At 67.7% G+C, this 57,671-nt stretch carries 51 protein-coding genes and 4 pseudogenes (1 of these 55 running past the window's edge); 20 read left to right on the forward strand and 35 right to left on the reverse strand.

Annotation, left to right across the window (positions count from 1 at the left end):
- The 3 genes from DMH03_RS40640 to DMH03_RS40650 all read right to left on the reverse strand — a co-directional run.
- On the reverse strand, window positions 1–328 hold a 328-nt coding region (locus DMH03_RS40640; RefSeq protein ID WP_370311040.1), incomplete at its 3' end, for an arsenic resistance protein.
- A gap of 33 nt (window positions 329–361) precedes the next feature.
- Window positions 362–766: an arsenate reductase ArsC gene (locus tag DMH03_RS40645; RefSeq protein ID WP_125797328.1), complete on the reverse strand. Its 405-nt coding sequence runs from the start codon at window positions 764–766 to the stop codon at window positions 362–364.
- A gap of 29 nt (window positions 767–795) precedes the next feature.
- Window positions 796–1,437 carry an arsenate reductase ArsC gene (locus DMH03_RS40650; protein WP_125797329.1) on the reverse strand — a complete coding sequence of 214 codons (642 nt, stop codon included), beginning with the start codon at window positions 1,435–1,437 and terminating at the stop codon, window positions 796–798.
- Between the two features lie 120 nt (window positions 1,438–1,557).
- On the opposite strand from DMH03_RS40650, the gene DMH03_RS40655 reads away from it, so the two are divergent.
- Together DMH03_RS40655 and DMH03_RS40660 are read left to right on the forward strand one after the other, a co-directional pair.
- Window positions 1,558–1,968, forward strand: a complete 411-nt coding sequence (locus DMH03_RS40655; RefSeq protein ID WP_199749215.1) for a helix-turn-helix transcriptional regulator — start codon at window positions 1,558–1,560, stop codon at window positions 1,966–1,968.
- Between the two features lie 84 nt (window positions 1,969–2,052).
- Window positions 2,053–2,649, forward strand: coding sequence for a cadmium resistance transporter (locus DMH03_RS40660; protein ID WP_125797330.1), 597 nt, complete (start codon window positions 2,053–2,055; stop codon window positions 2,647–2,649).
- 9 nt (window positions 2,650–2,658) lie between these two features.
- Here the strand turns inward: DMH03_RS40660 and DMH03_RS40665 are convergent, their stop codons facing one another.
- Window positions 2,659–3,054: a heavy metal-responsive transcriptional regulator gene (locus tag DMH03_RS40665; protein ID WP_125797331.1), complete on the reverse strand. Its 396-nt coding sequence runs from the start codon at window positions 3,052–3,054 to the stop codon at window positions 2,659–2,661.
- A 95-nt stretch (window positions 3,055–3,149) separates the two neighbouring features.
- On the opposite strand from DMH03_RS40665, the gene DMH03_RS40670 reads away from it, so the two are divergent.
- Entirely contained in the window at window positions 3,150–4,115 is a 966-nt protein-coding gene (locus tag DMH03_RS40670; RefSeq protein ID WP_125797332.1) for an alkylmercury lyase family protein, read from the forward strand.
- Between the two features lie 154 nt (window positions 4,116–4,269).
- Here DMH03_RS40670 and DMH03_RS40675 read toward each other — a convergent pair whose 3' ends face one another.
- From DMH03_RS40675 to DMH03_RS40695, 5 genes are all read right to left on the reverse strand, one after another.
- Window positions 4,270–4,395, reverse strand: a complete 126-nt coding sequence (locus tag DMH03_RS40675; RefSeq protein ID WP_125797333.1) for a bacteriocin — start codon at window positions 4,393–4,395, stop codon at window positions 4,270–4,272.
- Between the two features lie 370 nt (window positions 4,396–4,765).
- The gene (locus tag DMH03_RS40680; RefSeq protein ID WP_158633164.1) at window positions 4,766–7,039 is read right to left on the reverse strand and encodes a peptidase domain-containing ABC transporter; all 2,274 of its coding nucleotides are present in this window, start codon (window positions 7,037–7,039) and stop codon (window positions 4,766–4,768) included.
- Window positions 7,036–7,194, reverse strand: coding sequence for a hypothetical protein (locus DMH03_RS40685; protein WP_158633165.1), 159 nt, complete (start codon window positions 7,192–7,194; stop codon window positions 7,036–7,038). Before DMH03_RS40685 ends, DMH03_RS40680 begins: the two co-directional genes overlap by 4 nt.
- Before the next feature lie 56 nt (window positions 7,195–7,250).
- Window positions 7,251–7,676, reverse strand: a complete 426-nt coding sequence (locus DMH03_RS40690) for a helix-turn-helix transcriptional regulator (RefSeq protein WP_125797416.1) — start codon at window positions 7,674–7,676, stop codon at window positions 7,251–7,253.
- Window positions 7,677–7,864: 188 nt separating this feature from the next.
- On the reverse strand, window positions 7,865–8,614 hold the full coding sequence (locus DMH03_RS40695; RefSeq protein ID WP_199749217.1) for a DUF169 domain-containing protein: 750 nt from the start codon (window positions 8,612–8,614) through the stop codon (window positions 7,865–7,867).
- Window positions 8,615–10,268: 1,654 nt separating this feature from the next.
- Here DMH03_RS40695 and DMH03_RS40700 point away from each other — a divergent pair.
- Window positions 10,269–10,928, forward strand: coding sequence for a hypothetical protein (locus DMH03_RS40700; protein WP_199749229.1), 660 nt, complete (start codon window positions 10,269–10,271; stop codon window positions 10,926–10,928).
- A gap of 102 nt (window positions 10,929–11,030) precedes the next feature.
- On the opposite strand, the pseudogene DMH03_RS42770 reads toward DMH03_RS40700, so the two are convergent.
- The 6 genes and pseudogenes from DMH03_RS42770 to DMH03_RS43090 all read right to left on the reverse strand — a co-directional run.
- Window positions 11,031–11,216 (reverse strand): annotated as a pseudogene (locus tag DMH03_RS42770) (hypothetical protein); the annotation flags it as partial.
- A gap of 25 nt (window positions 11,217–11,241) precedes the next feature.
- Complete coding sequence (locus DMH03_RS40710; protein WP_125797337.1) at window positions 11,242–12,195, reverse strand: Dyp-type peroxidase; 954 nt, start codon at window positions 12,193–12,195, stop codon at window positions 11,242–11,244.
- A 41-nt stretch (window positions 12,196–12,236) separates the two neighbouring features.
- Complete coding sequence (locus DMH03_RS42775) at window positions 12,237–12,443, reverse strand: hypothetical protein (protein ID WP_233611883.1); 207 nt, start codon at window positions 12,441–12,443, stop codon at window positions 12,237–12,239.
- Window positions 12,444–12,600: 157 nt separating this feature from the next.
- Window positions 12,601–13,830, reverse strand: coding sequence for a CdaR family transcriptional regulator (locus tag DMH03_RS40720; protein WP_233611886.1), 1,230 nt, complete (start codon window positions 13,828–13,830; stop codon window positions 12,601–12,603).
- 112 nt (window positions 13,831–13,942) lie between these two features.
- A complete protein-coding gene (locus tag DMH03_RS40725) occupies window positions 13,943–14,176 on the reverse strand; it encodes an ATP-dependent Clp protease ATP-binding subunit (protein ID WP_125797339.1) in 234 nt (77 codons plus the stop codon).
- Between the two features lie 21 nt (window positions 14,177–14,197).
- Window positions 14,198–14,425 carry an Hsp70 family protein gene (locus DMH03_RS43090; protein ID WP_370311042.1) on the reverse strand — a complete coding sequence of 76 codons (228 nt, stop codon included), beginning with the start codon at window positions 14,423–14,425 and terminating at the stop codon, window positions 14,198–14,200.
- Between the two features lie 271 nt (window positions 14,426–14,696).
- Here DMH03_RS43090 and DMH03_RS40735 point away from each other — a divergent pair, with 271 nt between their 5' ends.
- The gene (locus DMH03_RS40735) at window positions 14,697–16,988 is read left to right on the forward strand and encodes an FdhF/YdeP family oxidoreductase (protein WP_125797340.1); all 2,292 of its coding nucleotides are present in this window, start codon (window positions 14,697–14,699) and stop codon (window positions 16,986–16,988) included.
- Here DMH03_RS40735 and DMH03_RS40740 read toward each other — a convergent pair.
- From DMH03_RS40740 to DMH03_RS40745, 3 genes are read right to left on the reverse strand one after another with little or no spacing between them, the layout of a single operon-like run.
- Window positions 16,966–18,054: an FUSC family protein gene (locus tag DMH03_RS40740; protein WP_233611889.1), complete on the reverse strand. Its 1,089-nt coding sequence runs from the start codon at window positions 18,052–18,054 to the stop codon at window positions 16,966–16,968. The genes DMH03_RS40735 and DMH03_RS40740 overlap by 23 nt on opposite strands.
- A 53-nt stretch (window positions 18,055–18,107) precedes the next feature.
- The gene (locus tag DMH03_RS42190; RefSeq protein WP_158633166.1) at window positions 18,108–18,293 is read right to left on the reverse strand and encodes a hypothetical protein; all 186 of its coding nucleotides are present in this window, start codon (window positions 18,291–18,293) and stop codon (window positions 18,108–18,110) included.
- The gene (locus DMH03_RS40745) at window positions 18,290–18,940 is read right to left on the reverse strand and encodes an RNA polymerase sigma factor (protein ID WP_125797342.1); all 651 of its coding nucleotides are present in this window, start codon (window positions 18,938–18,940) and stop codon (window positions 18,290–18,292) included. Before DMH03_RS40745 ends, DMH03_RS42190 begins: the two co-directional genes overlap by 4 nt.
- A 110-nt stretch (window positions 18,941–19,050) precedes the next feature.
- Here DMH03_RS40745 and DMH03_RS40750 point away from each other — a divergent pair, with 110 nt between their 5' ends.
- On the forward strand, window positions 19,051–19,761 hold the full coding sequence (locus DMH03_RS40750; protein ID WP_125797343.1) for a TetR/AcrR family transcriptional regulator: 711 nt from the start codon (window positions 19,051–19,053) through the stop codon (window positions 19,759–19,761).
- Between the two features lie 273 nt (window positions 19,762–20,034).
- Entirely contained in the window at window positions 20,035–21,939 is a 1,905-nt protein-coding gene (locus DMH03_RS40755; RefSeq protein WP_199749218.1) for a hypothetical protein, read from the forward strand.
- Window positions 21,940–23,199: 1,260 nt separating this feature from the next.
- Here the strand turns inward: DMH03_RS40755 and DMH03_RS40760 are convergent.
- Window positions 23,200–23,787 (reverse strand): response regulator transcription factor, encoded by a 588-nt coding sequence (locus DMH03_RS40760; protein ID WP_199749219.1) that lies wholly within the window; start codon window positions 23,785–23,787, stop codon window positions 23,200–23,202.
- Between the two features lie 547 nt (window positions 23,788–24,334).
- Here DMH03_RS40760 and DMH03_RS40765 point away from each other — a divergent pair.
- The gene (locus DMH03_RS40765) at window positions 24,335–25,288 is read left to right on the forward strand and encodes a hypothetical protein (protein WP_125797345.1); all 954 of its coding nucleotides are present in this window, start codon (window positions 24,335–24,337) and stop codon (window positions 25,286–25,288) included.
- 284 nt (window positions 25,289–25,572) lie between these two features.
- Window positions 25,573–28,314 carry a hypothetical protein gene (locus DMH03_RS42195; RefSeq protein WP_158633167.1) on the forward strand — a complete coding sequence of 914 codons (2,742 nt, stop codon included), beginning with the start codon at window positions 25,573–25,575 and terminating at the stop codon, window positions 28,312–28,314.
- Window positions 28,315–28,350: 36 nt separating this feature from the next.
- Here DMH03_RS42195 and DMH03_RS40775 read toward each other — a convergent pair whose 3' ends face one another.
- Window positions 28,351–28,965: a hypothetical protein gene (locus DMH03_RS40775; protein ID WP_125797346.1), complete on the reverse strand. Its 615-nt coding sequence runs from the start codon at window positions 28,963–28,965 to the stop codon at window positions 28,351–28,353.
- A 22-nt stretch (window positions 28,966–28,987) separates the two neighbouring features.
- Between DMH03_RS40775 and DMH03_RS40780 the strand changes: the two genes are divergently transcribed.
- The 4 genes and pseudogenes from DMH03_RS40780 to DMH03_RS42785 form a co-directional block, all read left to right on the forward strand.
- Entirely contained in the window at window positions 28,988–30,166 is a 1,179-nt protein-coding gene (locus tag DMH03_RS40780) for a hypothetical protein (RefSeq protein WP_125797347.1), read from the forward strand.
- A gap of 72 nt (window positions 30,167–30,238) precedes the next feature.
- Entirely contained in the window at window positions 30,239–31,177 is a 939-nt protein-coding gene (locus DMH03_RS40785) for a class F sortase (RefSeq protein WP_233611895.1), read from the forward strand.
- Window positions 31,174–31,623, forward strand: coding sequence for a phosphotransferase (locus tag DMH03_RS43095; RefSeq protein WP_370311041.1), 450 nt, complete (start codon window positions 31,174–31,176; stop codon window positions 31,621–31,623). Before DMH03_RS40785 ends, DMH03_RS43095 begins: the two co-directional genes overlap by 4 nt.
- Window positions 31,592–31,738 (forward strand): annotated as a pseudogene (locus DMH03_RS42785) (IS630 family transposase); the annotation flags it as partial. The gene DMH03_RS43095 and the pseudogene DMH03_RS42785, both read left to right, overlap by 32 nt.
- An 88-nt stretch (window positions 31,739–31,826) precedes the next feature.
- On the opposite strand, the gene DMH03_RS40795 reads toward DMH03_RS42785, so the two are convergent.
- The gene (locus DMH03_RS40795) at window positions 31,827–33,053 is read right to left on the reverse strand and encodes a hypothetical protein (RefSeq protein ID WP_125797348.1); all 1,227 of its coding nucleotides are present in this window, start codon (window positions 33,051–33,053) and stop codon (window positions 31,827–31,829) included.
- A gap of 360 nt (window positions 33,054–33,413) precedes the next feature.
- Here DMH03_RS40795 and DMH03_RS42790 point away from each other — a divergent pair, with 360 nt between their 5' ends.
- Together DMH03_RS42790 and DMH03_RS42795 are read left to right on the forward strand one after the other, a co-directional pair.
- The gene (locus DMH03_RS42790; protein WP_370311043.1) at window positions 33,414–33,752 is read left to right on the forward strand and encodes a transposase; all 339 of its coding nucleotides are present in this window, start codon (window positions 33,414–33,416) and stop codon (window positions 33,750–33,752) included.
- A gap of 12 nt (window positions 33,753–33,764) precedes the next feature.
- Window positions 33,765–33,923: a hypothetical protein gene (locus tag DMH03_RS42795; RefSeq protein ID WP_233611896.1), complete on the forward strand. Its 159-nt coding sequence runs from the start codon at window positions 33,765–33,767 to the stop codon at window positions 33,921–33,923.
- A gap of 327 nt (window positions 33,924–34,250) precedes the next feature.
- On the opposite strand, the gene DMH03_RS40805 is transcribed toward DMH03_RS42795, so the two are convergent.
- The gene (locus DMH03_RS40805; protein ID WP_125797349.1) at window positions 34,251–35,012 is read right to left on the reverse strand and encodes a DUF5984 family protein; all 762 of its coding nucleotides are present in this window, start codon (window positions 35,010–35,012) and stop codon (window positions 34,251–34,253) included.
- Between the two features lie 81 nt (window positions 35,013–35,093).
- Window positions 35,094–35,708: a hypothetical protein gene (locus tag DMH03_RS40810; RefSeq protein ID WP_125797350.1), complete on the reverse strand. Its 615-nt coding sequence runs from the start codon at window positions 35,706–35,708 to the stop codon at window positions 35,094–35,096.
- Window positions 35,709–36,349: 641 nt separating this feature from the next.
- Here DMH03_RS40810 and DMH03_RS43100 point away from each other — a divergent pair.
- From DMH03_RS43100 to DMH03_RS40825, 3 genes are all read left to right on the forward strand, one after another.
- Window positions 36,350–36,454, forward strand: a complete 105-nt coding sequence (locus DMH03_RS43100) for a hypothetical protein (protein WP_370311044.1) — start codon at window positions 36,350–36,352, stop codon at window positions 36,452–36,454.
- Between the two features lie 977 nt (window positions 36,455–37,431).
- Window positions 37,432–37,716, forward strand: coding sequence for a hypothetical protein (locus DMH03_RS40820; protein WP_125797352.1), 285 nt, complete (start codon window positions 37,432–37,434; stop codon window positions 37,714–37,716).
- Window positions 37,717–38,374: 658 nt separating this feature from the next.
- A complete protein-coding gene (locus DMH03_RS40825) occupies window positions 38,375–39,853 on the forward strand; it encodes a hypothetical protein (RefSeq protein WP_125797353.1) in 1,479 nt (492 codons plus the stop codon).
- A 983-nt stretch (window positions 39,854–40,836) separates the two neighbouring features.
- On the opposite strand, the pseudogene DMH03_RS40840 reads toward DMH03_RS40825, so the two are convergent.
- A pseudogene (locus DMH03_RS40840) lies at window positions 40,837–41,438 on the reverse strand (peptide ABC transporter ATP-binding protein); the annotation flags it as partial.
- 2 nt (window positions 41,439–41,440) lie between these two features.
- Complete coding sequence (locus tag DMH03_RS40845) at window positions 41,441–42,115, reverse strand: hypothetical protein (RefSeq protein WP_158633169.1); 675 nt, start codon at window positions 42,113–42,115, stop codon at window positions 41,441–41,443.
- Between the two features lie 654 nt (window positions 42,116–42,769).
- Here DMH03_RS40845 and DMH03_RS40850 point away from each other — a divergent pair.
- A complete protein-coding gene (locus DMH03_RS40850) occupies window positions 42,770–43,612 on the forward strand; it encodes a class I SAM-dependent methyltransferase (protein WP_233611898.1) in 843 nt (280 codons plus the stop codon).
- On the opposite strand, the pseudogene DMH03_RS43105 reads toward DMH03_RS40850, so the two are convergent.
- A pseudogene (locus DMH03_RS43105) lies at window positions 43,597–43,967 on the reverse strand (SpvB/TcaC N-terminal domain-containing protein). The gene DMH03_RS40850 and the pseudogene DMH03_RS43105 sit on opposite strands and share 16 nt — an antisense overlap.
- Before the next feature lie 593 nt (window positions 43,968–44,560).
- Here DMH03_RS43105 and DMH03_RS40860 point away from each other — a divergent pair.
- Window positions 44,561–45,241 carry a fasciclin domain-containing protein gene (locus tag DMH03_RS40860; protein WP_125797355.1) on the forward strand — a complete coding sequence of 227 codons (681 nt, stop codon included), beginning with the start codon at window positions 44,561–44,563 and terminating at the stop codon, window positions 45,239–45,241.
- 1,568 nt (window positions 45,242–46,809) lie between these two features.
- Here the strand turns inward: DMH03_RS40860 and amaP are convergent.
- The 9 genes from amaP to DMH03_RS40905 form a co-directional block, all read right to left on the reverse strand.
- Window positions 46,810–47,382 (reverse strand): alkaline shock response membrane anchor protein AmaP, encoded by a 573-nt coding sequence (gene amaP, locus DMH03_RS40870; protein ID WP_125797356.1) that lies wholly within the window; start codon window positions 47,380–47,382, stop codon window positions 46,810–46,812.
- On the reverse strand, window positions 47,379–47,906 hold the full coding sequence (locus DMH03_RS40875; protein ID WP_125797357.1) for a DUF6286 domain-containing protein: 528 nt from the start codon (window positions 47,904–47,906) through the stop codon (window positions 47,379–47,381). The genes amaP and DMH03_RS40875 overlap by 4 nt, the downstream gene beginning before the upstream one ends.
- Window positions 47,903–48,307 (reverse strand): Asp23/Gls24 family envelope stress response protein, encoded by a 405-nt coding sequence (locus DMH03_RS40880; RefSeq protein WP_125797358.1) that lies wholly within the window; start codon window positions 48,305–48,307, stop codon window positions 47,903–47,905. Before DMH03_RS40880 ends, DMH03_RS40875 begins: the two co-directional genes overlap by 4 nt.
- A gap of 5 nt (window positions 48,308–48,312) precedes the next feature.
- On the reverse strand, window positions 48,313–48,489 hold the full coding sequence (locus DMH03_RS42485) for a hypothetical protein (RefSeq protein WP_044850562.1): 177 nt from the start codon (window positions 48,487–48,489) through the stop codon (window positions 48,313–48,315).
- Window positions 48,486–48,791 carry a hypothetical protein gene (locus DMH03_RS40885; protein WP_125797359.1) on the reverse strand — a complete coding sequence of 102 codons (306 nt, stop codon included), beginning with the start codon at window positions 48,789–48,791 and terminating at the stop codon, window positions 48,486–48,488. Before DMH03_RS40885 ends, DMH03_RS42485 begins: the two co-directional genes overlap by 4 nt.
- Complete coding sequence (locus tag DMH03_RS40890) at window positions 48,788–49,258, reverse strand: Asp23/Gls24 family envelope stress response protein (protein ID WP_125797360.1); 471 nt, start codon at window positions 49,256–49,258, stop codon at window positions 48,788–48,790. Before DMH03_RS40890 ends, DMH03_RS40885 begins: the two co-directional genes overlap by 4 nt.
- 326 nt (window positions 49,259–49,584) lie before the next feature.
- On the reverse strand, window positions 49,585–49,791 hold the full coding sequence (locus tag DMH03_RS40895; RefSeq protein WP_125797361.1) for an MbtH family NRPS accessory protein: 207 nt from the start codon (window positions 49,789–49,791) through the stop codon (window positions 49,585–49,587).
- Window positions 49,784–51,058 (reverse strand): MFS transporter, encoded by a 1,275-nt coding sequence (locus tag DMH03_RS40900; RefSeq protein ID WP_125797362.1) that lies wholly within the window; start codon window positions 51,056–51,058, stop codon window positions 49,784–49,786. Before DMH03_RS40900 ends, DMH03_RS40895 begins: the two co-directional genes overlap by 8 nt.
- Window positions 51,055–57,671 carry the 3' portion of a non-ribosomal peptide synthase/polyketide synthase gene (locus tag DMH03_RS40905; RefSeq protein WP_125797363.1) on the reverse strand. The gene runs 8,458 nt beyond the window's last position, so the window shows 6,617 of its 15,075 coding nt (coding positions 8,459–15,075); the start codon falls outside the window, past its right edge; the stop codon is at window positions 51,055–51,057. The genes DMH03_RS40900 and DMH03_RS40905 overlap by 4 nt, the downstream gene beginning before the upstream one ends.

Raw genomic sequence — 57,671 nt, forward strand, 5'->3', positions numbered from 1 at the left:
ACATCAGCGCCGGACCGAGAATCCAGTTCAGCACCAAGGAAAGCACCATCGTGCGCTTGTCCTTGGTCACGGTGTCGAGCTTGTCGTAGCGGACCTTCGCCAGCACCGGGTACATCATCAGCAGCAGACCGAGCGCGATCGGCAAGGAGACCTGCCCGATCTTCACCGCGTCCAGAACACCTTGCAGGCCAGGGATCACACTGCCCAGCAGGAGCCCGGCGCCCATCGCGACGATGATCCAGACCGGGAGGAAACGGTCCAGAAAGGACAGTTTGTGCAGGACGTCGGTGTCGGCCGGGGCACCGGCTTTGTCGGCGGTTTGAGTCACGGGCTGGTCTCCAGAAAGTGTGGAAGGTGAGGGTCAGGCGTCGAGGATTTCGGCGACCAGGCCGCGGATCCGTCGGTCGATCTCGTCGCGGATCGGGCGCACCGCCTCCACGCCCTGACCGGCCGGGTCTTCTAGCGGCCAGTCCAGGTACCGCTTGCCGGGGAACACCGGGCAGGTGTCGCCGCATCCCATGGTGATCACGACATCGGAGGCTTCGACGTCCTCGGTGGACAGCTTGCTCGGCACCTCGGCCGTGATGTCCAGGCCCCACTCCGCGAGCGCCGCTGCTGCTGCGGGGTTCACCTTCTCCGCGGGCTCGGAGCCCGCGGACCGGACGGCGATACGCCCGAGCGAGTAGTGCTGCAACAAAGCGGCGGCCATCTGGGACCGGCCGGCGTTGTGCACGCAGACGAACAACACCTCGGGCGAGCGGGTCATGCCGGTATTCCTTTCCTCTAAAGGGGATATCAGTCGATGAGTTCGTCGAGCAGGTGCCGGACGCGGCGGCCGATGTCGTCCCGGATCCCGCGGACCACGGCCAGCGGCTGGCCCATCGGATCGGGCACGTCCCAGTCCAGGTACCGCTTGCCCGGATAGACCGGGCACGCGTCCCCGCAGCCCATCGTGACCACGACGTCGGCGGAGCGGACGACCTCGTCGGTCAGCGGCTTCGGGAAGGCTCCCGCGAGGTGGATGTCCAGCTCGTTCAGCGCCTCGGTGATCACTGGCGGGATCTCGCCCTGAGGTTGCGATCCGGCGGATCGGACCATCACATGCCCGTAAGCGTGGTGGTTGAGCAGTGCCGCGGCCAGCTGGGAACGGCCGACGTTGTGCACGCACACGAACAGCACCTGCGGTGCGGTCACCATCGTGAGCCCGTCGACCTTGGCGAGGTCGACCAGCCGCTGCCGCGCGAAGCGGGCAGTCAGCGTCGGAAGGTAGACCTTGACCGTCGCCGAACGATCCAGCAGCCGGAAGGTCTCCTCGACGAACTGCTCGATCGTCTCGCGGCCGAACGTGCCGTGGAACCGGTCGGCCAGCTCGTCGGTGATCCGGTCGAGCTGGTCCAGCACCTCACGGCCGGGCAGCCCCTCGGTCGCATGGGTCATGACGTCTCCTCAAGAGGCACTGGATCGACTTCTGTCAATGCAATTGAAGAGCTTGTATCGAGCTTTGTCAATCCAGTGGGTATGGTGGGCTCCAGTAGCACCGGGCGCGAAGGAGGGCACGTGGCGAGCGAGAACAGTCGCAGCCGGAAACCGGTCGCCGTGACCCTGCTCATGGCCGAACCCGCAGCGGTCGTCGACCCCGGCGACGCCGAGGCGGCGGCGAAGCTCTTCAAGGCGCTGTCGGACCCGGTACGAATCCGTCTGCTGTCACTGGTGCGCTATTCCCCCGGAGGTGAGGCCTGCTTCTGCGACCTGGCCGAGGAATTCGACATGCCTCAGCCGTCACTCAGCCATCATCTGCGTGTTCTGGTCTCCGCCGGAATCCTCGAACGGGAACGGCGTGGGACTTGGAGCTGGTACACCGTCGTCCCCGAACCGCTCGAAACCCTCGAAACCCTGCTCCGGTCCGGCGGCCCGCTCGCTGACCTGCCCGCCCGCCTCACCGAAGCGGCGCGTGACGACAGATGCTGATCACGTGACGCTGCCAACACAGCAGCTTCACGCCAGCGCCATGCCCATCGCCGCGCGAATCACGAACACGAAACCGATCCGGTCGTGACCATCGGCACCATCGGGCAGGCGGCGGGCCTCTTCGCCGCCACCAACGTCGACGACATCCTTGTCCTGGCCTTGTTCTTCGCCCAAGGCGCGGGCCGACGCGGCACGACCCGCGCTGTCGCTCTCGGCCAGTACCTCGGCTTCATCGCCATTCTCGCCGTCGCCGTCGCGGCGGCATTCGGCGCCACGTTCCTGCCGGAGAAGGCTGTCCCCTACCTCGGCCTGCTGCCGCTCGCGCTCGGAGCCAGGGCCGCGATCCAGGCATGGCGGCTCCGCGACGACACCGCCGAGGAGAGGCCCGCCGCCGAGAGTGGCCCGAAGCTTCTTTCGGTGGCCGCCGTGACCTTCGCCAACGGCGGGGACAACATCGGCGTCTACGTACCGGTCTTCGCCACCGCTGGCGTTGGCGGCATGACCGTCTACGTACTCGTGTTCCTGCTCCTGCTCGCGGTCTGGATCGCGGCGGGCCGGTACTTCGCCACCCGCCCGGCCATCGCGAAGGCGTTATCGCGGTGGGGGCACGTCCTGCTGCCGATCGTCCTGATCGGCATCGGCCTGCTCATCCTCCTCGAAGGCGGCGCGTTCGGACTCTGACGGCTCGCGTCAGCGGGTGAAGATGCCGCACACGGCGGTGGCGGCGCAGGACGCGGCGGTGTAGGTGCTGGCTCGCGCCTTGAGCTGGTCCAGGGCGTGCTCGGTCGCGCGCAGGTCGGCGATGCGGCGGCGAACGTTGCCGAGGTGGCGGTCGATGAGTTCACTGACGCGTTCGCACGGGGCTTGGCCGGTGTCTCGGAGGGCGAGGATGTCCCGGATATCGGCCAGCGCGATACCTGCGGCCTGAGCGGTGCGGACGAACTCGAGCCGGTGTGCGGTATCGGGGCAGTAGTCGCGGTAACCGCTGGATGTGCGAGGCGGTTCAGGCAGCAGGCCGGCCTGCTCGTAGAACCGGATCGTCTTGGTGCTGACCGCGGCGGTCCGGGCGAGTTCGCCGATGCGCATGGCGCCGACTCTACGCCTTGACCTTCCAGTCGAGTGGAAGGTTTACGGTCGTCATCGAGTTCATCGCGTGTGTCACGAAGCAGAGGTTGGGTGTCATGGAATTGGTCGTACTGTCCGTTCCGGACTGTCCACATGTCGCGCTCATGGACGATGCGCTGCGGGCGGTGCTCGCCGATCGCCAGGGCATCCGGGTGGTTCACCGTCAGGTCCTCGACCACGACCAGGCCGAGCGGGAAGGCATGCGTGGTTCGCCGACCCTGCTGGTGAACGGGATCGACCCGTTCGCCGAGCCGGGTTCACAGCCGAGCGTGTCGTGCAGGCTGTTTCGTGACGAGAACGGCCAGGCGCGGCCAGCGCCCTCGAAGGCGGCCGTGGCCGCCGCACTCGCCCGCGCGGGTGGAACCGAGTCATCGCCGGCGCGCCTGCCGCAGCGACTGCGCGACATCTTGGGTGTCGACGGGCAGCGGCGCCGTGCCCCGGAAGAGCGGGGACAGTGGGCGATCCAGCAGGCGGTCCTGCGTTCCTTCAGCGCAACCGGAAGCCCGCCGACGGCGGACGAGTTGGCGCAAGTGGCAGCGGACTCCTCGACCACGGCCTCGCAGGTGCTCGCCGCGTTGCATCGCGGCGACTTTCTCCGGCTGGACGAGGCCGGGCGCATCACCGCTGCCTATCCGTTTTCGGCGCTACCGACCCGGCATCGGGTCACACCGGAGGGAGGAGTGACGGTGTTCGCGATGTGCGCGGTCGACGCTCTCGGGATCCCGGCGATGCTGGCCACGGACGCGGAGATCGTCTCGACCACACCGGACGGCGCCGAAGTCGTCGTCACGGTACGCGGCGGACGTCCCAAGGCCGAGCCGTCGACTGCGGTGGTCTTCGTCGGCGCCGGCTGCGACGCGGGGCCGACCGCGGAGGTGTGCTGCGGTCATCTGAACTTCTTCACCAGCCGCGCTGATGCCGAGCACTGGGCCACGGCACACCCCGACGTCCCGGGAACGATTCTCGGTATGGACGAGGCGAGTGAGCTGGGGCGCGAGATCTTCGGCTCGCTGCTGACCTGATAAGGGCTCAGTCGGCGGTGCGAACGGGTTTCGCGGGAAGATGCGTACCGCGCCCGTTCACGCGGGCGTGAGATGGGTGTGGTGAGCGGACCAGGGTAAGACTGGTCCGCTCACCACACGTTCATCACTCCACGGTCCTCGCGGACGCTGTCATCTACTCGGGCTTGCAGATGCAGTCACCGTCCACGCTGCTCGCGCAGACCTGCGCGCCCTGGCCGCCCTGGATCTCGTCGAGTTCGGTCTCGGTGAGTTCCTGCGGCGGGGCAGTTGTGATCTCCATGTGTCACCTCCTGTCGCGTACTGATGCGGTCTCAGCGCCGGGTGGCGTGAGCGTCGAAAACCTGCGACAGGCCGGTGGCCTCGCTCGTGCGCTGGATGTCCGGCGTGCAACGGTGACGCGGCCGATCGGGTTTCACGGCAGGATGACTGTTGCGCCCCCGTGGTGGCGGGCGTGAGATGGCCAGGTGGTGGGCGGGCCAGGGTACGACTGGCCCGCCCACCACCCGGTTCTCATCGCGGAGCCGGGTCAGCAGCCGCAGCCGCCGTCGACGGTCAGGGTGCAGCACGGACCGCCGTCGTGACCGCCCTGAATCTCCTCGAGTTCGGCTTCGGTGAGTTCGGGCGTGACGATGGTGTCTTCCATGGTTCATTCACCTCCTTTCGGCATCTGGTGTGTGGTTCTCGCCGCCTGCTGGGGCGGTGAGCAGGGAAGCCGGGCTCGCCGGCTCGGCGACGGTGACGCTCGCGGGGCGGCCGTTGGGGGGCTGGTCGATTTGGGCGGCGACGAGCCGGGCGTAGTGCTCGCCGTGGGCGAGCAGGTCGGCGTGGGTGCCGTGTTCGGCGATGCGGCCGTGGTGCAGGACGAGGATCTGGTGGGCGTCGCGGACGGTGCTCAGCCGGTGCGCGATGACGACCTGCACGCACTTCAGGTCGGCGAGGTTGCGGTGGATACGGGCTTCGGTGGCGGCGTCGAGGTGGCTGGTGGCCTCGTCCAAAAGCAGGATCCGGGGTTCGCGTACGAGCGCACGGGCGAGGGCGAGGCGTTGCCGTTGCCCGCCGGAGAGACCGCTGCCGCGTTGGGCGAGCTGGGTGCCGTAGCCCATCGGCATCGCGGTGATCTCGTCGTGCAGGCACGCCAGCCGGGCCGCGCGTTCGATCTCTCCGGCGGGGACTGTGGTGTCGCGCAGGGTGATGTTGTCGGCGATGGTGCCGGCGAACACGAACGGCTCCTGTGGCACGACACCGATCTGGGCGCGCAGCGCACGCGGGTCGAGGTCTTCGGCGGCGATGCCGTCGAAGCCGATGTGGCCGCCCGTGGGGGTGTAGAGGCCGAGCAGCACCATGCCGAGGGTGGTTTTGCCGGAGCCGGTGGCCCCGACGACCGCGACCTTCTCTCCGGGCTCGACGCGGACACTGATGTCGTGCAGGACCGGCGGGCTGAACAGGTCGTAGCGGAATCCGACCTGCTCGAGGTCGATCCGGCCACGAAGGCGGTGGCCCGCGGCCGCGGGATCGCCGCGTTCGGCCGGGCTGTCCAGGACATCGGCGAGCCGCTGCAGCTGGGCGCCAGCCAGCTGCAGCCGTTGCCCGTTGGCCACCACCGTCGCCAGCGGCGACACGATGGCCGACGCGAGCCAGGCGACCGCCAGCATGGTGCCGGGGGTCATGGTGCCGGCGAGCACGCGGGTCACGCACAGCCACAGCACCAGCAGCGGCGTCAGCACCCGCAGCGCCGTGGTGACGGCGTCGACGACGGCGGCCAGGTAGGTCCGGCCCAGGGTGGCGCTCATCCAGCCGGACAGCAGATGCCCCAGACGGCCCAGGGCGCGGTCTTCGGCGGCGGCGGCCTTGTAGGTGGCGATCCCTTCCAGGGATTCGACGAGATAGCCCTGGGTTTCGGCCTGGGTGGCCAGATCGGCGGCCATCCGTTCACGGACCGAGCGGGTGGTGGCGAACAGCAGCACCACCACCGCGGCCAGCACCCCGAGCACCGCCAGCGCCACGGGCAGGTCGAGCGCGGCCAGCACACCGAGGTAGGCCAGCACCAGCACGGCGTCCAGCAGCGACCCGAGGGTCTGGCCGGTCATCAGGTCACGCAGCATCGCGATGCTGCCGAAACGGGTGACGAGGTCGCCGGTGCTGCGCTGTTCGAAGAACCGCAGCGGCAACCGGAACAGGTGCGCGCTGAACCCGAGCAGCGCGGCGGTGTCGAGGCGGCCCTGCAGATACACCAGCAGTGACGATCTCAGCAACGTGGTGATCAGCTGCGCCGCGGCGACCACGGCGATGCCGATGCCCATCAGCGACAGCACATCGGTGGACCGCAACGCCGGCAGGTCGTCGACGACGGTGCGCGTGGCCAGCGGCATCGCCACCACGAGCGCCTGGGCGACGATGCTGACCGCGAGCACCTGCAGCAGCAGCGCCATGGTCCCGGGCAGCCGCCACAGCGAGCGCGCATAGGTCCGCCAGAAGGGCTCCCCGGACGCCGGGCGCGGCTCGAACTCGTCGCCGGGACCGGCGCCGAGCACCGCGCGGCCGAGGCCGGTGCGGAATTCCTCGGGCGTCAGGCGACGGCGTCCACGGCGGGGATCCATGATGTCGACACGCCGCGGCGACAACCGTTCCACGACAACGAAATGGTTGCCTTCCCAGTGCGCGATCGCGGGCAGCGCGACCGCCGTGAACGCCTCGGGTGTGGCGGCGTAGCCCGTCATCGTCAAGCCGCAGGCGCGTCCGGCGCGCAGCAGCCCGCCCGCGCTGACCCCGTCCCGCCCCGGAGCGCACAGCTCCCGCAGTTCCCGCACCGGTGTGGGCCGCCGGTGATAACCCAGGATCATCGACAAGCACGCGAGACCGCATTCGGCGTTGCTGGACTGCAAAACCAACGGCACCCGGCCGCGCGGCCGCGCCGTGCGCGTCACAGCAGTCCCCCGATCACGATCGCCAGAACCCCCAGGCAGACCGCGGCCACCACCAGCAAGACCCACAACAGGCTCAGCGCCGGCGCCCGCACCGCGGCGGGAAGGATGTCGCGCTCACGGCCCGCGAGCACCCGGGCACCTTCATCGGTGAACACCGTGCGCTTCTTGTTCTCCCCCAACGGTTCCCCACCCCTTCGACGCTGTGGTCGGGTCACGGTCTCGCGGCGGTCGTCTCCTGGGCCGCCACCGTGCCGAGATCGTTCTGGTTCGGCGCGACATCCAAATCGATCACCGCGGACAAGTGCTCCGTCGCCGCACGATCGACCGAGTAGTACGCCCAAATCCCGCGCTGCTCCCGACGCAGCAACCCCGCCGAGACGAGTTGCTTCAGATGGTGGCTAACGGTGGATTGCGCCAGCTCCATCGCCATGGTGATGTCATAGACGCACACCGGGGAGCTTTGGCGTGCCAGCAGATTCACCAACTGCACCCGATGCGGGTGCCCGAGAGCCTTGAACAACACAGAGATCTGCTTGGCCTCATCGGCGGGCAACCGCGGCGTCGTCAAGGGAACGCTGCACAGCGGAACCCCGGACGGCGGGATCGGAGCGCACTCGGCCTCCGACGGGGCGACCATCACGGTCCGCTCCACTAGAGTCACATCAACCCCCTCATCGAGATACCTCGATGTACTAGATCCAGGTTCTTCGATGTGTCCGACCGTACGAGCCCCGTGCTCCAACGCACAACCCCCGCCACCGGAATGGTCCAACTACCGGCGACAGGGGCTGTCACAACGCGTGCGTCACTACAGAGCCCTCAGGCTCACACGAAGCCGGCCTTCGCGGTCTCGTAGAACTTCTTCATCTCCGCGTTGGCGGCCACCGTGGTCTCCAACGCCGATACGAACTCCTCGGCCAAGCCGCCGGGCAGCACGGCGAGGATGCGGTCATCGGCGATGTCGGTGAAGGTCCGCATGCCGATGCACCCCAGCGCCATCCGCGGCGTCTGGCTCTTCAACGCCAGCGGCAAGGCCGCACAACCAGGACGGCCAGAGACATCCATCGGGGACGCGGTCCACTTCGCGTTTCCCGCGGCCTCGTTGTAGATCATCGCCTGCGCCGGCGTCAGCCACAGCAGGATCAGGTCGGGTTCGATGGGAAACTCGGCGAGCGGCCCATAGACGATCCCCGCACTCTTCTTCTCCACCGAGGGGATGTTCGCCGCCTCGTCCGGATCGAGGTACCGGGCGTCGCACATCGACTGCACCAGCCCGCCAAGCACCTCACCAGTCGCCGCAGGCAGCTCGAAACCCATCACCATCGCCCCGACCGGGCAGTTGAAATGCTGCTCGGCGGCGGCGTAAAATACCCCCTTCTCCGCGACGCGCCAGAGGTTACAACTGGAGGGCACAGCCTCGGTCGAGACCGCGACACCCTCGGGTGGCCCGTCGGTGAACGTCAACGCCACCGGCGGAAGATCCGTCGACAACAGGTCTGTGATTCGTGCAGCAGCGTGAGCGTGCTCCATTGTGCGCCTTTCACTGGTCATCTGATGGTGGCGGAACACGATCACCCGGCCGACGACACTCCTTCTACGTGAGGACGGCAGCCCAGCAATGCGGAGTTCCCAGATTTCCTTCGTGCCAGCCGAGAAATAGTGCGCAGACTCGCCCTCTCCGAGATAGGAGGGAAGGAGCGTGCGACGGACGTCGTTGCGGTACGAGCCACGACTTGGTCACCCCACCCCTCGACCTGCGCACTATGAACCCCGGACCTGGGGCCGCGATGATCAAGACGAGATCCGCGAACCCGGGTAGCCGATAAATCCTGCCCCCCGTTGAGCCGACAGCGCGTCGTCCACTCGGGTGCAACGTTGATCCCGTCGGCTACCCCTCCCGAACGCCGGCGAAAACTCTAAGTTCCGCGATTCTCTACGAATACCAGCAAGTACCTCCTTACATACTGCGAAAGACTGCACCAGTTTGCTTCAGCGCCGTCGGATTCGTCTCATACTCGGGCCTCCCCGCTGTGATTCTTGGCAAGCCGCCGAGTTGACGACGACACTCGACGGCCGAATCGCTGATTCCCAGGGAGCGGCGAAAGGCACCGGGCGCTCCACTATTTCCGATGTAGCTTCGCCAAGCTTGTCGCGGATTCCTTCCCGCTCACCACCACGTCGTCCATCTCGACTCAGCGGGCACCGCTTTCGCTTCGACCTGATGTGTGCAGGGATGTGGGCTCACCAGCCCGACTGCGCCGACCCGGGCCCAGAAAACGACGGCGATCGGGTCCCGCGCCGATCGGGAGCATCGTCCAGTCGTACCGTGCTCCTCGGTCCAGGGCGGCGTTCACCAGCACACGTCCCCGCGCGGCGACGGCGGTGTTTCTCCTCGACCTCGACATGAATGAGGATCGCGCGTCGACCGGACACAGAGACAGGCTGGCTTCGTCGAAGACCGTAACCCTAGCGAAGCTGAATGACGCCGATCCCGGACGAAACCGGTGGGGCAAGACAACTAGCCGCAAGCCGTACTCGTCCGCGACGGTTTCCATGACCTGCCGATCGACAGCGGTGTCGATCATCGCCCACACGGGCGTCGATCATCGCCCACACGCCGCCCTCTCCTGTCAAAGCGTGGCAGGCCTCGCACAAACACTCCGGTGCACGATAGTCCTGCGACTAGCCCTGTCGAACCCCCGCCACCGCGAGATTGCGGCCCCACGGGCACCGCTTTGGGGCGCCCCGCCCCTGGCCGGGTCGGAACCTCCAGCGTTCGCCATTCCCGGTTCGTCCTGATCACCGGAAATCACGCGACTTCGACACCAGACCCTGCAGATCCAACGGCCGCACCTGGGAGCGGGAGTCCGATGAGACGCTGAACCTCGCGGACATCCTCGGTGGGGGCCGGGAGGTCGGATCTCGCGGGCGGTTGCGGGGTGTAGTCCCGCAGGAGGTTCATGATCTGCTGCCACGGTTGGTTCACCGGTGCGGTCACGAATACCCACCTTCTCGTCGTTACGTCCGGGCTCGGCGCAGGGCGAGTAGACCACGTCGAGCCTGCGGCCGCGCTCCTGATTCAACGAACATCCCCGTCTGCCACGAAGCGCACGTTCGTTCGACCGCCCGCTCATGCCGATGTCGGTTCAGGCACGACAGGAAGCTTGGCGCAGAACGTAATCGAGAGGCAGACAGGGCAAGATCGCGCGATACTCCCTGGGTGATCACGATGCAGCCCGTTCTGGAGGCCCACGCGACAGGCGGCTTTGTCCTCTGGCCTGTCGCCGAGGTCAAAGCGTTCGGGTATATGCCGCTCAACGGAGAACTCACGCATCTTGAGGTCGGTACAGCGGTGATGAGCATCGCCGGCTGCAACGACATCGACCCTGAGGACGGCCTCCGCCCGCCTCGCCCCGCCGACCCGCTAGGGTCGTTCCTGCATGGCCTGCTCCCCTTTGACACCCTCTTCGCGGCCGGCGGCTTGCGGGTGACAGACAGTGCCACGGGCGTGGCATTCATGCCGGGCTGCTGCAACGGCCTGGAGGACTGGCGCGAGTGGCACCAGGTCCTTGAGGACAACGGCCAGGTCTGGTTCGGGCACGATCCCGATCCGCGCGCCGAACGCCACGGCGATGCCGTCCGGTTGACCGTTGACGCTGAGCAGAGCGCCAGCCCGGTGATCGAGTTGCCTGCCACCGATCTCCGGCACCTCCTCGCTGGAGTCGAACACGACCTCACCGGCTTCCTCGCGCTGGCAGCCGACTGGGCTGAGAGGAACCTGCCCCGCCACGTCGCCGTCCCGGTCATCGCGGCCCTTGCCCGCGCACTGGACCTCCCGGCAGCCGCCGAACCGCCTGTCGGAACCCGTGACGCACCGACACGTCCTTGACTCGAGGCGGAGATACCGAGGAGCGCAAGACCGCGTCGACGGATCGCTGGCGGATCCACCAAAATCTCCGTTGATCTCGCTCGACGACGGACAGGACAGCGCCTAGTCGTCGTTCCACTCGCGATCGGCTTTGTCTGCCGTTTCGGTGCGCTGCTGGGCGATTTCCAGCGCCCGGCGCGCGGTCGCCTCGTCCGGGTAGGGGCCGAGCCGGTCGATGGATCGCGACAGTGTGCCGTGTTCGACCTGCCGGGTCGTGGTGTTGTAGTACCACTTCGGATCGGGAACGGGTCTGCGTCCTGGCGGTCGTCACTGGTCATGGTGAACTCCTCGTGGTTGCCGGGCCTGCCGGTGGATCCGCCAAGAAATCGATGGTGGGTACGAAGAAGAGTCCGCCGGTCACCGCGGTGGATACTTCGAGGATGCGATCCGACCGTCCCGGTGGGTCGCCGAGGATCATGCGGTTCAGCATCTCTTCGATCACACCGGGATCGGCGGTGTAGCCGGCGAAGTACGTGCCGTACTCGCCGTGGGCGATCGATCCGAAGGGCATGTTGTCGCGAAGGATCTTCCGTTCCGTGCCGTCGCCATCTTCGATCGTGGTCAGCGCGACGTGCGAGTCGGCCGGTTTCACCGCGTCGGGAAGCTCGATGTCATCGAGCATGCGGCGGCCTACCGCGAGTTCTCGTTCCTCGACCGGCATCGCGCTCCACCGGTCCAGGTCGTGCACGTACTTCTGCACCACCAGATATGAGCCACCCACGAACTCAGGGTCGTCCTCGGCGCGCACGAGCACTGCGGCGCTGGCGGCGTCACCGGTGGGGTTCTCCGTACCGTCGACGAACCCGAGCAGGTCCCGCCGGTCGAAGTAGCGGAATCCGGCCACCTCGTCGGCGACGGAGACGGCGTCACCAAGACTGCCGACCACGCGGCGGGCCAGTTCGAAACAGGTGTAGAGCCGTTTCGCGCGCAGGTGCAGGAACAGATCGCCCAGGGTGGCCGGTGCGCGGTGCCGTGGGCCGACCACTTCGCGGAAGGGGTGCAGCCGCTCCGGTCGCGGACCGGTGAACAGCCGGTCCCACGCTTCCGAGCCGATGCCCACGACACAGGTCAGCGCCTCGGCTGGAAGCGGAAAGCCGACCGACCGGATCATCCCCGCGAGCTCCGGCAACAGATCACGCGCGGCCACCTCCCCTCCTGGCCGGATGGTGAGGGTGAGGAACAAGGCGCTTTCGGTCAGCGGGGCGAGCACGTTTTGCGGCTCTGGCACCGGATTCTCCGATCGTGTGGTGGGGTTCGGCGTGGAGAGCTTCAGACCAGCCGCGGATCGTCCGGGATCACTTCGCAGGTAGGATCGACCTGCCGTCGCTCGGCGGATCTGACGACTTTCCCGGTACCGCAACCGATCCACCTCACGTTGATGCCTTGCGGTTCGTCCTGACCGGGGCCGGCACCGTCCCGCGCGGAATCGGCGGGAGCGACGTGATAGGTCCGGAGGTCTTCGTCAGTGTTGTCCACTTTGGATACCTCGAAGGCGAAAAGTGCGACTCGCTCGCCGACGGCAGGATGATCCGGCGGCCACGGGTTGTCGAAGAGTCCGCCATCCGGGTTTCCGATGATTTTGGCCGTGATCGACCGCGGTTCGTTCATAGTCGTTCCCGATGTTCGAAGTGTTTTATTCGCTACCGGACCGCTCGGGCGCCGACGACGCCCCGCGAGTCCGTCGCCCAGGATTGAGGCTCAAGGCCTGCGCAGCGGTCACCAGTTCGGCGATCGCACGCGGGTCGGTCATGGACCGGCCGGTGAGTTCGCGGATCCTGCGCAGCCGGTACCGGACGGTGTTGGCGTGGCAATGCAGGCTCTGTGCGGCGCGTTCGGTGGACCCGCCGTGCGACAGATAAGCGTGCAGAGTTTCCAGGAGGAGGTCACGTTCCTCGGCGGGCTGATCGAGAATCGCGCCGAGGACCTCCTCCGCCAGCCGCCCTCCCTCGTCCGGGTCGTAGGCGAGGAACGCGGCCAGCGGGCTGGGGTTGAACGCGCGGACGTCCGGTTTGCCCGGCGGGATCCCGGCGAGCGCCGTCCGCGCCAGGTGGAGAGCACGCGGGGTGTCGACGAGCGACCGGTAGAGCGGGCTCACACCCGCCCTGGTCACCGTCACTTCGCGCAGGGCGGCCAGCATGGGTTCGCGCTGTTCGTCGCGCAGGGACACCACCCCGGCCTGCAAGGTGGGGGTGAGCTGCCAGGCCGAGACGATCCCGAGACGGGTCAGGCGCTTTTCGATCCCGACCAGGCTTTCCTCGGCAAGACCACGGGTCTCGGCCGCCACCACCGCCAGCTTCCCGTCGAGGGACAGGCCGAGCAGCTTCCCCGCTTCCCACGGCCCGGCGTCGAAGACGCGCTGCCCGGTGAACAAGGCCTCGGCCAGCGCGGAGCGACGCCGCTGCTGGGCGACCAGCAGTTCCGCGCTCGCCGCCCGGTACGCCTCGGTGAGGAGCATCGCGTGTTCGTCGGTGACCTGCCAGAGCAGGCTCGCGACGTCGACGAGCGCGTCCATCGCGCCCGGCTTGGCGTGGAGCCGGGCGTGGTTCACCAGGAGATCCCAGAGCATCGAGCAGCCGATCCGGTAGACCTGCAGCACCTCCGGCAGTGGAGCGCCCTGGTGCGCCCGCCTGCTGCCCGTCTCGTGGGGGGCAGCCAGGTCGTCGTGGGTCTCGGTGCCGGCGAGCGCGTTCACCATGAAGCGCATGTTGACCGCGATGGAGCGATGCAGGTCGTCGCGCGGCACCATCTTCTCGTCCCGGTACAGCGCGATGCGGTCGCAGGTGGCGGCGTACACGTCGTCGATCAGCCGGGGCAGCCGTGGCTCGACCCAAGCGACGAGTCCGGCGAGGACGGCGTCCGTCACCCGGCCACCGCCTTCGACAGCGGTCGGCCGGGGCGGTGAATTCCGTCCACGCCGCGCATCCCCAGGATGCTACGTGGACCTACCTCCACGGCGCATTTTTCGCGCGACCGACTCACCCGGCCACCTCGGAATCCGGGTTCTCGTAGGTGACGGCGAGGTCGCCCGCGTCCAGCGCGACGCGTTCCCGCAGGATCGAGATCGCGTCCTCGACCGACGGCTCGATGACCGGCACGGGCCGGAAACGCCGTTCCAGCGCGGCCTCCTTCTCGAAGTACCTGCGGTATTCGTCGGCGGTGGTCGCGCTGATCATGTGCAGCTCGCCGCGGGCCAGTATCGGCTTGAGCATGTTGCCGGCGTCCTCGGTCGCCTACTCACCGAGGAACTTCGAAGCGTCCTCCACGAGCTTCCGCAGAACGAGCGCCGAGACCTCCTCCGGCGCGTACGACTTTCGGTACACGTCGAAGGGGCCAGCGTCCAGGCCGGGGACGACGTCGTAGGTGACCTCGTCGTACCGGCGCCCGATGAACCGTTTCGCGGACGAATTCGTGCACCGAGATCGATGCCTACCGCTTTCGCCATTACGCGCTCCCTGAATCGATGATTCGCCGCTTGGTCTACTGAAGGGGCTCCGGCAGTGTCAAGACGAGCGGTGCGTGCGTCGATTCTTTCCTGGGCGTATGTGGCGTGCCACAAGGAACTTTGTCGGAGGCCACACTGAACGTGTCCGAATCCGGTGACCCCCGCCCACGATGAGAGGGTCCCACACGATTGTGTGTTTTCATCGACACCGGGGCCCCCGCTCTTCCGCCGGGGCACGGTCCATGGTCGGATGATCCAGGAACGGCGCGAAAACGGGAGTGTGGACGATGAGCGATCAGGATGGCCGCGACCGGGAGCAGGACGAGCGGTCACCGGAGTTCAAGCCCTACCACCACCCGGCGGCCGGATGGGGAGCGGCGAAGAGCGTCACCGGATTCCTGATCCGCGAAGGCGAACTCGTGAACGGGCCGCGTGCGATCCGGAAGATGAATCATGAGAACGGTGGTTTCGACTGCCCCGGCTGCGCGTGGCCCGATGACACCAAGGGCCTGCATCTGGATATTTGCGAAAACGGAATCAAACACGTCACTTGGGAGATGACCCGGAAACGGGTTGGCCGCGAATTCTTCGCCACGCACACCGTCAGCGAATTGTCGGAGTGGAGCGAGTTCGAACTCGAAGACCAGGGCAGGCTGACCGAGCCCATGCGCTACGACGCGGACAGCGACCGGTATGTCCCGATCTCCTGGCCCGAGGCCTTCGAACTGATCGGCCGTACGCTGAGGGAGCTCGGCAGCCCCGACAAGGCGGCGTACTACACCTCGGGAAGGCTCGGGAACGAAGCGACCTTCCTGTATCAGCTCATGGCCCGCGAACTGGGGACGAACAACCTCCCGGACTGCTCCAACATGTGCCACGAGGCGAGCGGCCGCGCCCTGCAGGCGGCGCTGGGCACCGGGAAGGGCACCGTCGACCTCGAGGACTGGGAACGCGCCGACGCCCTGTTCATCCTCGGCGTCAACGCGGCTTCCAACGCGCCCAGGATGCTCACCGCGCTCGCGGAAGCCTATCACCGGGGCGCGCAGATCGTTCACATCAACCCGCTGGTCGAAGCGGCCGCGACGCGGACCATCATCCCCCACGACTTCGCCAAGATGGCGACGTTCCGCGCCACGCGCACCGGAACCCTGAACCTGCAACCACGCATCGGCGGCGACATGGCGCTGATCAGGGGGATGGCGAAGGCCGCGCTGGAGCAGGCCCGCGAAGATCCCGGCGCCGTCGACATGACCTTCATCGAACGCCACACCACCGGGTTCGAGGAGTACCGAGCCCTCTGCGAAGCGACCCCCTGGGAGGAGATCGAGCACCAGTCGGGGGTCTCCGTCGCCGACATCCGCGCCGCGGCCCGGATCTACCGCGATGCCGACCGCAGCATCGCCAGCTGGTGCCTGGGCGTCACCCAGCACGAACACGGTGTCGACACCGTCCGCGAGATCGTCAACCTGTTGCTGCTACGAGGAAACCTGGGCCGCGAGGGCTCGGGACCGTCGCCGGTCCGAGGGCACAGCAATGTCCAGGGTAACCGCACCTGCGGTATCGATCACCGCCCGGCCACCGCCTTCCTCGACCGGCTCGGCGAGGTCTGCGGCATCACCCCGCCGCGGCACCACGGCCTCGACACGGTCGGCACCATCGAAGCGATGCACCGCGGCGAGGTGACCGTTTTCGTCGGCATGGGCGGCAATTTCGTCCTCGCGGCGCCCGACACGCCCTACACGTCCGCCGCCCTGCGCAAATGCGCGCTGACGGTGCAGGTCAGCACGAAACTCAACCGGAGCCACCTCGTCCACGGCAGGCAGGCACTGATCCTGCCGTGCCTCGGCCGCACCGAGAAGGACGAGCAGCGCGGCGGGTTGCAGTCCACGTCCGTCGAGGATTCGATGAGCATGGTCCATCTGTCCGTCGGCATGAAGCGGCCCGCGTCCACGCACCTGCTTTCGGAGCCGGCGATCATCGCCGGGATGGCCCGTGCGGCACTGCCGGACAGCGCCACGCCATGGGAAGCCTACGTCGAGGACTACGACCGGATCCGCGACACGATGTCGCAGGTTTTCGACGGTTTCGAGGACTTCAACCGGCGCGTTCGGCAGCCACTGGGGTTCCGCATCCGCCAGCCCGCCAGGGAACTGGTCTTCCACACCGCTTCCGGACGCGCGGAATTCTCCGCCGCCGCCCTGCCGGACGTCATCCCTGCTCCCGGAACGCTCGCGCTGGGCACGATGCGGTCCCACGACCAGTGGAACACCACGATCTACTCGGACAACGACCGGTACCGCGGGGTCAAGAACCTGCGCACGCTGATCTTCATGAACGCCGACGACATGCGTGAACGGGGCCTGAGCCAGTTCGACGACGTGGACATCACCAGCACCGCCAAGGACGGAACCACTCGCAGCCTGTACCGCTACAAGGTGATCCCCTACGATATCCCCCGCGGCTGCGCGGCCGGCTACATGCCGGAGATGAACGTCCTGTGCGCCATCGGCGACTACAGCACCCAGAGCGATCAGCCGATCATGAAGCACCTCAAGGTCACGGTCGAGCCGTCGGCCTGAACTCCACGTTCACGGGCCGATCGCGGCACGGACCGCGGACGAGCACCGCCGCCGCGATACCGGCGACGAGCCCGATCAGGGTGTCGAGCACCCGGTCGGTGAGCAGGGGCACCGGTTCGGCCGGAGTGGCCAGTTCGGTCATCACCATGATCAGCGGCGTGAAGAACCCGAGTGCCAGCCCGTAATGGCGGGACATGAACAGTTCGGTGGGAAACAGCAACGCAATCACGGACAAGGCCAGCAGCGTCTCACTGAAGTCCGGCAGGAGCAACAGAGCGGTGACGCCGAGTCCGGCGAACGTGCCCAGCACCCGGTGAGCGCTACGGTGAAGGACACTGCGGACACCAGGATGGAGACGGTTGCGCGCATCGACCGCGGCCAACGGCACGGCCGCGGAGGCCATCGCCCAGTTCGCGTGTTCGACGCCCAGCAGCAGACCGCAGAAGCCCGCCGCCGAAATCGCCGCCACGTACCGCGCCGCGTGCACCACAGCGCACGACCTTCGCCGCCCGCGTTCGCAGTCCTCCTGTCCGCAGGTAACCCCCGGCGGCGAAATCGCTGACCTGCCAAGGACTCGCTTCGGACCGGTGAGTCCGATGAGGACACAGAACAGGACCGTCCCGGCGCAGATCGAGAGGCCCGCCCCGTCGGCGGGGACGAGGGCGATGGCGCCCAGCGCGAAGATCCCGAAGAACGGTCCTCGGGGGACGAGATCGAGCCGGTTCGTCACCAACGCGCCCGCGAACGCGAATCCGGCCTCGGTGACCACCAGGACCCACGGCCGGGCGTGACAGGCAGAGAGAAGCGTCCCGACGGCGACGCCGGTCAGCAGGATCGCTCCCCCTTGCGCCTGGTGCCGAAGACGGAGACCGCGGGACTCGGCCCGCCCGTACATCCCCGCGAAAGAGCCGAAAGCGGCGAAGATGATCAGCTCCGGCCGCCCGGCGAAGAGCAGCGCCAGCCCCGGGACAAGCAGCCCGACCGCTACCCGGCATGCGTGAAGCCAGTCACCTTCGGCGAAACCGAGCCCGGCCGGCAGACGTGCCGATGGCCGGACAGCGTGCAAGGCCGAGCTCCGATCATCAACGGCAGGGGTACGAATCCAGTCTGCCGGACGACCTATCCGGACGTCTCGCCGAAATGCTGTGGAGTGCCACGACATTCTTTGTGTCTGTCCACTGTGGTGTCAGGTTCGGCAGGTGGGCGCTTCTCGGTCCCGACGTCGTCCGCGACCGGCCAGCCGAGTCCGACCTCGGCCACCAGCATGTCGAAGATGGGGGTGGCCGTGTCCTGCACCGCGCTCATCCGTGGTCCGGCGCGGTACTGGCCGGGATCCGGCGACGGGCGCTCTGGCCGGGGCCGCGTCCGATCACCTCGCGCACGATCGGCTCCTTGGCTGTCTGCGCCTGGAGATATGCCTGTCGCAGGCCTGCGCGGGCGCGGTGGGCCAAGGCGGCGACCCCGTTCGGCGATACGCCGAGAACCGGTGCCAGCTCGGCCGGGGTGTGACCTTCGGCGACAGTGCTCCACAGCACGGCGCGCCACCGCACGGGCAACGTGTGAAAAGCGGACCTGACCAGCTGATCGGACGATGCCTGCAATACCGGCCCGTCGGCTCCCTCGACCTCCTCCGTCGCCGGGACCACCGCATGGGGCTGGACCCGGAGCCGGTGACGGCTCCACTGGGCGGCGAGGTTCCGCATGGTGACGACCAGGTACGGCCGCAGTTCATCGCGCGGCCCGCCGCCGTCGCGCACGGCGGAGAGAACCCGGGTGAACGCCTCGGCCACGAGGTCGTCCCGCTCGGCGGGCTGGCTGACCCAGCACGCGGCGATACGGCGCAGCGGCCCGGCATGCCGCCGGAAGAGCAGGTCACCCGCGCCGATGTCTCCGTCCCGGATTCTGCCGAGCAGTCTCGCGTCCGGCGGGGCGTCGTCGACGGCATCCCACATCGCATTCTCCAGATTCCGGTTGATCAGCAAGCGAGAGTTCGCACGCACCCTCCGCCACGAAGTAGCACACAAAGTAACAGATACAACGACGTAGCCCTTACTCTGACGGTATGCTCGGAGAGGTGATCTCCTCTTCAGCGACCACACGCCCCGGCGATGGCCGTGCGACCCGCTGGGCAGGGCAGCGCGAGCGTCGTCGTCGCGAGTTCGTCGACGCGGCACTGCGAGCGATCGCCGAGAACGGACCTCAAGTCTCGACAACACATATCGCCGACGAGGCCGGTATCGCGCGGCCACAGCTGTACAAGCACTTCGACGACGCGACCGACCTGCAACGAGCCATCGCCGATGAAGCCGCGCTGCTCGTCACCACCGCGCTGCGGCCGCTGTGGGAACTCCGGGGAAGCGCGATGCAGCTGATCACCGTTGCGGTCGACGCGCACACCGGCTGGCTCGCCGAGAACGGCAACCTCTACCGCTACCTGAGCCTGCACTCCTACGGAGACCGGGACGCGGTCGCCGACGTCAGGACCGTCATCGCGCGACAGCTCACCCAACTATTCGAGCACTACATGACAATGTTCGAAATGGACACACGGGTCGCCGAATCCATCGCGTTCGGCGTCGTCGGGCTCGTCGATTCCTGCGCCGCTCAATGGCTCGAAAACCCGAACGGCGTTCCGAGAGCCGAACTTGCAGACCTGCTCACTCGCTGGATTTGGCGTGTGCTCGACGACACGCTCCGCGCGGGCGGCGACGAACTCGACCCCCACCTCCCGCTGCCACCGCCCCCGCCACCACCCGCGTTCCAACCGGCCTGAGTTGTCCGCTCGCTCGGGCAAGGCACTTGCCCGACGGTCCCAATACGGTATGCCCATGGACAGACGATCGCCTTTGTCCGCGATCACCCGGCTCGCCGGCGCCGCGCTTTCGGCACGGTCATCCTCGCGACCACGATCAACCTCGTCGCCGACGTCGTCACGGGCTGACGACACCAATCGCCCCCACGCTCGCGAGCTTCCTCCGGGCCCACAGCACTGCATCCGATCGGGGGTTTCCCCAAACCGATCGGGGGGTTTCCCCAAACGCGACGCATGTGCGGGCTATCCCTCGGCGACACTCACTATGTGACGGCCTCGAGCTCGGCCTCTTCCGGCAAGTCAACGAATACTGACCCAGTCGTTCCGGACCCTGTCCTCGATCCGCTGGCACAGCGCGTCCATGCCCGCGAGAAGAGCCCGGCCGGTCAAGGGATGGGACGCTCCGGGTCCGGCCCGACAGAGCTGGACACTTCGGCTGCCCGGTTGGACAGCCCGGCGGCGATCGAGCCCGGCGCGCCCGCCCGCCTGGACGTGTTGTGGACCCGCAAGCGTGCGGCCGGGTCCCCCCTTGCGACTCACACCGCGGCAGTACGACGCCGCCTCGCGCACGGCCCTGGATCACAACGTCCCGACGGCTGGGTCTACGGCCCGGAGACGACCTTGGCGACCATGAGACGCGACCCCGCCGCCTGGGGAGAACAGTTCGCGTCCTGGATGACGGAATGCGCCGAGATGGTCGAGCACGGACGTGCCCTGCTCGCCGACATCCGCCACATCCGCAGCCATGAACCCGGGACGACCGCATCGGGGCGGGTCGGGTTGGTACCTCTCGCAGTCGGCGCGGATCCCGTGGGAACGCTGATCGCCCGCGCCCGGCTGGCGGAGAACGCGGGCCGCTCGACGAAGTCGAATCTGTCCCCGTGCCGCACCGCGGAGTGGGCTGCGGTCATGGAGGAGTTCGGGCTCCAGGGAGTGGCCGCGTATCCGAACTTCGCCGCAGGCACCTGGGGAGGGGGCCTGATGCCGGACATCTACGACGACTGGCGTCAGGACTACGTCGTCATGCTCATCTACGGGTTCTACCTCGAGTACAACGTCGACACCGCGTACGGAAACAATCTGAAGAACGAGATCCTGGCGCTGTGGGACGTGCCGGACCTCCCACCCGATCTGCAGGCACGGCGGGCGCACGTCACAGCCGATCTCGCGTTCTTCGACACCAAGCGAAGTGATGAAGCGGATGTCCACGATCTGCCCACCAGCGGCCTGGCGGCCTGGGTCTATCGTGACCGAGACCAGTGGCGCGATTTCAAAGCCGCCGACAGCGGATATTTCACGTACTACCTGTCGTTCATGCCCGGTTCCCGCGGTCGCGACGACATGATGCTCACCGGCCTCGTCGCCGACTGGGCGGATATCGGACCCGACTTGCGCTTCCAGGAATGCGGCCAGTCGGTTCTCGCCCTCACCCGGGGTTCGGTGACGATGCCGGATCTACTGGACTGCTATGAGCGGACCGTCTGGATGTTCAACACGCATTGGACGGAAACCGGCGACATCCGCGCGGAGCGCTACGCCGCGTGCACAGCGGTCCTGGCCGTCGGTCCCTGGCTGCTGGGCAACCACCGTCATGACGTGTGGCGTTACTACGCTCTCGCCAGCGACCTGTGCCGAGTGGCCCAGCAGCGAGACCTGTACGCATCCGGCCAGCTCGCGGACTGCTACGCCGAAGACCTCACCCCGACGACACCGGTCGGCCGAGCGCGGGTCCGAGTCCCACGCCGAGATCTGTCCTTCGATATCGACATCGAAGGAGCCCGCCACACCGGCGCTGTCGCCCTGCACACCACCATCTGTGACGCCGTGTCCGGTGGCATCCTGCCCAAGGCCGTCGTCGAATACGAGTTCATCGTCCCGTGGTTGCTGCGGGAGGAGAGGATCACCCCTACGGCCTTCCTGAAACACATCGACGGCGCCTACTGCCACCACTTCGCCCAGCTGATGCGGTCCGGGCACACAAACGACTTCAAACGCCCCTTCAGCGAGGCGATCTCGGCGCTCATCATGGAGCAGTGGTGGCACGGAATCTACTTCGCGATCGGCGCGGGAAGCCTGATCGAAGCCCAGCCGGACCGAATCGCCGGTGACCGCGAACATACCAAAAGCGCTGAAAAGTAAGCCTGCCATCGCCCCTCCCCCTGGCCCGAGCGCTACCCACCCGACAGGGATCGGCGCACCGTCCAGGTGCTCGCGCTGCGTCTGCTGCAGCACAGCCTGAGGAGACTGGCCGCGACGTCGGTGACATCGCCGCGAACGTCCTGACCGCCGTGCACGCGCCGAGAGCAGGCAGCGGTCTTCGAGGAACCCGCCGAGGCCGGTAATGCGGGCTCGGTCCGGTGAGGCCATCGGGGCGATGAGGTAGATCTCGTCGAATCCGTCATCGGCGAGCAGGCCGAGCGAGGCGGTCGAGGCCACACCCCCGTCGAGGTAGGTGCGGCCATGCGCGGTGACCGGCGGCGTCCAGACCGGGACCGACCAGGACGCCTACAACGCGGTCCCGGTGACACGACGGGAGCGCCGGGTGCTCCGAACGCGATCCGTTCTCCGGAACCGATGTCGAAAGCGACCATCCGGGCGGCAGGATGGTCGAGCCAGTAACGGCCCTCGGTGAAGCCGTCGGCCGGGCGCGTCGGCATGGTAGGAGCGCAACTGCGGGTCATCGGCGATGCCCTGCCGCATGGCCACCAGGTCGTCGACAGCGACGCCACCGGCGAGGATCCATGCTCCGCCGGTCGTGCCGCCGCAGCCGATCACCAGAGCACGGGTGGTCATCGAATGCCAGGCAGCCGAACGGGACCCCGCCGGCTACCTGCGCAATCGCCCAAGACGACAACCGGCGATGGAGTGAGACGCCACGAGCCACCTGGCCCACAGTCCGGCAAAGCAGGCGAACAACTACTAGAAGTAACTCCCCGGCTCCCCTCCCCGGGGGACACCCTCTTCGAGCCGATGCCCGACAGTCCGCACGCTCTTCCCCTGTACGGAGGAGCCAGGGAACAGTACGACCCGTTGCCCCGTGCGCCGCCGGTGGTGACGAATGCCCGGGGGCATCGGACCCGGCACCCAGCCATCATCGCCTCCACGGGAGGCGGGATCCGGCCCCGCCGACATCAGCTTCGGCTTCGAGTCACGAGACGGCACCGTCGCCGGGCCGACAACGTCCTGCACAGGAACCATGGGTTGATCGGTCAGACAATTTTCCTCCCTTCATTGGGCGAACGTTGCCCGAGGCGGCATCAGTTCGCCAGGACCGGGGCACACGGGCACCATGGCGGCTGCTCAGCAAGCCCGAGAATGTGCCATTGGATTTTTCACCCTCCTGGCAACGATGATCCGGGACTCGGCGGGCTCGCTCCCCGCCACCGAGAGCACCCGGCGTCAGGAGAGGAAACCGGCACGAAAGCCGGCGGCGACCGCTTCGGCGCGGTCGTGGACGCCCAATTTCCGGAAGATCCGCTTGCAATGGGTTTTGACGCTGTCCTCGGAGAGTGCGAGATCAGTGCCGATCTGCATGTTCCTCTTGCCGTGGGCCATGCCCCAGAGGATCTGGAGCTCGCGTTCGGACAGGTGGGGATGTTCGGCGGCGGGCGGTGCGATGTCGTGGGACACGGCGGCGATGGCCAGCTCGGGGTACAGGCCGTCGTGTTTCCGGAGGAATCCTCCGACACCGGGCACCAGGGCGCTGGTCGCCGCGGCGACCGTGCCGGACGATCCGAACATGATCACCGAGGCGCCGGGGGCGATCGACAGCAAGGTCGCCGCGGCGGCGGGGCCGGACGGCTCGCCCGGCCGGACCGCGACGAGCACCACGTCGGCCGGCGACCGGACGTACCTGCTGACGAGTTCGTCACCGTTAGCGACACATTCGATGCGACCGATTCCTGGCGCGCCCCGCAGCGATCGCGCGACCCCATGGCGCGTATTCGGCCGGTCGGCGTAGACCAATACGGCCACCGCGACCGCCATTTCCGAAGATTCTTCGCGATCGCGCTCGTTTCGGGGATTGAACACGGCCTCCATGTCCCGGGAACGCAGTTCTGCGCATCCTCTTACGCGGGATGATCGAAATGTTATGAAGCCGATCACCCCGATGGTTCTCCGCCACCGGTGACCCGACCTCACCCCCGGCCATGCTCCTACCAGCGAAGACCATGTGGCGTTATTAAACTGTGACCAAAGGTTCAAGGTGGCGTCGGACCCGGATCGCGACGAGTAGTTGATCACCACTTTTACGATTCACCCGATCGTGCACATTGGGTTGAGGTATCGCATTCCGGCTCCGACGGAGAGTGGTTCATTCGAGGAACGGGGACTGTAAGGAGTGACGGAGACGGGTCCCGTAAGTGGCAGTTCCCTATTGCCTGACGTGTCCTTACTGTCGACTGTCGGGGCAACCCTTCGAGCAATCCGGAAATGGTGGAGTGCGATGGTGTGGCTGCGAACGGCCCAGCGTGAAACGGGCACGACGCCCGTTTCACGGGGTCGCCGCGGGCGCGCCCTGCACCGTTTCGGCATGCTGAGCGGGCTGGCTATCGCCGGATTCGCCGGCGCCGCCGCGCTGGCGGGTTCGGCCACCGCGGAGGAGATTTCCACCCTCCCTGCGGCGGTCGAGTCGCCGGTCGGCGACTCGGCGGGATACTCGCCGCAGTCCGTCTCGATTCCGCCGTCGGCGGGCGTGAGAGATCTGGTGCGGGCGACTGTCAGCGCGGCCACCTCGGACACCGTCCCGGTGACACACCAGATTCTCAGCACTGCGCCCACCGCGGTCTCCGCCGTGGCGCAACCGGTTGTTCAGTTGGCCAACACCGCGGTGAACTCCGCCGCCGCTGCTGCCGGTACCGCCAGCGGGGCGGTCACCGCCTTGACGGAGCCGGTGCTGGATACGACGACATGGACTGTTCGCGCGGTGACTGACACGGGTGCGGCGCTGGTCGCGCCCGCGGTCCAGATGGTATCCGAGGTGACCGCACCGTTGACCGCGACAGAGTCGGCGACGCAGCGGCCGGTTGGCTGGGTGACGGTGACGGTCACCTCGGCGATCTCGCTGCGGACACCCGCCTCCCCCGCCACGCCGCTCGTCTCGGCGACGCCCGGCACCGCGCCAGTCGCGGCGCGGGCCGCTGACGCGCCGGCGGCCACAGCCGGCCTCGCGGACGCGGCCACCGGCGCGGCGGCGCTGTCGCCGGGCCTGGCGGCCGATCACGGGCAGCGCCGCCACATTCAGCCCCTTCTAACCGCCTCTTCCGCCCCATCGCCGCTGTCGCCGATCGTCCCGATCGCGCCGGCGATGCTGCCCGGTAGTGCCCCCTCGTCGGGCACGTCGGCCGCGCAGGGTGGCTCCTCGACTTCCGCCGCGATCTTCGACGGCGGACTGACCGGCTCGCGGTTCACCACTGGTGAGCCGGTCTCCGATCAGCATCTCCCGCTCCGTAAGCGTGCGGACGATCCCTCGGTATCGCCTGACTGACGTGTCGGCTACCAACGCGATTTACGCGTAAGCGATCACTATGAATCGCAGAGCAAAATCCATTGATCGGTAGCGACAGCAGGATCGTCGAGGTGCAAGCTCGACGGCTGGCTCGCGAACTCATGGGCTGAAATCGCAAGTCAGTTGCTCCCGCTGCCACTACCTCCATCAACGGCTGGTGTCCAGGGCTGTCGGCAAACAAAACCCCGTTTCACAGCAGACACGTCAACCGCCGCGCCGATGTTATCCGTTATCGGCGGGCGCTCATGAACTGGAGCGTAGAAATGAAATTCACACGTTGGGCTCGGCGCCATCGCGCCGACGTCCCCGGTGGAAGGGCCCCTATCGGCCTTTCCCTGGCGAATCCGTATTCCCGCCGGTCGAACCGCGTATTGCGCGGCCCGGCCCGTGCGGCCGCGATATCGGTCACCGCGACCTTCGCGCTGGTCGGTCTGGCCGCCAACGCCGCTGCTGCCTCATTGCCGGGCCTGGATGGCCTGGGCCTTTCCGGAACGGACACCACCTCACTGTTCGCGAGCTCTCAGCCCAGCTCGCCGGTGAGTGCTTCCGGAACCAGCAGCACCAGCGGCACACACAGCCAGCCCTCGACCAGCCTGTTCCCCTCGACGACCTCGTCCGGCGGGGACCTCCCGACCGCGCAGATCCCGACCGTGGGCAAGTTCCTCAGCGGCGATGTGCTCAGCGGTGGCATCTTCACCGGTGGCCTGTTCGGCGGCGAGGCGAAGCAGACGTCCGTCGACCCGAACCAGTCCGGCGGTGGCCACTCGACCGGGGACACCACCCACGAGGGCGGCGGCGACGCGTGCGACTTCTTCCTGCAGCACATGTGGAAGAACGAGGACGGGATTCCGCTGCTCGGCAGCAACTCCCACGCCCTGACCTACCACACGGACCCGGCGTACAAGAACCTGATCCTGTCGATGGCCAGTGGCGCGATCGGGAACTCGCACATGCCGGTCGTCGACGCCTACGGCGGGCCGCTGGGCTGGATCCCGATTTTCAACCCCTCGCACGTGCGGGGCCACGGCACCGACTACCTGACGATGGCGACCGGGTGCGGCGGCATGGGCCTGCCCATCGACACCAAGACCATGGCCATCGACATGTCCCGGCTGCCGACGCCGGACAAGGTGGTCAACTTCGTCCAGAAGGGGATGCCGAGCGTTCCCGACCCGGCGAAGGTCCTGGCACCGGACTACCTCTACAACACCCTCCAGGTCGCCGAGATCATGAACCGGCTCGGCCCGAACACGGTGTTCACCCCGGACGAGTATCTGTCCTTCGCGGGTAACAACTTCGACGCGATGCGCCTGCTGTGGCAGACCGCGTTCGACAAGATGAGCAGCGGCGACCCTGCCGCGATGCTGGACGTCCTGAAGATCACCGACAACATCAAGACACTCCAGTCGCTCGGCATGCCGGGCCTGCCCGGCTCGAGTGGCGACACCCTCACCGGCGGCCTGCCGACCGGCGGCCTGCCGATCATCGGAGGCGCGCTCGGCGGTTCGCCGACCGGCTCGAAGCCGATGCAGCCGGGCGTCCCGGCCATCGGCGGCAAGCCGATCTCGGGCGACGGTCCGACCATCCCGGCCGGCTCGCCGGTCTCGGGTTCGGTCACCTTCACCAACAACGGCACCGAGCCGCTCACCAACCTGAGCGGCTCGTTCCCCGGCGGCACCGTCACCCCGTCCGCGACCTCGGTCGCGCCGGGCGGCACCGTCACCTACACGTTCACGGCCCCGGCGAAGCCGGGATCGCAGAGCGCGAAGCTGACGATCACCGGTACCAAGCCGAACGGCTCGACCGTCAGCTCGGAGACGACGATCCGCTACGTCGGCACGCCTGCTCCCGGCACGCCTGCCCCTGGCACGCCAGGAACCCCGGGACAGCCGGGCGCACCCCTTCCGGGTCTGCCGAGCCTTCCGGGTCTCCCCGGCGCCGGCCAGCCGGGTGAGTCCCCGCTTCCGGGGCTGCCGGGTATCGGCGGGATCCTCTCGCCGGTGACCGGTCTGCTCGGCAACGTGGTGCCGGGAACGACCCCGCAGCCGCAGCCGGCTCCGCAGCCGACCCCGGTTCCGGTCCCGGTCCCGCAGCCGGCTCCGCACCCGGTTCCTGTCCCGCAGCCGCAGCCGACTCCGGTTCCGGTCCCGCAGCCGTCGGCGAGCATCTCCGTCGGTACACCGCTGGTGAACGGGAAGGCCGCGGGCACCGCTCCCGGCCCGAACGTTCCGTCGGGTAGCACGGTCACCATCACGGTTCCGGTGACCAACAACGGCAGCGTCCCGGTGTCCGGGCTGGGTGGCACCACCTCGCTCGGCACGTTGAACTGTGGCTCGGGCCAGCTGGCACCGGGCAGCACGACCCGCTGCACGGTCACCACGACCGCGCGGCCGGGCGCGAACACCGCGCAGTTCAACTTCACCGTGTCGGGTCCGAACGGCACCCAGCAGAGCAAGGCCTGCCGGGTCTTCTACACCGGTACGCCCGCGGGTGCGGGAAAGCTGACGATCACCGGTAAGCCCTCGGTCAACGGCGCCGTGGTCGGCTCGAACTCGACCGTGACCGTGCCGGCCGGCAGCCAGTCCACCATCAAGGTGCAGATGACCAACACCGGCACCGCGCCGATCACCAACCTGCGGGGCACCTCGCAGAACGGCCGGGTCACCTGCACCGGCACGACGCTCGCCCCGGGTGCCGGCACCCAGTGCACGATCACGTTCACTGCGAGTCCTGGCGCCAAGACGGTGAAGGCGACCTTCACCGGTAAGGACGCCGCCGGCAACACCTCGACCGCCGGGTTTTCGCTGAACTACACCACCACCGGTGTGTGCACGTGCGACCCGGCCACGTCGACCGCCACGGCGGGATCGGCCACACCGGCCACGTCGACCAAGGCCACCACGTCGGCCACATCGACCGGATCGACCACGTCGACCGGATCGACCACGTCCGCCGGGTCCGTCACATCACCGCTGTCCGCGCTCACCGGCGCAAGCACGCACTGACGGATATCGGCTGACGACGGCTGGACACCGCTGAGATCACTGATCAGCCCAGCAGAACTTGGAAAGGTTTCTCATGCGTACCTGGGTAAAACGGTCCATCCAGGCCGGGTTACTCGCAGGTGGCTTGATGCTCCTCGGCGTGGGTGTGGCCCACGCCGAGGAGGACACCGAGCCTTCGCGAACAAGTAACCAGGCGACCGACACGACCGCGGGCACCAGCCCGCTGACCACCGTGACGTCGCTGGTGTCAGGACTCGTGCAGCCGCAGAAGGCGGCATCGACCGGCACGACCTCGGCATCCGCGTCGACACCTGCCGCATCGGCGACAACGACCGGCACCGGTTCGAGCCGCCCGGCCACGTCGGCGGGCGACGGATCGGCGACTCGACCGGAATCGTCCGTGACACGGGTCCTCGCGCCGGTCAGCTCCGCGCTGACCGCACGATCGGGCTCGTCCAGCCCGGCGACCGCCGCTACCTCGGCGATCACCGGGGGGCCCGCGCAAAGCGGAGCCACCAGCGTCGCCACGACAATGCCGGCGGCCGAGCCACCAGCGGCGACAGCGGCTACATCCGCCGACGGTGCCGGCACAGGTGACAGCACTGCCAGTGCGACGACCACCGGCCCGGCCACGTCGACATCGGCCGACACCGGGTGCTCGTGCCACCTGACCATGGGCACGCCCACGGTCAACGGCACCAACGCCGGATCACCGGGCAACGCCGTACCGGTCACCGCCGACCAGCCGGCGACCGTGGCCGTCCCGGTCACCAACACCGGCACCAGCACCGTCAGCAACGTCACCGGCACCACCCCCAGCGATGCGATGACCTGTTACGACAGCACGCTGACCGCCAGTGAAAGCACCATGTGCACCGGGCCGTTCACGCCGACCGGCACCACCACAGCCCCGGTCACGGTCACCGGCACCACGGCGAACGGCGAGCAGGCCGGCACCACCGGCACCGCCTACCTCGCCCCCGCCACCGGCCCGGCACCCACACCGGCACCGGCTCCGCCGGGCACCGGCCGGGACACCGGGTGCTCGTGCCACCTGACCATGGGCACGCCCACGGTCAACGGCACCAACGCCGGATCACCGGGCAACGCCGTACCGGTCGTCGCCGACCAGCCGGCGACGGTGGCCGTGCCGGTCACCAACACCGGGACCAGCACTGTCAGCGATGTCAGCAGCACCACCCCCAATGGTGCCTTGACCTGTGGTGAGACCACGCTGGCCGCCAGTGAGAGCACCATGTGCACTGGCACGTTCACGCCGTCCGCGGATACCACCATGGCCCCGGTGACGGTCACCGGCACCGGCGCGAACGGCGAGCAGGCCGGCACCACCGGCACCGCCTACCTCGCCCCCGCCACCGGCCCGGCACCGGTACCGGGCACCGGCGACCCGCACGGTGGCTCCGGGAACCCACCCGGAACCCACCCGGGTTCGCCGTCCAGCGGCAGCTCCGGTGGAACCGGTGGCACGGCCGGTCACCAGACCGGTGGCTCCGGGCACGGCACCGCGGGTGCCGGCCATGGAGTGGCCATCGCGGCCGGCCACCCGGCGGGTAGCGATCACGGCGGTCTCGCTTCGTGGGCCGTCGGTACTGCCCACCAGGCCGGGACGCACGGCGGTTCGGCGGAAGCGGCCGTCCACGGGGCCGCGGGCGAGCACGTCGATGCCGGGTACCCGGTGCCGGCAGGCGCGGTCGAGGCCGGCGGTGGCGGCACCGCAGATGATCACCAGCAACGCACCGACGGCGGAGTCGTCGGCGGCGGACTGGCACTTCTGGTGATCGCCTTCCTCATGGTGACGACGGCCTCCACGCGCCGTCGTCACCTCCGCTAGAGGGAGCGGTGTGGTGTGGCCATGCCCCGGCCACACCACACCACCCTCCCCGTTCACCGACTGGAGTGGGCCATGGCTGTGGTCGAGGACGTCGTAACCGTCGACACGGCAGGGCTCGGCCGTATCCAGACCCGGCTCACCCTCCTCGCGTTGACCGGCCTGGCATGGATGCTGTCCGCCGTCACGATCCTGCCGGGCAACACCCGCTTCGCCGTGGTGAGCGCGTCCCTCCTGATCATCGCCGGGGTCAGCTGGGAGACGCTCTACGACGCCGGTCGGCAGTGGCGCCGGGACAAGGACCGGCCGCGCCTCACGCCACGCCCCGCGTTCGGCGCGATCACCGCGGCCGTGGCCGCTGCGGCAGCTCTGGGACTGGTGGTCAGCCTGACCACCGACACGACGCCACCGTCGGCCGCGATAGCCGCCGCACCCGGTACGACGTACGCCGCACCGGGCTCCCCCAGGCCAGCGCCGACGGCCGGCGCGGTCAACAACCCCAAGGTCCGGGTGACCCCGATCGCGGTGCACATCCCCAAGCTCGACGCCCACTCGTCACTGCTCAAGCTCGGCCTCGACACGAACCAGCGCATGCAAACCCCTCCGGTGACCACCCCGATGCAAGCCGGTTGGTACGAACCGGGACCGGCGCCCGGCCAGACCGGGCCCGCGGTGATCGTCGGTCACGTCGACGGCGCGACCCAGCCCGGCATCTTCCATCGGCTGCACGAACTCGCGCCGGGCGACCGCATCACCGTCGAACGCGCGGACAGCTCCGTCGTCACCTTCGTGGCGCGCCGAACCATCCACGCCCCCAAAGACCACTTCCCCACCAAGGAGGTCTACGGTCGCACCCCCGGCCCGGAACTGCGACTGATCACCTGCGGCGGCCCCTTCGACAGAGCCGCGCGCTCCTACCGCGACAACATCATCGTGTTCGCCCAACTCGACGGAGAGAACGACGGCCATGACCTAGAACATCGACCGCCCACGGCCCGGCACGGCCAGCAGTGACCCGCACGGATGGCCCGCGGCGCGTCAAGACCTCCACCTGCGGCGGGTCCAGCCGCACCGCGAGCCATCCGTTCTCTGCTGATTCAGCGCTTCACCACGCGACGCGACAGCCCACCAGCCAGGTGCACGGCGACGCGCATCCGGGGCAACTGGTCAGGACGCCTGGCGGACGGGTCGTGTGTGACTTCGACGCGGCGTGCGTCGGCCCGCCGACGTTGAGACCTGACAACGCACACGGTCGACACCACACAATTCGGCGAATCCGCCGCGAGCTATCGCTAATCGCCCCAGGCCCAGCTCGACACCCTGCGCGCCGAGCTGGGCCTAGATCAACCGGCCCTCGTGCGCTACGGGCAGCGGCTAGTGTCGGGCGTCGCTATTTGGTTTACGGTCGTAGGTTTGTGATGCTGGGTTATGCCTTCGTGGGGTTTGGTGGTCAGTGGTGAGGACCGGGTGATCTTGGAGACGTGGACACGGTCGCGGGCGATCCGGGCCAGTCATGTCGAACGGGCCCGGATCGTACTGGCGGTCGCGGACGGAAACGGAACCTCGGGCACAGCCTGAGCTTCCCCCTGTTCGCCAGACAAGGTGTCCGGACAACCAAGGGAAGCTCAGGCCGGTGGAGACTTCGATCTGTCTGCGGCGGCGTTCAATCCCTTACGCTGTCGGATCGGCCGCGTGGGTGGAACAGTTTGTCGAGTCGGGTGTCGGTGGGCGCGTCTCCGAACAACGATCGCAGTAGGCGGGCCATTGCCGGGCGGATCGGGAACCGGCGGCCCGCGGCGCGTTCCTGGTAGCGATCCTGGAGCTGCACGAAAAGGAATCCGGCCCGACCGAAGTGCACGAGGGGTTCGGGTGCCCCGGTATAAACCAGATCGTCCATGAGATCCAGGTAGGCCGAGTGGTACCCGATGTGGCGCATGGCCTCGAGCGGCCCGCGGGTCGGCTGGTGGTCGTCCTGCTGGTAGACCTGCGTGGCTGACTTGCACAGGTCCATCGAGATCGCGTCGCATATGGCGCTGTCCATGATCCAGCCGGTGGTCAGCGGTCCGCAGCCGGTGACCCGGGCGATCACTACCGCGGCAGCGTAGGTGTTGGCGGTGTGGGTGCGGTAGACCACGCTGTCCCACACCTCGGCCGAGCGACTCAGCTCGGCGTGTACGCCCGCGCTGACCTTCTCGGCGTACTGCATCAGGTATTGCCTGACCAGCGAGAGGAGTACGTGAGTACCGTCGCGGCCCCATCCCTCGCGCTCCATCGCCTCCACCAGGTCTCGGGCACAGCGACCGTAGATGCGGAAACTCCCGTCGAGCAAATCCAGCGGCGGCACGCAGATGTCGTCGACCACGGTCGTGAGCGCGATGTAGCGCACTGCCGTGGAATCGGCGGCATACCGTTCACCACACCAGCAGGCCATCCACTGAAGGGCATCTCGGCAGACCGAACTCACCGTGCGCGCGGGCGTCGGGTCACCCTTCTTGGTCCAATCCGTGTAGTCCAGAGCCAGCCGTCCGCCCGAACGCGCGATGTCGACTTCCGCCAATACTCGCTCCAGCAGAGGCCAGCCATCGACTTCGTGCGTCTTCGGTGTTCCAGCTGTATAGCCGTCTCCGCCCATTAATGTGAACAGGTGCGCGGTATCGCGGTTATAGCGCGACCGCACTGCCTGCGGCCGTGTTGGCTCGACCCGCGCTCTTCGATAGTGCAGGAACGGGCACGTCACGTCCTGCGGACACGACGGGCCGCACCACAACCGATGTGCCGTGCGCAGCAACTCGCGAAGCGTGCGCGCCTGCGCCAACTCGTCGAATGCCGCCAGAGTCGAACCACGAAACGCGAGAATGTCAGGACACACCGGTGGCACGGACACTGTCATGGAACGTCGGCCTCCTTTGGGGTGTAGGGGCACCACCAGCCTGGCACCATTCGTACGCGCCCCGCACAGTCGCCACCCGGACGGACTCTCCCGGCGACGCGACGGGCGGCCTTCCGATTTCCTTGCGGGACGTCGGCTGCGGTTTCGCGCTCTCACCCGGGCATCGCGCTCATCTAGGGCCTGTATCCAAGTCGGCGGGCCGGGTTGGTCTGAGTTTGCGCTGTCGGGCGTGTTGGCGACCAGGAACAGGCGAGGTCTCCGGTAGTTGGTTCGTCGACCAAGAAGAACCTTGAACACCACCGGAGACCTCGTGGACACCCGAGTGGTGACGAGGCGGTTCGACCTGACCGACGGGCAGCGCTGGAGCCGTTGCTGCCTGTGCCGTCGCGGCCGAGTCGGCCGTCGTTGTGGAGCAAGCGGCAGCTGATCGACGGGATCCGGTGGCGGGTGCGTGCTGGCGCACCCTGGCGGGATATCCCCGCGGTCTATGGCTCGTGGTCAGCTGCGTACGCACTGTTTCGGCGGTGGCAACGTGATGGCACCTGGCGGCGGATACTGACCGCCTTGCAGGCCATGGCCGACGCGACCGGGCGTATCACGTGGGATGTCATCGTGGATTCCACGATCGCCCGAGCGCATCAGCATGCTGCGGGTGCGCGGAAAAGGGGGATCCGCAGGCCGAGCCGCCCGGCGGAATAACCACCGAACCGGATGATCACGCGTTGGGCCGGTCCCCGGGGCGGATGGGTAACGAAGCTGCATCTGGGCTGCGAGCAGGGGCAGAAGCCGTTGTCGATCGTGCTGACCGCCGGGCAGCGTGGCGACAGCCCGCAGTTCATCCCCGTCCTGGCCGGAACGTCTGCTGCGTAACCTGCTCGACAACGTCGTGCGTCACGCGCGTGCTCAGCCTTGATCACTTGGCCGGCCACATCGTCGGTCATACCCGCTCCTACTCACTCGTTCGGTCCTGGTCGGCGCCACGTGCGCCTACAACCAGGTCAGAAGGCGTAGAGGTGGTCTCTCCCCGACGCCATCCGTGCCTGTGCCGAGCCCTTGAGCATGGCCGTCGACTCCATGTCAGGCAGCCGGGGAAAGCAACGATCTACGACCCGGGCGGTGGAGTTGACCCGAATCCTTAGTCCATTGTGGTCGCACCTAACGCACTCACATGCCTGGTGAGCGGCTGAGACAGTGCCGCTAGTGATCCAGGTCTGTGGCGACGGATGGCAGCTTCTGCGTATGTGTTGAGAAGATGCGCGCGACGCCCTCGCGAACGGCTGTCCAGTCTGTCTCGGGTACGTGCTGCAGTGTGGCGGCCAGGGATAGTGAACGCTGCTGGTGTTCGTGGCGGAGCTGTTCGAGGTCGAGTGGGATGTCTGGATCCAGCCCGCGGGCCTCGATCTCGGTGATGCGCTGGTCCATGGCATCGATCAGTTCTCGGTCGAACTTCTCCAGGGCTCGCAGGAACAGCTCGGTGGGGACGCTCGCCTGTCCTTGCCTCGGCACAGTGCAGTCGAGTCCGTGCTCGGCGGCGTGCCGCCAGTCGACGGTGATTGTGTCCCGGTCGGCGAGCGTCCGCCACCACACGATGCGTGGCGAGGCGGTGAGGTAACTGGTGTACATGAAGTGGCTGCTGTACCAGTCGAGAGCTGCCTCCGCGTCCTCGACACCTGCCCCGCACCAGGCATCCTGATCGCTGGTCATGAGGTCGACGAGGTCCGCGGGCACCGGTTCCAGCAGAGACGGCAGCACTTCCAGAAGGTCTTCCCACAGCCGGACGACGTAGTAGTCGACTGGCGAGGGCTGCCCTGCAATGGCGTTTGGCGGGTGGTGGAACAGCTTGTGTCCGTCCACTTCGATCCAGTACCAGCCGTCGGTCAAAGCGAACCAGTGCAGATCGCGATCATCCCAGGACTCCACCTCGGCCAGCGGCCTCAGACGGAAATGAAAACGGATCACCGTGGCAGTGTGCTCACCACCTTGGACTGCTGTCGAGCCGTTTGCCTCTGACGTCCCTCACGCCGATGTGCGTTCGAGGAATCAGCTCTCCGGAAGATTCCCGGGATACGCGGCGGTCAACGATTCCATCACTTCGGTGGGTAGTACCGGGTTGGCGGCCGCGTGTCGAGCCAGGTCCGGGTCGTTCGCAAGTTTGATCAGAATGTCGGTCGGCAGGTTCGGGTGTTCCGCGGCCCACCGTCGCGCGGTGTCGTCTCCGAGGCACAGCAGCAGGGTTTCGGCGCGGGTGTTCGAGTGTTCGGCGACCGCCCGGTACGTCCGCCGTGCGGTGGCGTTGCAGGCCATGTGGTGCAGCAGTTCAGGGTCGCAGTGGGGGTTCGCGGACAGCGCGGGGGGCGGGGCGATCCCTTTGACGACATGGATGTTGTCGTCTGCCACGAGAAGTTCGAAGACGTCCGCGAGCAGCGCGGTGCGCTGAGCGACCAGCATCCGGGCTCGTGGAGACGGTGACGTCGCGAGAAGACGCAGCTCCTCGTCGGTCGCCGCTATGACGCGGGGCAACCGGACCGGCCCGATCCTGGTCGACTCGACCAGGTGTGTGAGCACGTCCAGCGGGACCGACGGGGTGTGCACCACGCCTCGCCGTACGTCCGCGGACTCGTCGTTCGCCAGCTCGCGCAGGATCGGCTCCGCCACCACGGGGTTGACGGCCAGGCCTGCACGGACACCGGGGATGTGATCGGCCGCCAGCCGTTGTTGGGCCTCGAGAGGCAGATCCGGCGGTCAGCGAGCATCCATCGAATCGCCGTGCTGTCGTGGTCCAGCAGGACGGTCACCTCGTCCAGCGCGGTCGTCGGATCAGCTGCCCGCTTGATGTCACCGTCGATGTGCCAGGTGGTGTCGCTCGGTGGCACCGCGGGGCGGGCAGGCGGGCACGCAGGTGATCGGGCAAAGCCGGGTTCGCCGTCAGGCCAAGCACGATGTCTCGGGTTCGTTCGTCCACTCCACACTCACCGGTCCGGTCCGGTCGCCGCGGTCGCGGGCCCGCCTGACGCGGAACAGGCCAGACTACGACCGTTGTCGTGTAGCACAAACGGTTTTCGGATATCCGTGGGTGGAAGAATCCGATTCGCGGTTGAACTGGTCACGGCGATGAGAGCCGGCTCCGACGTGGAGGTGGCGATCCGTGCCGCCAACGCCGCGTGCGAGGTGATCCGGCGTTCTTATGGCAGAGCCTTCAAGCGGTTCGAGAAAGGCGACAGAGATTTCGCCATGGGGTGGATCTCGCCGCGGAGCGCGTGATCCGGAGGGTTCTGCGGGAGGCGTACCCGCGCGATGTGATCCTCGGTGAGGAGTACGGCGCGAACACAGGCGACGAGTCACGGATCTGGCTGATCGACCCGCTGTGTGGCACCGTGGCTACGCAGCGCGGACGCCGTTGACCGCGGTCAACATCGCCCCGGGTGCTGGGAGCGACGTGCCGTGGCGGTGTCGGCGGACCCTTTGTTCGGTGAGACTTTCTGGACCGGTGGCTCCGGGGCGTTCCTCCGCCGCGACGGCGGCGACGAGCCCCCTGGTGCCCAGGGCGGGCGATCGCCTCGTGGATGTCGATCTCGACCCGCCATTCCCCAATGCCGTGCGTGGTGCCCACGACACTGGCGTTGGCCTGGGTCGCGGTCGGACGGCGGGGCCGCCTACCTCGCCGACGGGCACTTGCGGTACAGCAACGACTGGACCTCCCCTCAGGCCGCGTTTCGGCCGAGAGCGCGGTACCTCTCATCGCGGACAAGCAGCTGGCGCCGCGTCAAGGGGAGGGAGCGTGGAGCCACCGGGAGAATCTCGGTACGTGTGGGCTGACGGCATCGGGTTGATGCCCCTTCGAGTCCACAGCTCGGCGAGTGGCGGCACTGGAACATCGGGCTCGGCGTCCGACCCGCGGTCCCGATGTCAGTCCGCCGCGGTCCTGTCACCGGCCCCGCATGCCAGCGGCGGACAGACCAATCCGAAGACGCTGTTCGCGGCTCCATCCAGACTCCGTCGCCCCGTGGAAATCGCGCTCGTCAGCTACGGCTTCCGCACCCGGTGTAGGCGCGTGTCGACATAGTCACCACAGAAGTCGGCGGAGAGCTACTGAAAACGGATTGCCCCGGTGGTAAGGACTTGGGCGCTTAAGGGCAACTACGCCGACTCGGAACCATGAGAGGTCTTAAGTCCTCTTCCCAAGAGTGACGCCTTGGTGCAGTATGTCACACGAGGGCATTGAGTCCGGCTCTTCGAATTAGGGGGAGATAGTGAAGAAGGTTATTTCTGTTGCGGTCGTCGCCACCTTTTCCGCGGGTCTGGTCATACTCGGTTCCGCAGCTCCGGCGAACGCCGCTCCCTGTGAGGTGACGATTACTGGTGTAGCGGAAAGCTCACGGTGAAACAGTTCCCGGCCGCCTGGTTGAATTTGCAGACCTACTGGGGCGCCGACAATCACGAACATGCCCGCGGACACGCGAAGATCCCCGAAAACCGCTGGCTGTACCTGGATGTCACCTACCCCGACGGCTCGTACCACGGTTGGGTCAACAGAGTCAAAGGCAAGGGAACCGCCTGGTACAGCGGCGAGGTTTACACGAAGTACCAGTACGACGGACCCGGCTACAAGGTTCGGGCGTGCACTGACACGGCGGGTGTTTTCACCTGCACCGGCTGGCACTGATCTCGAGTCGCACTGGAGGGACGGTCCGCGCTCGACGTGGTGCCGCCGCGAAGCAATTGGGCCTGCGGCTTCACGAATGGGCATCCCCGAGGTTGGGGAAGAGAGCGCCTCTTGGAGTCTACACATCGCGTAATGCAGGGCCTTCAGACTAGCGATGGTCTCGGCCGGCGCTACACCAATGCACAAGAGTGACGACATGCCGCTCGTCTCGCTCTTGCCATTTCGAGTCGCGATATCCAAGACACTCTTGGCTTCGAGGTAGTGCGTCTCCGCCGCATCGCCTATCGCGGCCATAGCGGTCCAGGCAGACCGCAGTATATGCTCGCATAGCGGCGCGACATTCGCATCCGCACGCCCTGCCTTAATCGAATTCCTGCCTTCTCTCGCCGGGCATCAGGCTGCCCTGTTTAGCTTCGGAAACTGTGCGCAAATCCACTCCCGTCACCGTGATCGGAGTTCCAGCAGTCATGAAGGGCGCCGCCTGCGACGACGACTCCGTCTACGCAAAGTGGCAGACCCAAGCCGGTGAGTGGCCGATTGCCCGGACTTGGATGTCCGATCTCCCAGCTCCGGCTCTGGACATCCGTTTCCCGCTACACCTGCAGGGCCGGCGCCGATGTCGCCGGTCTTCCGCACTATTCGAAATGGGGTTATCACCGTGTCCGAAGTTTCACTTCATCGACCGATCCGGAAAACCGGGTGGCACAGAGCCATCAAGCTGGCCGTCGGTCTCATGGCCGCCTGCTCGATCATGACCGCCGCACCTCCGGCGGCAGTGGCGTCTCCTCCGACGCCGTCCTTCCCTGCCGCCATCGACGCCTACGCCGCCTACGACGGCCAAGACCAGTGCCTGCCGATCCAGAAGGGCACCATCGGGTTGCGGGACCTGCTGAACCGGGCGTACGGAAACCACGACTCGTCCATCGGTAGGGCCTGCGACTCGGGCGGGCAGAGCGAGCACAAAGAGGGCCGCGCCCTCGACTACATGCTGAACATCAGCAACCCGGCCCAGAAAGCCGACGCCGAAGACATCATCAGCTGGTTGCTGAGCACCGACAAGTACGGCAACAAGCACGCGATGGCGCGCCGCCTGGGAATCATGTACATGATCTGGAACCACCGGATCTGGAAGGCGTACGAGAACCCGGACACGTGGCATTCCTACACCGGGCCGAACCCGCACACCGACCACATCCACTTCAGCCTGAGCTGGGCGGGCGCCACGAAGCAGACGAGCTGGTGGACCTCGTCCGAAGTGAGCCAGGAGCCTCGTGGTCCGTTGTTCAACCGGACGCGGTGGGCGGCCGGTTCTTGGGATGCCAGTGCCATCAAGGTCGATGGGAGTCTCAGCCTCACTGATACCGCGGTCGCGAGTGTTCCCAACAGCAACATGTATGTCTTCAATGTCGTCAAGGGTTCCGGTGTCTGGTATCGCGGCCGTACCGCGGCGGGCGACTGGGCCGCCTCGGCATCCCAGATCGACACCAACCCCAACATCGCCGCTGTCGCTGCAACAGGTAAGAATGATGGCACTCTCCACGTCTTCACTGTTGTCCCGGGAAGCGGGGTTTGGCATCGAATCCGTGCTGTCAACGGAACTTGGAGCAGCGCCGCACGCGTGGACACTAATCCGTACACCACCGCTGTCGCTGTCACCGCGCTTCCCAACGACACTCTTGCTCTCTTCACCGTCATTCCTGGCAGCGGAGTCTGGACACGTGGTCGCACCGCGGCCGGTGTCTGGAGCGCCTCGGCAACCCAGATCGACACGAATCCCTACATCACTTCGGTCGCCGCCACTGCACTCCCCGACGACACCCTGCATCTGTTCGCGGTCGTCCCCGACAGCGGCGTTTGGTATCGATACCGCACCGCGGGCGGGGTGTGGGGTTCCTCGGCGGATCTGATCGACGCCAACAGCGCGATCCTTTCCGTCTCGGCGGCAGGTCTGCCCGACGGAACCCTTCATGTCACCAGCGTCGTGCCGGGCAGCGGTATCTGGGACCGCACCCGCAAAACAACGGGCGCCTTCACCAGCGCCACCCACGTCGACAGCAACAAAGAAATCTTCGCCACCTACACGGCGGGACTGAACAACGGAACCCTCCAGGTCGGCGGACTCGTCAACGCAGCCTGACCCGGTACGGCGGGCCTGGGCCCCGGCCGGCCAGGGCCCGCCGTACCGGACCGCTTCGTTGGCTGCGGGGATGTGTCGATGCGCTGAGGCCGCGTATTCCAAAGAGTTTCGGGAGTTATCGACGCGGGCGGACTCGGCGCCTGCGCTGAAACTGCAACGTTCTCGACAGACGACGCTGCGGACGCGAGCTCACGAAGTAGCACGGGCCCAACATCGGCCCAGCCGATCAGCAGGAGCGGGCCAACTGCATCGAACATCGCACGGCCGATCTCTCCCGCGGTGAGTGGCTCGGCCACGTTCAACGCCAGCGTGACGAAACTCGAAAGCAGCAGCAGGCGCTGTGCTGGCCGGATCACCTCGGCAGAAGCTCCACGCAGCGACAGCTGTCGGATCGCGATCAGCAGCGCCAACACCGACAGGTCCACGGCGGGCGCGACCAGTGGAGCCACTCAACCAGGTACGCCGAGCCGGAGCCCGAAGGCCAGAACGTTGCCGAACCCGAACAGGAACGTCAACCCCACGATAACGCCGACGATGACCGTGACCAGCTGCAGAACAGCGTCACCCTCAACCGGAAAACCCACAGCTTTTGCAGACAGGAAGTAACTCCTCGTAACCAGCAATCCAAGATCAACTGGCGATATTCAGGCGACCGGAACGCGCCGCAACGCGTTCCAAGCCACCCCAACGAGGAGGAACGAGAGACCGCGGACCTGCAAAAACGAAGGAAATGCCTGGTCAGGAGCTAGATCGATCTTCCCTGACACGGAAGAGGTCACTGGTTCAATCCCAGTATCGCGCACCATCTGTTTTCGCAGGTCAGAAGCCCTGCTCCTCCTCGGAGGGGCGGGGCTTCAGTCGTTCTCAAGACGGCATTCGATGGCCTTCGGAGCCGTCTCAAGCTGGGCGTCACGGAAGTGGCGTGCAGGTGCCATGCCTGCACACGTAACCAGCACAACTCCAGCGATTACTACGGCCCACCGCGCGGCGGGAAGGTCTTCGACGATCCGTCCGGCGTACATCACCAGGATCCGTACGCAGGTCTGGGAAACCACCGCGATGTCGTGGCTGATGATCAGCCGCGGTTCGCACAGCAAGCCCATGCCGATCATCGCGCGCCGGCGCATGCCACCGGAGAATTCGTGCGGGTACTGTCGCCGCCGGGATGCGCACCGCACGCATCCGGTCGACCGCGCGGGAAAGGGCATCGCCGCGCGAAAGTCCTTGATGCTGCTCGGAAACCTCGGCGAGCTGGCGGCCGATGCGGCGGACCGGGTTGAACGAGGTCATCGGGTCCTGGAACATCGCCGGCGAGGTGCCCAGCAGCGTCCGCAGTTCGCGCTCCGGCGTGGTGAGCACCGGGATGCATTCGCTGACGACGCCGATCGCCTCCCCCGGACGCACGGTGAGGCTCACCCCTCGCACCGGTACCGTCCAGCCGGACTTCCCGGGGGAACGCGACCTCCAGGTTTTCCACTACCAACAGGGCGTCATCGGCCCTACCGGGTTCCGTTCCCGGCTTCCGGGCAGGCATCGGCAGCGGTCGCGGCAGCCGGGTCCGGAGGCCGATCACCCCGGCGACCGTCGCTAGGGGTTGTACGTCTGGTTCGGGACGGACGTTGTCTCGTCGGTTCCGTAAATGCCGGGTGGCAGGGCGGGCCGTCGCGCGTCCCGCCGGTACGCGAGGACGGCCGTGGCGGCAGCGAGCGCGGCGTAACCCACCATCCACCAGGTGAAGCCCGGCGGTGACCGGTGGCTGAACAGCGGGTCGATCAGGCTCACGACCGGGAAGACCGCGGGCGGCAAGAGCCAGCGGTCCTGTAAGCGCAACTCCTTGTCGACGGCGATCGACGCGGCGTCTTCGCCACGGCCCCGGCGCCTGACGGTCCAGACGAGGATCGTCGTGCAGCAGATCGCCCCCCAGCCGAGGATGGCCAGCCATGTCCAGGCGAAGGTGCGCGACGAGGTGGTGAGGTACATGGCCACGGCCAGCGCCGCACCCCCGACGAAGGTGATCAGGAACGAGGCCAGGTACCAGCCGCCGAGAACTCCTGCGGCCGACGGCGGGCGCCGGTTCGGTGCCGGAAGGCCGCCCAGTTGCCGTTCCCGGTGGAGGATCGACGCCCATTGCCCGAGCGAGATCGCGGCGACCGTGAAATACGCGTACCGGCTTTCGGGCATCTCCACGCCTCGCACGCCTGGAAGATTTTGCATGTAGCTGTACGTGATCGTGACCGCGAAACCGAAGATCACAGCGCCCACCAGCCACAGGATGCCGGTCGTGGTTCCCCGCGTCTGCCGCGCGGCGATCCTGACCGTGAGCGGCCTGGACGGTATTCCGACCCGGACGCCGCGTTTGCCCAGCCACGCGCTGGTATCGGCTATTTCGATCGCAGTCGGTTGACTCCCCATACCGGACCTACGCTCACGGCCCGGCCGAGGTTGCCTCAGGGTTGGTCCCGGCGGCGCGCAGGTGCTGTGCCCGAGTTGGCAGGCGGAGCTAGCGCCTGTTTCATATCAAGGGGTAAGGCGAACGTGGCGTGGCCGGAGTTGGCGGCTAGGGCGGGACTGGCCGAAGAGACGCCTTCCCGACTGTCTATTAGGGACATTTTCCGAGGTGTCAGTGTCCGAGTTGGGCGAGTTGTGCGGTTTGGGGAGGGGGTCGTGAGTGGTAAAGAGGGTTAGAACGCTACTTGCCACTCACGACTCTTGTGGACACTCAGAGCGCAGCTGACTCCTGTCGGCCAGCGCGGAACCAGGCTTGGGCGCGAAGACCGCGAACTTGGCTTAGGAAACGCGCGCTAGCCGGTCGGGCTGCCGGGCAGCGACGTTGGAGCGTTCCAGTCTGACGTGGCCGGAGCGGGCCGGATTCTGCGAAACATCCTGAGGGGCGGCAGAAGTCCTAAGGTGGTGGTCGTGACCACGGCGGCCCAAGAGGCGTTCCTGCGCGATTTCCACAGCGAATACCCGGCGGCGACCGTCGGCGCGATGGGCCGGGGCAGGACGCCGGACGGGCGCTCGAGTTATGAACTCCTGCGAGACCACGTCGAAGGCCGCCCGCGGGTGCTCGACCTCGGCTGCGGCGACGGCTTCCTGCTCCACCTGCTCGCCGAAGCCGGCCACGAGGTCACCGGTGTAGACCTGTCGAACGCTGATCTGGCGCTCGCCCGTCAGCGGCCGTCGCTCGCCGAGGCAAGGTTGGTGGAGGGACGGGCACAGGAACTTCCCTTTTCCGGCAACGACTTCGACGCATGCGTCTCACATATGGCGTTCATGCTGATGCCCGAAATCGACCAGGTAGCCGCGGAGCTGGCTCGCGTCCTGGCCCCCGGTGGGCGGCTGGCCTTGGTGCTCGGCAGCGGCTCGGCAGGCGGAACCGGCGGCAATGACTTGTTCCGGCGCCTGCTCCGTCCAGTGCTCGCCGATGCTCCTGCGGAACAGCGGATGCCGCGGCTGGGTGACCCGCGTACCCAAGACAGGGAAGGCGTCGACGACATTCTCACTTCGGCTGGATTCGCGCCTGTCGAGTGGACCACCGAGCCGCTCGACCTGGGCGGCAGTGCCGAGCAGGTGTGGGGGTCCGTCTCGGCGATTTACAACTTCTTCCCGTTGGACCTGGCAGTAGTGAAGTCGCTCGAAAAGGAGTTCCTGGCCCAGGCAGCCGGACTGGCCGACGCCGACGGCCGGATCCCTTCCACTCAGAACATCCACATAGCCACCACCACACTGACCGACCAGGGCGCTTATCCGGCCAAGTGAGATCCACGCTGCCGCCACCGCTCGATCCTGGCGAACGACCCTTCGGTCCGAGGTCGATAGCCCTGAATCTCGAAGTCGCCGTCGGTCCGGAAGCCGCCGGGCACAAGGTCCTCGGCGCCGGAGAGCTGGAAAGTGTCCGGCACACCGTCGGTGTACTGGGGCACGCCACGGTCCGTGTCCGGGACACCGAAGAGACGGCCAGGTCCCAGCCGAGGCCGAAGGGACCATTTCCCGCGCCGGAGTCGTAGGACAGCGACAACGCGGACGAGATCGTGCCCCGACCGGTCGTGAGCCCGAGCGGGATCGAGAACGAGGCCGTGCCGGTCAGCGTGTTGGCGACGAACTTCTCCCCCATTCCCCGGATCGCCCCACCTGCCTTCGGTAACGACAGCGACGGCGCATCATGGGGTGGTGCCACGGCAGATCGCGGACCAGGCTCGCTGATAGCCGAACCGCCGGGCGACGCCGTGCCGGCACCGGGGCCGCTCTGGTCGCTCTGGTCGCTCCACACATTTCCGGGCACACCTACCTGCTTCCACGGCGTGTTCGGCCACCGCGAGATCGGATCGGCGGCCGCGCGAACTCCAACTATGACGGGGTTTGATTCCGTTCACTATGACGTTGCCGGAATTGTCGACGCTTGAAGATTGCCGGTATCGCGAACTGATGTGAACGTCCGAAAGTGCAGTCAAAGGGCCCGATCTGACGCGCGAATGTAGCTATTCGGGGGTAGTGGTCCCGGAACTCGTCCAAGTACCCCGACGACCAGCGCGCGGGCACCGTGCCCGACAGCACGACCGGCCGGCACAACGTCACGTTCACCGCCGCCTGAGAAAGAACGCCGAACGACCAATCCACGTCACCGGCAGCCCCGAATCCTTTGCGAGAAGACAAAACGAGTCGTCCACAACGGACAACACCAGCCGCCTCAACCTGGAGTGGTATTTCATGAACAAGCTTCGTGTCGCAGGAATCGGTTTCACCGCGGTCGCCGCCCTTGCCCTGTCCGCCTGCAGCGGTGACGACGCCCCCGCATCCGGCAATGCCGCCAACACCCCCGCCCCCGCCGCGTCTTCGCCGGCCCCGATGTCCAGCTCCGGCTCGACCGGCTCGCCCGACGGCGTGACCACCAACGCCGACGTGTTCGGCCCGGCGTGTTCGAAGCTGCCGCAGGGTACTGAGCCCGGTTCGCTGGACTCGATGGGCCCGCAGCCCGTCGCCAGCGCGGCCTCGACGAACCCGCTGCTGACCAAGCTGGTCGCGGCGGTGAAGGCCACGAACCTGGTGGACACGCTCAACAGCCAGCAGGCCATCACGGTGTTCGCCCCGGCGGACCCGGCCTTCGCCGCACTCGGTGACGCCAAGTTCGCCGAGCTCGCCGGCAAGCCGGACCAGCTGGCCCCGATCCTGCAGTACCACGTCGTCGGGAAGCGTTACGACGCCAAGGGCCTCGCGACCGCCGGTTCGGTCGACAGCCTCAACACCGCCGGCGGCCCGGTCAAGATCGAAGGCACCGGCGACACCATGACCGTCAACGGCGCCAAGATCCTCTGCGGCAACATCCCCACCAAGAACGCCACCGTCTTCGTCATCGACAAGGTCCTCACCCCCGGCACCACCAAGAACTAGCCCTCACGTCCGGGTCATCGCTCCCCCCGTCGATGACCCGGCCACGGTGGCCGCCGCAGCTGTCGGACTCTTCAGCCGCGGCGGCCACTTCCATACCCACACCGCCCATTCGGGGTGTGGGCTCCAGCCACGCGGCAGGATGAGCACGACCTGCCGTATGGGGAACGCCGTAGCGGCGGCGTTCCGCCGGTCGTCGCCGTCGCTGGTTCCACTCCATGGCCACGGCGACGGCCGACCCCTTCGCGATCCCCGAGTGGCCGCGCACCGGGTCAGAGGTCGGACAAGAGGACCACCTGTCCCCCAGCGTCGAACACACGGAATCCGGTAGCGCCCGTGCGCAGTACGGAACTATTGAGATTACAGCGCATTTCCGCGGCACCTGTGCCGATGAACTCGCCCGCGGCCGCTTGGGCTCCCGTCTCGTCCACGACCACTACGCGATACCGCGTGTTCGCGAGGCTCTTGACCGTCCACAAGGGACGCCGGGCAGGCAATAGTGTCCATTTTGGGTACATTGTGCGTAGGTCGTGAGTGGTAATCCGGGTTATTGAGGAGTAAGGCAAACGTGTCGGGTCGCGGGCGAGACGGCGGGCTGGGTGACGCGACACCGCACTGGCGTGTTCATAGCCGGAACTCGCGTGTTCAGACTCCGCACACACCCGAGTGCGGCATCCAGACACGCGAGTCACGCCTTGCCGAAGTACATGAAGACCCCCTTCCAGCACCTGGGCGCAGGGGCCCGGCAAAGTCGGAATCTCGCAGGTCAGGCGACTATTCCCGCACTGTCGGCAGGCCGGATTCTGGACGCCGGCGGGCTTCAGCGTCCACAAGGGACACCGCCGGGCGATTGAGTGTCCGATTGATGCCACTGTGCACGTTTCCGCGAGGGGTCGTGAGTGGCAATGAGGGTTAGAACAACAAAAATCACTCACGACCCCCTCGCGAAACCGTGCAAGTCACCCAAATCGGGCACCATTGTCCCGTAAAGGGTCCCTTGTGGACAGTCAAGAGCCGGGTGAGGCTCCTTGCGGGAGCCCGCTCCTGTCGAGTCCACCACGGCACGTTCGCCTAGTCCCGCTCTAGCGGCGGAGCCGACCAGCAGTTATGCGACTTTGCCGGGACCCTGGCGCTAGGCGCAAGGAAGGGGGCCTTCATGTACTTCACGACCAGCCGCCGAAGTCACAACCGCCCCACCGTCACCAGAGACCACATCCGACAGTAGCGAAAGCCTCCTTCACTACCCTCAGAGTAGGCAAAGAGGCCCTCACTACCAGGAGAACGCCTACGCAGAAGCGACACCGGCCCCACGCCACGCCACCTTTGCCTTACCCCTCAATAGAACCCGAATCACCACTCACGACCCGCCCGGCAGTGTCCCTTATGGACACTCAAGACGGGGCCGGGCTCCCGTGGCCGGTCCGGAACCTCGCCATGAAGGCATCCTGGCTACCTTGAAGTCAGCGAAATGCTCACGGCCTCAGCCGACAGCATCTTCACCGCACGAAACAAGAAACAAGAGCCTTCGGCACCACGCCGAATTACCACACGAACTTCCGGCTCGGGACCCGCTAGAGGGCGCGCGCCCCCGTCTTGGCGGTAAAGCGGAACTCGACGGTCACCGGCAGTGTGTCGAGGTCGAGTGCCTGCCGCAGTCGCGGAAGGCCGTCGGCGTCGATCCGGCGGCGGATCTCGGTGACGTCGCCGTCCTGTTCGGCGCTGATCACCAGCGCGACGGCCGGTGTGTCACGGGTCCCCGCGAGCGTCGCGTGCGCGGCGTGGACGCCGGGATAGTTCGACACCTCGGTGACGAACGGCTCGATCGCGGTACTCGCGGCCAGCTCGGTGCGGCCGGCGGCGGGATCGGTCTCGAAGCGCCAGGTGTGGGTCTTCGGCTTCCGGGTCAGCTGCGCGATGAGCCACCGCAGCACGAGCAGGCCAAGCACGACCGCGACCGCGGCCGCGACATAGAGCGTCCACACGGGCGGCTGTCCCGTACCGGCTGCCAACGCGGATTCCGGCCGCAGGACGGTGAGCCTGCCGAAATGGGTGAGCAGGGTGAAGGCACCGGCCGCGATCAGGACGAGTCCGAAGAAGGCGAGCAAAGTGCGATTGAGCCGGGCGGGCCGGTTGAGGCTGGTCATGACGCGCTCCTGGCACTGCGGACCTTGACCTTGACGGCCGGGCGGAGGGCGGGGTCGATCTGGTCGAGCCGGTGCGTGATCGCGCCACGAACGGCTTCGGCGAGACCGTCGGTGGTCGCCCGCCCGGTGCTCACTTTCGCGGATACCTTGCGGGACTTGAGTTTCACTGTCGCGCTGGACACACCGTCCACTGTGGCGGCCGCGGCGCGAAGGGTGGAGCGGTAGCTTCGGCGCGAAGCTCCGGAATCCAGATCGCCTCGAAGCGGCAGGACGGTGAGCCTGCCCGGCAGGACAGCCGCCAAGACCAGGATCAGCCCGAGGAGCACCGCGACGGCGCCGATGACGGCCGTCGCGACGTCGCTCCAACGCAGGTCGTGCAGGGTGCCGGCGACGGTGTCGTAGCGAATCCAGGGAGTTTCCCCGAGAAGCATCTGGATCGCGACGACCGCGACGAGGGCGCAAGCGGCGAGCAGGACGATCGCGGTGAGAGTCGCGGGAATGCTGCGGCGTGGGCGGCGTTTCACTGGACCCTCCTGGTTTCGGCGGTAGCGGTGTGCAGCGCGGTGACGGTGATGTCCACTTGCGACACCGTGAGACCGGTGAACTCCTCGACGCGGCGCATCAGGTGCCGCCGGGCATCCTCGGTGGTGCGGGAGACCGACATCGGATAGCTGATGGAGATCCGGACGTCGAGGGTGGCCGTGTCACCGGTGACTTTCGCGGTGACCTTGGCGCTGTTGTCGAGGTCTTCGCCACCGACGGCGACACCGAGCACGCGGCTCGCGGCGCCGCCGACGCCGCCGACGCCGGTCACCGCGTGCGCCGCGATCCGCTGCACGGTGCTGTCGGAAATGGTGAGGACGCCCCGGTCTCCGGCATCGGCGGGAGTCGTTCCGAGGGGCGCGCTCGACAAGGTGGCGGTCATGGCGGTCAGCCCCTGTCGCGGCCGGTGAGTTGCGAAAGATCGAGCTTGCCGTCGAGGACACGGCCTGCCAGCAAGCCGAGGGCGCCGAGGACCAGGACGATGATGAAGGCGCTGAACCCGCCGAACGCGGCCGCGAGTCCGAGAGCGAGGCCGGTGAGGAGGCCGAGATGCGTGGAATTCATGGTTTCTCCTTGGCTGTGCCGGTCGGTGCGGGGGCGATATCGCCGATCCGGACATGTACCGGGACGCCGACCGGACCCACCGCGGCACGGACGTCGTCGCTGATCTCGACGGCGGTCGCCGGGTAACGGCCGGTGACACCGATGGTGATCTCGTCTTCACGGATGCGGATTCCCGGGATCCGGCGTCCGCGCAGGAGGGTGGCGATCTCGCCGAACCGGCCGCTGTGCAGGCCCGCGACGTGGGGTTGGGCCTGCACAGCGGTGGCGATGCGGTCGGCGTCGATCTCGACGCCGAGGCTCACTGGACGCGGCCGGTGTCGGTCTTGGCGTCCTCGTCCTCGTCTTCACCGGGGATGTGCACGTCGGAAACGTTGATGTTGACCTCGACGACCTCGAGCCCGGTGATCTGCTCGACCGCGCCGATGACGTTCCTGCGCACCGCGCGGGACAGGTCGGCGATGGACACGCCGTACTCGACGAGGATCTGCAGGTCGACCGCGGCCTGCTTCTCGCCGACCTCGACCGAAACACCCTGGCTCGCCGACGCCGTGGCACCGGGAATGCGCTCACGGATCGCGCTGAACGCCCGGGCCGCACCGCCACCGAGGTCGTACACGCCGGAGATCTCCCGAGTCGCCAGACCGGCGACCTTCGCCACCACGGTGTCGGCGATACTGGTCGTGCCCTTGCTCGACTCCAGCGCGCCCGTACCGGTCTTCTCGACCTCGGACGACTGGCTGGAGGCCTTGGTAGCAGTCGAGTTCGTCATGACTTCTCCTCTGGTCGGTTCCTGTGGTCTCCGGGGAAGCTCGGAGTTCCATCCTTACTTCCACACCACTAAGACCCGGCACCGAGAAGATCGTCACGACCCCATCGTGTGACACCCGTCCCTCCCGCCCGGCTCAAGATCAGGTAGTGCGATCGCGTCGATTGACGACGGAGTCCTGCCGGACCTGCGGTCCGGCCAGTTGCCGCAGGATCGCCGGGTCCCCAAATGCGTGGCTCCGGCGACCAAGCTCCGGAGCCACGCATCTGCCCATGCCCGCGCTTCGGCGCCGCGCCGCCGTCGCACGGGGGGTCGAGCCTTTCAGTGGCTCAGCGAGCCTGGTCCGAAACCATCCGTTCGCGGAGGCTGCGCGGACGCATGTCGGTCCAGACCTCGTCGACGTGGTCCATGCACTCCTGACGACTGCCTCGGTGGCCCGTGGCCCGCCAGCCCGCCGGGACCTCCTTTTCCGACGGCCAGAGCGAGTACTGCTCCTCGTCATTGATCAGGACCTGGTAGGTGCCTTCGTCAGTCATTCGACTTTCCTTTCGTTTCCAGCATTTCCGGTTCTTGGGTCAGGTGTTCCGCGGTCCCCTCGACATGCCGGGGGAACCGGCGCAGGGTGGGGTTGAAGGTGGCGAAGAGGGTGACCACGACGATCGCGCCCGCGCAGACGAGCACGGCCGTGCCGCCGGGCAGCGCGTCGACCAGCCAGCCGCCGAGCGCCGGGCCCGCGGCGGCGGCCAGGCCGCCGGTCACCCCCATCACGCCACCGAGCCGTCCGCGCAGCGCGTCGGGAGTGAGCAGCAGCTGGTAGGTGCTGATGGTGGTGTTGGCGGCGGGCGGCAGGAACGCCATCGCCGCGAACAGCAGGCCCATCAGATATCCGTTGTGGACGAACACCGCGACCGGGGTGAGCACGGTCAGCGCCCAGAACACGCTGATGATCATCACGTACGGACTGAGCTTGCGGTGAAGATACGGCGCGGCCAGCGCGCCGAGGATGCCACCGCCGCCGAGCATCGCGGCCATCACGCCGATCTCGCCCGCCGGGACGCCACGTGAGTCCGCCAGCACGATGATCACCAGGTAGTAGGCGCTGAAGAACAGGTTCAGGCAGATCGCGCACACCGCGGTGATCCGCACGTGCGGCTGGTGCCACACCCAGCGCAGCCCGGCGACGATCTCCCTGCCCAGATGGGGGGTCGCGGTCCGGTGTTCGATCGGTTTCGGCGGCAGCCTCACGAACAGCAGGGCGACGAAGGCGACCACGTGGGCGATGGCGTCGAAGACGAACGGCACCATCCGGCCCAGGGCGAACAGGAAGCCGCCGAGCGCCGTGCCGGACAGCTGCCCGGCGCTCGATCTCGCCGCGTTCATCGCCACCGCCGACGGCACCTGGTCGACGGTGACGAGGCGCGGCAGGCTCGCCTCCTCCGCGGGTTCGAACAGCGCCCGGCACAGCCCCATCACCGCGGCGACGGCGATCATCATCGCCACGTTCGCCACACCCCACCACAGCGCCGCGACCAGCGCGGCGGCCGCGAGGCCCTGTACGGCCTCGCAGGCCAGCATGAGCTTCTTGCGGTTCCAGCGATCCACCAGCGCCCCGGCGGGCAGCCCGTCGACGAACTGGGCGATCGCGACCGCGCCGAGCACCAGACCGGACTGCGCCGCCGAGCCGGTCACGGCCAGCACCAGCAGCGGGAAGGCGATCATCGACGTGCTGAAACCGGTCTCCGAGATGACCTGGCCGCCCCACAACAGGCGGTAGTCGCGGTTGCGCGACAACAGCGTCGTCATGCTCGCTCTCCCCGGCAGTCTCGGGCCATCCTGCGCAGGGCCGTGGCGAAGTCCGCGGCGACCGATTCCACGGTCGCCCGGTCGTGCCGGTCCGGGCGGTGGAACCAGGAGAACTCGAGCCGTCCCTCCTGGACACCGCCGACCACCTCCAGCAGATGGCCGCCCGCGTCCGCCGGATCCTGCTCGTGGCCGATCGGCGCGTGCGATGCCCGGTAGAGCCCGGTTCCGGCGGCGGTGTCGTCGCCCTGTCCGAGGTAGTTGAACGAGATCTGCGGGGAGCGCCCGCCGAGCTCGGGGAATCTCCGCCTGCGGAGCGCGCCGAAGCCGAAGCCGTTGCCGGGCACCGCGCGCAGTTGCCTGCGCACGGACTTCACCAGGTCACGCCAGCGCGGCTCGTCCGCGGCGGTGACTTCGAGCGCCAGCGGGAACAGCGTGGTGAACCAGCCGACCGTGCGGGTGAGGTCGACGTCGTCGAAGATCTCCTCCCGGCCGTGGCCTTCCAGATCCACCGCGATTTGCTCCTCGCCGGTCCACCGCGCCAGCGACCAGGCCAGCGCCGCGAGCAGGACGTCGTTGATGCGGGTGCGATAGGCGCCCGGGGCGAGGTGCAGCAGCGCGTCGGTGTCGTCGGCGTCGAGCCCGACGGTCACGGACTCCGACGGGGTGCCGGGGACCGGCGTCGCCCGGTCGACGGGCAGGTCGCACGCAGGAAGTGCCCGCGACCAGTGGTCTCGTTCGTGGTCGAGTCCGCCGCCGTCGACGAACTCCCGCAGCCGGTGCGACCAGTCCAGGAACGACGTCGTCTTCGCGCCGAGGTCGACGGGTTCGCCGTCGGCCGCCTGCCGGTAGGCCCGCTCGAGGTCTTCCAGCAGAATCCGCCAGGACACCGCGTCGATCACCAGGTGGTGCGCGGTCAGGAACAGCAGCGGCCCCGGCTCGCGGGCGAACAGCACGGCCTTGAGCAGCGGGGGCGCGGAGAGGTCGAACCCGGCGTGCGCCTCGTCGGCGACCTCCTCCATCAGCGCCCGCTGGTCACTTTCGTCCACTGTGGACACGATTTCGATCCGCAGCGCCGTCGACGCCCCGACGGGGTCGTTGTGCTGCCGCCATTCCCCCTCGACGTGCTCGAAGCGCATCCGCAGCGCGTCGTGGTGTGCGACGACGGCGTCGAGCGCCTGTCGCAGCACTTCCGGATCCACCGCCGGATCCACTTCGACGAGAACGGACTGGTTGAAATGGTGCGGGTTGGCGGTGTGCACGTCGAAGAACCACTGCTGGATCGGGGTGAGCGGCACGTCCCCGGCGACGGCCTCGCGCTCGTCCGGTTCGGCTTCGACGGAAGTGACGACCTTCGCCAGTTCCGCGACGGTCCGGTGCCGGAACAACTCCTTCGACGTCATCCGCCAGCCCGCCTGACGGGCGCGGTGCACCACCTGGATGCTGAGGATGGAGTCGCCGCCCAGCTCGAAGAACCCGTCGTGGGCGCCGACCCGGTCGAGGCCGAGGACTTCCGCCCAGATGTCGGCGAGCGCGCGTTCCACCGGCCCCGCTGGCTCAGTGAACGTCGCCACCGCCGTCGGCGGGGCCGGCTCGGGCAGCGCCTTGCGGTCCAGCTTCCCGTTGCGGTTCAACGGAAGCACGTCGAGCGGAACGAACGCCGACGGGATCATGTACCCGGGCAGCGAACGGCCGAGGAACTCCCGCAGCGCGGCCGCGTCCGGGGCATCCGCCACGGATACCAGATAGGCGACCAGACGCGCCTGACCGTCGTCCCTGCGAGCCACGACGACGGCTTCGGTGAGGTCGGGATGGCTCCGCAAGGCGGCTTCGACCTCTCCCGGCTCGATCCGGAAACCCCGGATCTTGACCTGCTCGTCGACACGCCCGAGGCACACCAGTTCGCCGTCGTGCTGCCGGATCACGACGTCACCGGTGCGGTACATCCGCTCCCCCGGCTCGCCGAACGGGCACGCGATGAACCCGGCCGCGGTCAGCCCCGGCAGTGCGAAGTACCCGCGGGCCAGCCCGTCGCCCGCGACATACAGCTCGCCCGCGGTCCCGGCCGGGACCGGGTTCAGCCGGTCGTCGAGCACGTACAGCCGCGTGTTCCAGATCGGATGCCCGATCGGAACCGCGCCCGCGGCCAGTTCCTGTCCTGGCCCGACGCGGTACTCCATGCAGCCGACGGTGGTTTCGGTCGGGCCGTACTCGTTGATCACCACCACGCCGGGGTGATCCGCGCGCCAGGCGTCGGTCACCGAGCCGATGAGCTGGTCCCCGCCGACCACGAGTTCACCGGTCGGCGACAGATCGTCGTCGTCCATGACGCCAAGGAGCGGCAGATGGCCCGGTGTGGCTTTGAGGAAGGTGGGCGGCCGCTGCGCCGGGCTGCCGGCCACCCGGATCCGGCCGCCTGCGAGCAGCGGGCCGTAGAGCGTGTTCACCGTGAGGTCGAAGGAGACCGACGAGTGCAGCACGGCCGTTCCGCTCAGGCTGGGATACGCCTCGGCCGCCCAGTGGAGGAAGTTCACCAGCCCGCCGTGGGTGGTGATCACCCCCTTGGGCTTGCCGGTCGATCCGGAGGTGTAGATCACGTAGGCGGGGTGGCCGGGCAAGGGGCGCACTCCGGGGTCGGTCTCCGGCCACCCCGCGGTGTCCAGTACCGCTTCCCGGTCGTCGAGCACCGCCAAGGGCCGGGAATCGCCGAGCACGGCGGAAATGCGTTCCGGTGGGTACATCGGATCGATCGGGACGTAGGCGGCACCGGATTTGAGCACGGCGAGCAACGCCACCAGCAGTTCCGCCGAGTTCGGCAGTGCGATCCCGATCCGGTGTTCCGGTCCGGCCCCGGCCGCGATCAGCCGGTGGGCCAGCCGGTTGGCGTGCCGCTCCAGTTCGGCGTAAGTCAGGGTGAGGCCGACGTCGGTGACCGCGGGCGCGTCCGGGGTCCGCTCGGCCTGTGCCCGCACCAGTTCCGGCAGCGTGGCCGCGCCGAGCGGCCGCGCGGTGTCGTTCAGGGTGTGCACAAGGTGGTGCTGTTCGGCGGCGGTCAGCAGCGGCAGTTCGCCGAGCGGGCGGTCCGGGGCGGCGGCGACGCCTTCGAGGATGAGCCGCAGCCAGCCGGTCAGCCGTTCGATGGTGGCCGGGTCGAACAGGTCGGTGTTGTAGTTGACGGCGCCGCGCAGGCCGCCGTCGTGTTCCTCGAACTGCACGAGCAGGTCGAACGCCGCCGTCGCCGACGGCAGCGCGATCTCCTCGGCGGCCAGCGCGCCACCGGCGGGCACCGGATCGCCGATGTTCTGCAAGGCCACCATCGCCTGGAAGAGCGGCGTACGGCTGACGTCGCGCTCCGGCTGCACGGCGTCCACGACCCGCTCGAACGGCACGTCCTGGTGGGCGAAGGCGCCGAGGACGGTCTCCCGGACCGACGTCAGCAGCTCACGGAACGTCGTCTTGGCGTCCACTGTGGACCGCAGCACCAGGGTGTTGACGAAGAAGCCGACCAGCCGTTCCAGTTCCGGCCGCTCCCGGCCGGACGTCACCGTGCCCACCGCGACGTCGTCCTGCCCCGACCACCGGCCCAGCAGCACCTGGCAGGCGGCGACCAGCGTCATGAACAACGTGCTGTCCTCGCCACGAGCGAGGCCCTTCAGCGCGGTGACCAGTCCGCGCGGGACGTCGAACGCGTACCAGTCGCCGTTCGTGGTACGCACCGCGGGCCGTGGCCGGTCGGTGGGTGGTTCCAGCGGTGGCATGCCGTCGAGCCGGTCTCGCCAGTAACCGAGCTGATCCGCCAGCAGCTCGCCTTCGACGACCTGCCGCTGCCATACGGCGAAGTCGGCGTACTGGATCGGCAAGTCCGGCAGCGTCGGCTCCGTACCGCGGACGAACGCCGTGTAGAGCGCGTCGAGGTCGCCGGCGAGCACGCCGGACGACCAGCCGTCGGTGACGATATGGTGCAGCGCCAGCGTGAGCACGTGCTCGTCCGGCGCCAGCCGGATCAGCCTAGCCCGCAGCAGCGGGCCGGTCCGCAGGTCGAACGGCTGCCGCACTTCGCGTTCCAGCGTCTGGCCCAGCGCGGCCGAGCGGTCCTCTTCGGACAGTCCACTGAGGTCGTCCAGTGGCAGTTCCACCGCGTACGGAGCGCCGACGAGCTGGACGCCGCGCCCGTTGTCCGCGTCGAAGGTCGTCCGCAATGCTTCGTGCCGGGCGACCAAGGCGGTCAGCGCGTCGGTGAGCGCCCCGACATCGAGTTCGCCGCGCAGCCGCAACGCCGTCGGCGACACGTACTCCGTGCTGCCCGGTTCGTACTCGTCGAGGAACCAAAGGCGCTGCTGCGCGAACGACAGCGGCAGCGGGCCGTCGCGATCCATCACCGGGATGGCCACGCCCGCCGGTCCTTGATCGGCCACCGCGGCGGCGAACCGGCCGAGGACCGGGTCGGAGAACAACGCGCGCGGTGACACGTCCGTACCGAACGTGGCCCGCACGCGCGACACGATCCGCATGCTGAGGAGGGAGTCGCCGCCCAGTTCGAAGAAGTTGTCCTCGACGCCGACCCGTTCCACGCCGAGCACGTCGGACCAGATCTCGGCCAGCATGCGCTCGGCGGAAGTCCGTGGTTCCACGTATTTCGTGCCGGTGCCACTGCTTTCCGGTGCGGGAAGCGCACGCCGGTCGACCTTGCCGTTGCGGGTCAGTGGCAGCCGGTCGAGCACCACGAAGGCGGACGGCACGAGGTGGCCGGGCACGGCTCGGCGCAGCCAGGCCCGCAGTTCGGTGACGTCGGGTGCCCCGGCGCCGGGCACGACGTAGGCAGCCAGCCGCCGGTCCCCCGGCTCGTCTTCGCGCGCGATGACGACAGCCTCGGCGACGTCGGGATGCCCGAGGAGGACGGCTTCGATCTCACCCGGCTCCACACGGAAGCCGCGGATCTTGACCTGCTCGTCGACCCGGCCCAGGTAGTCCAGTTCCCCGCCGGCCGTCCAGCGGACACGGTCGCCCGTCCGGTACAGCCGCTCGCCGGGCCCGCCGAACGGGTTCGCGACGAAGCGGTCGGCAGTGAGGCCGGGACGACCGAGGTAACCCCGGGCGAGTTGGACGCCGGCGAGGTACAGCTCGCCGGGCACACCGGCCGGGACCGGCGAGAGCGTCCGGTCCAGCACGTACGCCCGCACGTTCCCGGTCGGCCGCCCGATGATCGGGTGCTCACCGCGGACGCGGCAGAACACCGAGTCCACCGTGACCTCGGTGGGGCCGTAGTAGTTGTAGACGGCCGTGCCGGGCAGCACCGCCAGCTCACGCCACAACGTCTCACCGGTCGCCTCACCGCCGACCAGCAGGGTGCCGGGGCGGTGCGCGCCGTCCAGGAGCCCGCCCTCCAGCAGCTGCTGGAGGTACGACGGCGTGAGGTCGAGCAGGTCGATCCGGTGCTCGTCGACGTAACGGGCGACGGCGCGCGGGTCCATGCGGGTGTCGTCGTCGAGGACGTGCAGCTCGTGACCGTCCATCATGGCCAGCAGAGCCTCCCACGACGTGTCGAAGGAGAACGCCGCGGTCAGTGCCGCCCGTGTCCGTTTACCGGCGGCGTCGCCGATGAAGGTGCGGCGGTGGTCGGCCAGCAGGTTCAGGAGACTGCGGTGCTCGACGACCACGCCTTTGGGGTGCCCGGTCGACCCGGACGTGTAGATGAGGTACGCGGCGTGGTCCGCTTCGGCGCCGGGGATCTCACCCGGTGAGGGCCGATCGCACCATGCGCGGACCTGGGCCGGGTCGTCGAGTACGACGGCCGGTTCCGCGTCTCGCAGCAGCCACTCGAGCCGTGTGGCGGGCAGATCCGGGTCCACCGGCAGGTACACCGCGCCCGCCTTGAAGATCGCGAGGATCGCGACGACGGCCTCGGCGGAGCGGGGCAGCACCACCGCGACCACCCGCTCCGGACCCGCACCCTGCTCAATGAGGTGGCCTGCCAGCCGGTCCGACCGCTCGTCCAACTCCGTGAAGTCCAGGGCGGTGTCCCGAAAGACCAAAGCGGTCTCGTGCGGGGTGCGAGCCACGTGAGCGCGGAACACGTCCAGCACCGTGCCCCCGGGAACGTCGATCGCGGTGTCGTTCCAGTCCACCAGCAGCCGGCGGCGCTCCACGTCGCCCAGCGGGGACAGCTCGGTGACGCGGCCGCCCGGCTCCTCGGCGATCCGCCGGACCAGCCTGGCCAGGTGTTCCGCCAGCCGTTCGGCCGTCGCCGCGTCGAACAGCCGCGGGTCGTAGGACAGTTCCAGCCCGAGCCGTTCGTGCAGGTACGCGGTCAGGTTCAGCGGGAAACTCGTGGTGTCGAGTGAATCGACGTCCCGCACCACGACACCGTCGCCACCCGCCGCGTCGTCGATCGGGTAGTTCTCGAAGACGACCACACTGTCGAACAGGCCGGTCCCCGGCGGCACGTCGATCAGCGCCTGCAGCTGCGCCAGTGACACGAAGTCGAACCGCCGCGAGTCCACCTGCTCCGCCTGCGCCTCCCGCAGCCAGGCCGCCACGGTCTGTCCACTTCGGACTCGCATGCGCGTGGGCACGGTGTTGATGAACATGCCGATCATCGACTCGACCCCTGGCAGTT

Origin of the sequence: Amycolatopsis sp. WAC 01376, assembly GCF_003947415.1 — a bacterium.
Classification (GTDB): Bacteria; Actinomycetota; Actinomycetes; order Mycobacteriales; family Pseudonocardiaceae; genus Amycolatopsis.

Excerpts from the sequence above, each read along its gene's own strand:
- DMH03_RS40645 (WP_125797328.1), bottom strand. The coding sequence starts at position 766 with ATGACCCGCTCGCCCGAGGTGTTGTTCGTCTGCGTGCACAACGCCGGC.
- DMH03_RS40650 (WP_125797329.1), bottom strand. The coding sequence starts at position 1,437 with ATGACCCATGCGACCGAGGGGCTGCCCGGCCGTGAGGTGCTGGACCAG.
- DMH03_RS40665 (WP_125797331.1), bottom strand. The coding sequence starts at position 3,054 with ATGCGCATCGGCGAACTCGCCCGGACCGCCGCGGTCAGCACCAAGACG.
- DMH03_RS40670 (WP_125797332.1), top strand. The coding sequence starts at position 3,150 with ATGGAATTGGTCGTACTGTCCGTTCCGGACTGTCCACATGTCGCGCTC.
- DMH03_RS40675 (WP_125797333.1), bottom strand. The coding sequence starts at position 4,395 with ATGGAGATCACAACTGCCCCGCCGCAGGAACTCACCGAGACCGAACTC.
- DMH03_RS40690 (WP_125797416.1), bottom strand. The coding sequence starts at position 7,676 with ATGGTCGCCCCGTCGGAGGCCGAGTGCGCTCCGATCCCGCCGTCCGGG.
- DMH03_RS40700 (WP_199749229.1), top strand. The coding sequence starts at position 10,269 with ATGCAGCCCGTTCTGGAGGCCCACGCGACAGGCGGCTTTGTCCTCTGG.
- DMH03_RS40725 (WP_125797339.1), bottom strand. The coding sequence starts at position 14,176 with ATGCTCAAGCCGATACTGGCCCGCGGCGAGCTGCACATGATCAGCGCG.
- DMH03_RS40735 (WP_125797340.1), top strand. The coding sequence starts at position 14,697 with ATGAGCGATCAGGATGGCCGCGACCGGGAGCAGGACGAGCGGTCACCG.
- DMH03_RS42190 (WP_158633166.1), bottom strand. The coding sequence starts at position 18,293 with ATGAGCGCGGTGCAGGACACGGCCACCCCCATCTTCGACATGCTGGTG.
- DMH03_RS40745 (WP_125797342.1), bottom strand. The coding sequence starts at position 18,940 with ATGTGGGATGCCGTCGACGACGCCCCGCCGGACGCGAGACTGCTCGGC.
- DMH03_RS40750 (WP_125797343.1), top strand. The coding sequence starts at position 19,051 with ATGCTCGGAGAGGTGATCTCCTCTTCAGCGACCACACGCCCCGGCGAT.
- DMH03_RS40755 (WP_199749218.1), top strand. The coding sequence starts at position 20,035 with ATGTGCGGGCTATCCCTCGGCGACACTCACTATGTGACGGCCTCGAGC.
- DMH03_RS40760 (WP_199749219.1), bottom strand. The coding sequence starts at position 23,787 with ATGGCGGTCGCGGTGGCCGTATTGGTCTACGCCGACCGGCCGAATACG.
- DMH03_RS40765 (WP_125797345.1), top strand. The coding sequence starts at position 24,335 with ATGCTGAGCGGGCTGGCTATCGCCGGATTCGCCGGCGCCGCCGCGCTG.
- DMH03_RS42195 (WP_158633167.1), top strand. The coding sequence starts at position 25,573 with ATGAAATTCACACGTTGGGCTCGGCGCCATCGCGCCGACGTCCCCGGT.
- DMH03_RS40780 (WP_125797347.1), top strand. The coding sequence starts at position 28,988 with ATGGGCACGCCCACGGTCAACGGCACCAACGCCGGATCACCGGGCAAC.
- DMH03_RS40785 (WP_233611895.1), top strand. The coding sequence starts at position 30,239 with ATGGCTGTGGTCGAGGACGTCGTAACCGTCGACACGGCAGGGCTCGGC.
- DMH03_RS40795 (WP_125797348.1), bottom strand. The coding sequence starts at position 33,053 with ATGACAGTGTCCGTGCCACCGGTGTGTCCTGACATTCTCGCGTTTCGT.
- DMH03_RS42795 (WP_233611896.1), top strand. The coding sequence starts at position 33,765 with ATGATCACGCGTTGGGCCGGTCCCCGGGGCGGATGGGTAACGAAGCTG.
- DMH03_RS40860 (WP_125797355.1), top strand. The coding sequence starts at position 44,561 with ATGAACAAGCTTCGTGTCGCAGGAATCGGTTTCACCGCGGTCGCCGCC.
- amaP (WP_125797356.1), bottom strand. The coding sequence starts at position 47,382 with ATGACCAGCCTCAACCGGCCCGCCCGGCTCAATCGCACTTTGCTCGCC.
- DMH03_RS40880 (WP_125797358.1), bottom strand. The coding sequence starts at position 48,307 with ATGACCGCCACCTTGTCGAGCGCGCCCCTCGGAACGACTCCCGCCGAT.
- DMH03_RS42485 (WP_044850562.1), bottom strand. The coding sequence starts at position 48,489 with ATGAATTCCACGCATCTCGGCCTCCTCACCGGCCTCGCTCTCGGACTC.
- DMH03_RS40890 (WP_125797360.1), bottom strand. The coding sequence starts at position 49,258 with ATGACGAACTCGACTGCTACCAAGGCCTCCAGCCAGTCGTCCGAGGTC.
- DMH03_RS40895 (WP_125797361.1), bottom strand. The coding sequence starts at position 49,791 with ATGACTGACGAAGGCACCTACCAGGTCCTGATCAATGACGAGGAGCAG.
- DMH03_RS40900 (WP_125797362.1), bottom strand. The coding sequence starts at position 51,058 with ATGACGACGCTGTTGTCGCGCAACCGCGACTACCGCCTGTTGTGGGGC.